This window comes from Gluconobacter sp. Dm-73 (assembly GCF_018256215.1).
Taxonomy (GTDB): Bacteria; Pseudomonadota; Alphaproteobacteria; order Acetobacterales; family Acetobacteraceae; genus Gluconobacter; species Gluconobacter cadivus.
Genome location: NZ_JAERLW010000009.1, coordinates 1 through 56,563, shown reverse-complemented (window position 1 = coordinate 56,563; position 56,563 = coordinate 1). Strand labels below are relative to the sequence as shown.

General features: G+C 59.6%; 56 protein-coding genes, 1 tRNA gene and 1 riboswitch (1 of these 58 cut by a window edge). Of the genes, 31 read left to right on the top strand and 26 right to left on the bottom strand.

Annotated elements, in window-relative coordinates:
• The 14 genes from JK176_RS10645 to JK176_RS10580 all read left to right on the top strand — a co-directional run.
• Positions 1 to 498, top strand: the final stretch of a protein-coding gene (locus tag JK176_RS10645) for an aldehyde dehydrogenase family protein (RefSeq protein ID WP_211587818.1). Its footprint begins 999 nt before the window's first position; 498 of the gene's 1,497 nt are visible here — the last part of the coding sequence; the start codon falls outside the window, past its left edge; its stop codon occupies positions 496 to 498.
• Complete coding sequence (locus JK176_RS10640) at positions 498 to 2,093, top strand: GMC family oxidoreductase (protein WP_211587816.1); 1,596 nt, start codon at positions 498 to 500, stop codon at positions 2,091 to 2,093. Before JK176_RS10645 ends, JK176_RS10640 begins: the two co-directional genes overlap by 1 nt.
• 118 nt (positions 2,094 to 2,211) lie before the next feature.
• A complete protein-coding gene (locus tag JK176_RS10635; RefSeq protein WP_211587814.1) occupies positions 2,212 to 3,783 on the top strand; it encodes an acyl CoA:acetate/3-ketoacid CoA transferase in 1,572 nt (523 codons plus the stop codon).
• 40 nt (positions 3,784 to 3,823) lie between these two features.
• Complete coding sequence (locus JK176_RS10630; protein ID WP_211587812.1) at positions 3,824 to 5,083, top strand: glycerate kinase; 1,260 nt, start codon at positions 3,824 to 3,826, stop codon at positions 5,081 to 5,083.
• 111 nt (positions 5,084 to 5,194) lie between these two features.
• Positions 5,195 to 6,337 carry an acyl-CoA dehydrogenase family protein gene (locus JK176_RS10625; protein ID WP_211587811.1) on the top strand — a complete coding sequence of 381 codons (1,143 nt, stop codon included), beginning with the start codon at positions 5,195 to 5,197 and terminating at the stop codon, positions 6,335 to 6,337.
• On the top strand, positions 6,334 to 7,101 hold the full coding sequence (locus JK176_RS10620; protein WP_211587809.1) for a 3-ketoacyl-ACP reductase: 768 nt from the start codon (positions 6,334 to 6,336) through the stop codon (positions 7,099 to 7,101). The genes JK176_RS10625 and JK176_RS10620 overlap by 4 nt, the downstream gene beginning before the upstream one ends.
• 8 nt (positions 7,102 to 7,109) lie before the next feature.
• Entirely contained in the window at positions 7,110 to 8,261 is a 1,152-nt protein-coding gene (locus JK176_RS10615; RefSeq protein WP_211587807.1) for a dihydrodipicolinate synthase family protein, read from the top strand.
• Complete coding sequence (locus JK176_RS10610; protein ID WP_211587805.1) at positions 8,261 to 9,118, top strand: sugar phosphate isomerase/epimerase; 858 nt, start codon at positions 8,261 to 8,263, stop codon at positions 9,116 to 9,118. The genes JK176_RS10615 and JK176_RS10610 overlap by 1 nt, the downstream gene beginning before the upstream one ends.
• Positions 9,119 to 9,132: 14 nt before the next feature.
• Positions 9,133 to 9,894 carry an electron transfer flavoprotein subunit beta/FixA family protein gene (locus JK176_RS10605; RefSeq protein ID WP_211587803.1) on the top strand — a complete coding sequence of 254 codons (762 nt, stop codon included), beginning with the start codon at positions 9,133 to 9,135 and terminating at the stop codon, positions 9,892 to 9,894.
• A complete protein-coding gene (locus tag JK176_RS10600) occupies positions 9,894 to 10,820 on the top strand; it encodes an electron transfer flavoprotein subunit alpha/FixB family protein (RefSeq protein WP_211587801.1) in 927 nt (308 codons plus the stop codon). The genes JK176_RS10605 and JK176_RS10600 overlap by 1 nt, the downstream gene beginning before the upstream one ends.
• Before the next feature lie 43 nt (positions 10,821 to 10,863).
• Positions 10,864 to 12,513: an electron transfer flavoprotein-ubiquinone oxidoreductase gene (locus JK176_RS10595; protein ID WP_249194437.1), complete on the top strand. Its 1,650-nt coding sequence runs from the start codon at positions 10,864 to 10,866 to the stop codon at positions 12,511 to 12,513.
• A gap of 108 nt (positions 12,514 to 12,621) precedes the next feature.
• The gene (locus JK176_RS10590) at positions 12,622 to 14,022 is read left to right on the top strand and encodes a sugar porter family MFS transporter (protein WP_211587799.1); all 1,401 of its coding nucleotides are present in this window, start codon (positions 12,622 to 12,624) and stop codon (positions 14,020 to 14,022) included.
• Positions 14,023 to 14,089: 67 nt separating this feature from the next.
• On the top strand, positions 14,090 to 15,115 hold the full coding sequence (gap, locus tag JK176_RS10585) for a type I glyceraldehyde-3-phosphate dehydrogenase (RefSeq protein ID WP_211587798.1): 1,026 nt from the start codon (positions 14,090 to 14,092) through the stop codon (positions 15,113 to 15,115).
• A gap of 166 nt (positions 15,116 to 15,281) precedes the next feature.
• On the top strand, positions 15,282 to 15,713 hold the full coding sequence (locus JK176_RS10580; protein WP_211587797.1) for a hypothetical protein: 432 nt from the start codon (positions 15,282 to 15,284) through the stop codon (positions 15,711 to 15,713).
• 63 nt (positions 15,714 to 15,776) lie between these two features.
• Here the strand turns inward: JK176_RS10580 and JK176_RS10575 are convergent, their stop codons facing one another.
• A complete protein-coding gene (locus tag JK176_RS10575) occupies positions 15,777 to 16,196 on the bottom strand; it encodes an Lrp/AsnC family transcriptional regulator (protein WP_010505571.1) in 420 nt (139 codons plus the stop codon).
• Between the two features lie 125 nt (positions 16,197 to 16,321).
• Between JK176_RS10575 and JK176_RS10570 the strand changes: the two genes are divergently transcribed.
• The gene (locus JK176_RS10570) at positions 16,322 to 17,338 is read left to right on the top strand and encodes an ornithine cyclodeaminase (RefSeq protein WP_211587796.1); all 1,017 of its coding nucleotides are present in this window, start codon (positions 16,322 to 16,324) and stop codon (positions 17,336 to 17,338) included.
• Between the two features lie 36 nt (positions 17,339 to 17,374).
• Positions 17,375 to 18,304, top strand: coding sequence for a citrulline utilization hydrolase CtlX (ctlX, locus tag JK176_RS10565; RefSeq protein WP_194267273.1), 930 nt, complete (start codon positions 17,375 to 17,377; stop codon positions 18,302 to 18,304).
• A gap of 42 nt (positions 18,305 to 18,346) precedes the next feature.
• Here the strand turns inward: ctlX and JK176_RS10560 are convergent, their stop codons facing one another.
• Complete coding sequence (locus JK176_RS10560; protein WP_211587795.1) at positions 18,347 to 19,837, bottom strand: FAD-dependent oxidoreductase; 1,491 nt, start codon at positions 19,835 to 19,837, stop codon at positions 18,347 to 18,349.
• Between the two features lie 67 nt (positions 19,838 to 19,904).
• On the opposite strand from JK176_RS10560, the gene JK176_RS10555 reads away from it, so the two are divergent.
• A complete protein-coding gene (locus JK176_RS10555; protein ID WP_211587793.1) occupies positions 19,905 to 20,357 on the top strand; it encodes a MarR family transcriptional regulator in 453 nt (150 codons plus the stop codon).
• 254 nt (positions 20,358 to 20,611) lie between these two features.
• Here JK176_RS10555 and JK176_RS10550 read toward each other — a convergent pair.
• From JK176_RS10550 to hisG, 9 genes are all read right to left on the bottom strand, one after another.
• Positions 20,612 to 20,687: transfer RNA gene (locus tag JK176_RS10550), tRNA-Phe, on the bottom strand.
• A gap of 60 nt (positions 20,688 to 20,747) precedes the next feature.
• On the bottom strand, positions 20,748 to 20,927 hold the full coding sequence (locus tag JK176_RS10545) for a DNA gyrase inhibitor YacG (protein WP_062032836.1): 180 nt from the start codon (positions 20,925 to 20,927) through the stop codon (positions 20,748 to 20,750).
• A complete protein-coding gene (locus JK176_RS10540; RefSeq protein ID WP_211587792.1) occupies positions 20,924 to 21,967 on the bottom strand; it encodes a ribonuclease E/G in 1,044 nt (347 codons plus the stop codon). The genes JK176_RS10545 and JK176_RS10540 overlap by 4 nt, the downstream gene beginning before the upstream one ends.
• Positions 21,964 to 22,620: a nucleoside triphosphate pyrophosphatase gene (locus JK176_RS10535; RefSeq protein WP_211587790.1), complete on the bottom strand. Its 657-nt coding sequence runs from the start codon at positions 22,618 to 22,620 to the stop codon at positions 21,964 to 21,966. The genes JK176_RS10540 and JK176_RS10535 overlap by 4 nt, the downstream gene beginning before the upstream one ends.
• Before the next feature lie 13 nt (positions 22,621 to 22,633).
• The gene (infA, locus tag JK176_RS10530) at positions 22,634 to 22,852 is read right to left on the bottom strand and encodes a translation initiation factor IF-1 (protein ID WP_007282896.1); all 219 of its coding nucleotides are present in this window, start codon (positions 22,850 to 22,852) and stop codon (positions 22,634 to 22,636) included.
• Between the two features lie 166 nt (positions 22,853 to 23,018).
• Positions 23,019 to 24,323: a DEAD/DEAH box helicase gene (locus tag JK176_RS10525; protein WP_211587788.1), complete on the bottom strand. Its 1,305-nt coding sequence runs from the start codon at positions 24,321 to 24,323 to the stop codon at positions 23,019 to 23,021.
• A 126-nt stretch (positions 24,324 to 24,449) separates the two neighbouring features.
• Positions 24,450 to 24,890 carry a hypothetical protein gene (locus tag JK176_RS10520; protein WP_211587786.1) on the bottom strand — a complete coding sequence of 147 codons (441 nt, stop codon included), beginning with the start codon at positions 24,888 to 24,890 and terminating at the stop codon, positions 24,450 to 24,452.
• Positions 24,890 to 26,182 (bottom strand): histidinol dehydrogenase, encoded by a 1,293-nt coding sequence (gene hisD / locus JK176_RS10515; protein WP_211587784.1) that lies wholly within the window; start codon positions 26,180 to 26,182, stop codon positions 24,890 to 24,892. The genes JK176_RS10520 and hisD overlap by 1 nt, the downstream gene beginning before the upstream one ends.
• A complete protein-coding gene (gene hisG, locus JK176_RS10510) occupies positions 26,182 to 26,907 on the bottom strand; it encodes an ATP phosphoribosyltransferase (RefSeq protein ID WP_408874190.1) in 726 nt (241 codons plus the stop codon). The genes hisD and hisG overlap by 1 nt, the downstream gene beginning before the upstream one ends.
• 160 nt (positions 26,908 to 27,067) lie before the next feature.
• On the opposite strand from hisG, the gene JK176_RS10505 reads away from it, so the two are divergent.
• Entirely contained in the window at positions 27,068 to 27,508 is a 441-nt protein-coding gene (locus JK176_RS10505; RefSeq protein ID WP_211587782.1) for a GntR family transcriptional regulator, read from the top strand.
• Positions 27,509 to 27,558: 50 nt separating this feature from the next.
• Complete coding sequence (locus JK176_RS10500; RefSeq protein ID WP_249194436.1) at positions 27,559 to 28,458, top strand: slipin family protein; 900 nt, start codon at positions 27,559 to 27,561, stop codon at positions 28,456 to 28,458.
• Here the strand turns inward: JK176_RS10500 and gmk are convergent.
• Complete coding sequence (gene gmk / locus JK176_RS10495) at positions 28,448 to 29,074, bottom strand: guanylate kinase (RefSeq protein WP_206034334.1); 627 nt, start codon at positions 29,072 to 29,074, stop codon at positions 28,448 to 28,450. The two genes, JK176_RS10500 and gmk, sit on opposite strands and share 11 nt — an antisense overlap.
• Before the next feature lie 206 nt (positions 29,075 to 29,280).
• On the bottom strand, positions 29,281 to 30,540 hold the full coding sequence (locus JK176_RS10490) for an AI-2E family transporter (RefSeq protein WP_194267247.1): 1,260 nt from the start codon (positions 30,538 to 30,540) through the stop codon (positions 29,281 to 29,283).
• Between the two features lie 183 nt (positions 30,541 to 30,723).
• Between JK176_RS10490 and pqqA the strand changes: the two genes are divergently transcribed.
• The 5 genes from pqqA (at position 30,724) to pqqE (ending at position 33,900) form a co-directional block, all read left to right on the top strand.
• The gene (pqqA, locus tag JK176_RS10485) at positions 30,724 to 30,804 is read left to right on the top strand and encodes a pyrroloquinoline quinone precursor peptide PqqA (RefSeq protein ID WP_010502998.1); all 81 of its coding nucleotides are present in this window, start codon (positions 30,724 to 30,726) and stop codon (positions 30,802 to 30,804) included.
• A 114-nt stretch (positions 30,805 to 30,918) separates the two neighbouring features.
• Entirely contained in the window at positions 30,919 to 31,833 is a 915-nt protein-coding gene (gene pqqB, locus JK176_RS10480; protein ID WP_211574933.1) for a pyrroloquinoline quinone biosynthesis protein PqqB, read from the top strand.
• Positions 31,830 to 32,549, top strand: coding sequence for a pyrroloquinoline-quinone synthase PqqC (gene pqqC / locus JK176_RS10475; protein ID WP_062027332.1), 720 nt, complete (start codon positions 31,830 to 31,832; stop codon positions 32,547 to 32,549). The genes pqqB and pqqC overlap by 4 nt, the downstream gene beginning before the upstream one ends.
• Complete coding sequence (gene pqqD, locus JK176_RS10470; protein WP_211587780.1) at positions 32,546 to 32,833, top strand: pyrroloquinoline quinone biosynthesis peptide chaperone PqqD; 288 nt, start codon at positions 32,546 to 32,548, stop codon at positions 32,831 to 32,833. The genes pqqC and pqqD overlap by 4 nt, the downstream gene beginning before the upstream one ends.
• Positions 32,830 to 33,900: a pyrroloquinoline quinone biosynthesis protein PqqE gene (pqqE, locus tag JK176_RS10465; protein WP_211587778.1), complete on the top strand. Its 1,071-nt coding sequence runs from the start codon at positions 32,830 to 32,832 to the stop codon at positions 33,898 to 33,900. Before pqqD ends, pqqE begins: the two co-directional genes overlap by 4 nt.
• 24 nt (positions 33,901 to 33,924) lie before the next feature.
• Here the strand turns inward: pqqE and ribH are convergent, their stop codons facing one another.
• The 5 genes from ribH to JK176_RS10440 all read right to left on the bottom strand — a co-directional run bounded on the left by ribH (position 33,925) and on the right by JK176_RS10440 (position 37,925).
• Positions 33,925 to 34,404 carry a 6,7-dimethyl-8-ribityllumazine synthase gene (gene ribH / locus JK176_RS10460; RefSeq protein WP_062106511.1) on the bottom strand — a complete coding sequence of 160 codons (480 nt, stop codon included), beginning with the start codon at positions 34,402 to 34,404 and terminating at the stop codon, positions 33,925 to 33,927.
• Positions 34,401 to 35,654, bottom strand: a complete 1,254-nt coding sequence (gene ribB / locus JK176_RS10455; RefSeq protein WP_211587777.1) for a 3,4-dihydroxy-2-butanone-4-phosphate synthase — start codon at positions 35,652 to 35,654, stop codon at positions 34,401 to 34,403. Before ribB ends, ribH begins: the two co-directional genes overlap by 4 nt.
• Positions 35,651 to 36,289, bottom strand: coding sequence for a riboflavin synthase (locus JK176_RS10450; RefSeq protein ID WP_211587775.1), 639 nt, complete (start codon positions 36,287 to 36,289; stop codon positions 35,651 to 35,653). The genes ribB and JK176_RS10450 overlap by 4 nt, the downstream gene beginning before the upstream one ends.
• Positions 36,271 to 37,305, bottom strand: a complete 1,035-nt coding sequence (ribD, locus tag JK176_RS10445) for a bifunctional diaminohydroxyphosphoribosylaminopyrimidine deaminase/5-amino-6-(5-phosphoribosylamino)uracil reductase RibD (protein ID WP_249194435.1) — start codon at positions 37,303 to 37,305, stop codon at positions 36,271 to 36,273. The genes JK176_RS10450 and ribD overlap by 19 nt, the downstream gene beginning before the upstream one ends.
• 116 nt (positions 37,306 to 37,421) lie before the next feature.
• Positions 37,422 to 37,579, bottom strand: a riboswitch (FMN riboswitch).
• Between the two features lie 157 nt (positions 37,580 to 37,736).
• Complete coding sequence (locus JK176_RS10440) at positions 37,737 to 37,925, bottom strand: entericidin A/B family lipoprotein (RefSeq protein ID WP_099285974.1); 189 nt, start codon at positions 37,923 to 37,925, stop codon at positions 37,737 to 37,739.
• A gap of 179 nt (positions 37,926 to 38,104) precedes the next feature.
• On the opposite strand from JK176_RS10440, the gene JK176_RS10435 reads away from it, so the two are divergent.
• Positions 38,105 to 39,568: a deoxyribodipyrimidine photo-lyase gene (locus tag JK176_RS10435; RefSeq protein WP_211587773.1), complete on the top strand. Its 1,464-nt coding sequence runs from the start codon at positions 38,105 to 38,107 to the stop codon at positions 39,566 to 39,568.
• A gap of 44 nt (positions 39,569 to 39,612) precedes the next feature.
• Here JK176_RS10435 and JK176_RS10430 read toward each other — a convergent pair whose 3' ends face one another.
• Both JK176_RS10430 and JK176_RS10425 read right to left on the bottom strand, forming a co-directional pair.
• Entirely contained in the window at positions 39,613 to 40,068 is a 456-nt protein-coding gene (locus JK176_RS10430) for a hypothetical protein (protein ID WP_211587771.1), read from the bottom strand.
• Positions 40,069 to 40,140: 72 nt separating this feature from the next.
• Positions 40,141 to 40,737, bottom strand: a complete 597-nt coding sequence (locus JK176_RS10425; RefSeq protein WP_194261319.1) for a helix-turn-helix domain-containing protein — start codon at positions 40,735 to 40,737, stop codon at positions 40,141 to 40,143.
• Positions 40,738 to 41,008: 271 nt separating this feature from the next.
• On the opposite strand from JK176_RS10425, the gene JK176_RS10420 reads away from it, so the two are divergent.
• The 4 genes from JK176_RS10420 to JK176_RS10405 all read left to right on the top strand — a co-directional run bounded on the left by JK176_RS10420 (position 41,009) and on the right by JK176_RS10405 (position 47,843).
• Positions 41,009 to 41,800 (top strand): OmpW family protein, encoded by a 792-nt coding sequence (locus JK176_RS10420; protein WP_194261057.1) that lies wholly within the window; start codon positions 41,009 to 41,011, stop codon positions 41,798 to 41,800.
• A 260-nt stretch (positions 41,801 to 42,060) separates the two neighbouring features.
• Positions 42,061 to 43,197, top strand: a complete 1,137-nt coding sequence (locus JK176_RS10415; protein WP_211587769.1) for an efflux RND transporter periplasmic adaptor subunit — start codon at positions 42,061 to 42,063, stop codon at positions 43,195 to 43,197.
• An 18-nt stretch (positions 43,198 to 43,215) separates the two neighbouring features.
• On the top strand, positions 43,216 to 46,326 hold the full coding sequence (locus JK176_RS10410; protein WP_211587768.1) for an efflux RND transporter permease subunit: 3,111 nt from the start codon (positions 43,216 to 43,218) through the stop codon (positions 46,324 to 46,326).
• Entirely contained in the window at positions 46,323 to 47,843 is a 1,521-nt protein-coding gene (locus tag JK176_RS10405) for an efflux transporter outer membrane subunit (protein WP_249194434.1), read from the top strand. Before JK176_RS10410 ends, JK176_RS10405 begins: the two co-directional genes overlap by 4 nt.
• Before the next feature lie 143 nt (positions 47,844 to 47,986).
• On the opposite strand, the gene JK176_RS10400 is transcribed toward JK176_RS10405, so the two are convergent.
• On the bottom strand, positions 47,987 to 49,927 hold the full coding sequence (locus JK176_RS10400) for a M61 family metallopeptidase (RefSeq protein WP_211587767.1): 1,941 nt from the start codon (positions 49,925 to 49,927) through the stop codon (positions 47,987 to 47,989).
• Positions 49,928 to 50,092: 165 nt separating this feature from the next.
• Here JK176_RS10400 and JK176_RS10395 point away from each other — a divergent pair, with 165 nt between their 5' ends.
• A complete protein-coding gene (locus JK176_RS10395; RefSeq protein WP_211571281.1) occupies positions 50,093 to 51,067 on the top strand; it encodes a glycosyltransferase family 2 protein in 975 nt (324 codons plus the stop codon).
• 42 nt (positions 51,068 to 51,109) lie between these two features.
• Positions 51,110 to 52,237, top strand: coding sequence for a glycosyltransferase (locus tag JK176_RS10390; protein WP_211587766.1), 1,128 nt, complete (start codon positions 51,110 to 51,112; stop codon positions 52,235 to 52,237).
• 3 nt (positions 52,238 to 52,240) lie between these two features.
• On the opposite strand, the gene JK176_RS10385 is transcribed toward JK176_RS10390, so the two are convergent.
• From JK176_RS10385 to JK176_RS10365, 5 genes are all read right to left on the bottom strand, one after another.
• Positions 52,241 to 52,828 (bottom strand): histidine phosphatase family protein, encoded by a 588-nt coding sequence (locus JK176_RS10385; protein ID WP_211587765.1) that lies wholly within the window; start codon positions 52,826 to 52,828, stop codon positions 52,241 to 52,243.
• 49 nt (positions 52,829 to 52,877) lie between these two features.
• Positions 52,878 to 53,810 (bottom strand): ribose-phosphate pyrophosphokinase, encoded by a 933-nt coding sequence (locus tag JK176_RS10380; RefSeq protein WP_062027866.1) that lies wholly within the window; start codon positions 53,808 to 53,810, stop codon positions 52,878 to 52,880.
• Positions 53,811 to 53,962: 152 nt separating this feature from the next.
• Positions 53,963 to 54,874 carry a hypothetical protein gene (locus tag JK176_RS10375; RefSeq protein WP_211587764.1) on the bottom strand — a complete coding sequence of 304 codons (912 nt, stop codon included), beginning with the start codon at positions 54,872 to 54,874 and terminating at the stop codon, positions 53,963 to 53,965.
• Between the two features lie 99 nt (positions 54,875 to 54,973).
• A complete protein-coding gene (locus JK176_RS10370; protein WP_211587762.1) occupies positions 54,974 to 55,909 on the bottom strand; it encodes a hypothetical protein in 936 nt (311 codons plus the stop codon).
• 91 nt (positions 55,910 to 56,000) lie between these two features.
• A partial coding sequence (locus JK176_RS10365) for an energy transducer TonB (RefSeq protein ID WP_211587760.1) occupies positions 56,001 to 56,563 on the bottom strand: 563 nt, incomplete at its 5' end.

The following is a 56,563-nucleotide window of genomic DNA, read 5'->3' as shown; positions in this document are numbered from 1 at the left end:
CAGATCGGCGCCATCACGACGGAAGCTCAGAACAAGACCATTCTGGACTATATCGCGAAAGGCAAGGCCGAGGGTGCTAAACTGCTTTGCGGTGGCGGGATCGTCGATTTCGGCAAGGGGCAGTATATCCAGCCCACGCTGTTCACGGATGTGAAGCCGTCCATGGGCATCGCGCGTGACGAAATCTTCGGCCCGGTTCTGGCCTCCTTCCATTTCGACACTGTCGATGAGGCGGTTGCGATTGCGAATGACACGGTCTACGGCCTCGCCGCATCGGTCTGGAGCAAGGATATCAACAAGGCACTGGCCGTAACCCGTCGCGTGCGTGCGGGCCGTTTCTGGGTCAATACCATCATGAGCGGTGGTCCGGAAACGCCTCTGGGTGGCTTCAAGCAGTCTGGATGGGGGCGTGAATCTGGCCTGTATGGCGTCGAGGAATACACGCAGATCAAGTCTGTCCATATCGAGACGGGCAAACGTTCGCACTGGATTTCATAATGACGCGCGGCTTTGATTACATCGTTGTCGGTGGCGGTTCGGCTGGCTGTGTTCTCGCAGCCCGTCTTTCCGAAAATCCGTCCGTTCGTGTCTGCCTCATTGAGGCGGGGCGGCGGGATACGCATCCCCTGATCCACATGCCGGTCGGCTTCGCGAAAATGACCACGGGCCCGCACACCTGGGACCTTCTGACGGAACCGCAAAAGAACGCAAACAACCGTCAGATCCCTTATGTGCAGGGACGGGTTCTGGGCGGTGGCTCGTCCATCAACGCAGAAGTTTTCACGCGCGGTCATCCGTCCGATTTCGACCGTTGGGCTGAGGAAGGCGCAGATGGCTGGAGCTTTCGGGACGTCCAGAAATACTTTATCCGCTCCGAAGGAAACGCGATTTTTGCAGGGGACTGGCACGGCACGAACGGACCGCTGGGCGTTTCCAATCTCGCAGAGCCAAACGCGACCAGCCGCGCGTTCGTGCAGAGCTGTCAGGAAATGGGGCTGCCTTACAATCCTGACTTCAATGGTGCGTCACAGGCAGGGGCTGGCATCTACCAGATGACCATCCGGAACAACCGGCGCTGTTCCACGGCTGTAGGATATCTGCGTCCGGCTCTGGGGCGCAAAAACCTGACGGTTGTAACGCGTGCTCTGGTTCTGAAAATCGTGTTCGACGGCACACGCGCCAAGGGTGTGCAGTACATTGCCAACGGCACTCTTGAAACCGCCGAGGCCACGCAGGAAATCGTTGTGACAGCGGGCGCCATCGGCACGCCGAAGCTGATGATGTTGTCAGGCGTTGGCCCTGCCGCGCATCTGCGGGACAAGGGAATTTCGGTCGTGCAGGATCTGCCTGGCGTGGGCGAGAACCTACAGGACCATTTCGGCGTGGATATCGTGGCCGAACTCAAAACGGATGAGAGCTTCGACAAATACCGCAAGCTGCACTGGATGCTCTGGGCAGGCCTTGAATACACGATGTTCAACTCCGGCCCCGTTGCGTCTAACGTGGTTGAAGGGGGGGCCTTCTGGTATTCGAACCCGTCTTCGGATGTGCCTGATTTGCAGTTCCATTTTCTCGCCGGTGCCGGGGCGGAAGCTGGAGTGACATCCGTTCCCAAAGGAACGTCCGGTATTACGCTCAACAGCTATGTGCTGCGGCCGAAGTCACGCGGAACTGTCCGCCTGCGCTCGGCGGACCCGAGGCTTAACCCAATGGTCGATCCCAATTTTCTGGGCGATCCCGCCGATCTGGAAACCTCTGCGGAAGGCGTTCGGCTGAGTTATGAGATGTTCTCCCAGCCCTCCTTGCAGAAGCACATCAGAAAAACCTGTTTCTTTAGCGGTAAACAACCGACGATGCAGATGTATCGTGACTACGCGCGGGAACATGGCCGGACGTCCTATCATCCGACATGTACCTGCAAGATGGGGCGGGATGAGATGTCCGTCGTCGATCCGCGCCTGAAGATTCATGGTCTTGAGGGCATCAGGATCTGCGACAGTTCGGTCATGCCCTCGCTGCTGGGGTCAAATACGAATGCCGCAACAATCATGATCGGGGAGCGGGCGGCGGATTTCATTCAGGGGAATGCCTGAACCGGGATCTGCCCGCACCTTCTGTAACTACGGGATAACGGAAAAGCCGTGCAGCCATGCCGGACTCTTTCGTTGAAATTTATAGTAACCAACCGGTTAGATACTAAGGTATTAGAACATGACGAAAGTCAGGACAGCGACCGAGGCCGTAAGCCTCATCAGGGACGGAGCCATGGTTGCCGTCAATTCGTCCTCGGGACTTTTGTGTCCCGATGCGGTTCTCGAAGCCCTTGGACAGCGTTTCGAAGCCACGAAATCCCCCGCGAAACTGACGACCGTCCATCCGATTGCCGCAGGAGACATGTTCGGGACCAGGGGCGTGGACCATCTCGCCCGTCCCGGCATGATCACGAAAATCATTGGTGGCTCCTATCCCTCAGGCCCGAGCAATGCCGAGCCCCCGCTGATCTGGCAGCGGATTCAGGCAGAGGATCTGGCCGCCTATAATGTGCCGTCCGGTATTGTGTTCGACATGTTGCGGGAGGGTGCGGCGAAGCGCCCCGGCGTGCTGACCAAGGTCGGCCTCGATACCTTCGCCGATCCGACGCGCGATGGCTGTGCAATGAACGAAACGGCCCGGCTGAACCCTCTGGTCCGTCACATGGATTTCGAAGGCGAAGACTGGCTCTATTTCCCGGCACTTCGTCCGGACGTGGCGATCATCCGGGCGTCGACGGCGGATGAGAACGGCAATCTGACATTCGAGCAGGAAGGCGCCACGCTGGGTGCCATGGAAATGGCCCTGGCGGCGCATAACAATGGCGGTCTGGTGATTGCGCAGGTCCGCCGTGTCGCAGCGCAGGGCACGCTCAAGCCGCATGACGTCAAGGTTCCGGGCATTCTGGTGGACGTGATCGTCGAAGCGCCGGAGCAGCTTCAGACAACCGCAACAGCCTATGATCCTGCCATTTCAGGCGAGATTTTCCGTCCGCTGTCCACGTTCGAAATTCCGGATTTCGGACCATCCAAAGTCATGGCCCGTCGCGTGGCGCAGGAACTGAAACAGGGCTGGGCGGTCAATATCGGTTTTGGTATTTCCGCCAATGTGCCGCGTATTCTTCTGGAAGAAGGGCGGCATGGCGCGGTGACGTGGGTGATCGAACAGGGGGCCGTAGGCGGCATCCCTCTGCTGGACTTCAAGTTCGGCTGTGCCAGCAATGCCGAAGCCTTCGTCGCCTCACCCCATCAGTTCTCCTATTTTCAGGCGGGTGGTTTTGACTGCTCCCTGCTGTCCTTCCTTGAAATCGGACAGAATGGTTCGGTGAATGTCAGCCGTCTGGCGGCCACACCGCATCGCACGGCCGGAGCTGGCGGCTTCGTTGACATCACGGCGCGCGCCAAACGGATCATTTTCTCGGGCAATTTCAATGCCGGGGCGAAAATGCATATCGAAGACGGGCGTCTGGTGATCGACAGGGAGGGCAAGATCGCGAAAATCGTGCCGGAAGTGTCTCAGGTCAGTTTCTCCGGTCGCCGCGCCGCCGAGACCGGACAGGAGATCACTTATGTGACGGAGCGTTGCGTCCTGAGGCTGCTCGATGGCAAGCTGACGGTCACCGAAATCGCGCCGGGGATCGACTTGCAGCGGGACATTCTGGGTCAGGCGGCGGCTCATCTCGAGGTTTCGCCAGATCTGAAATACATGAATCCGGCCCTGTTCCGGGATGAACCCATGGGTTTGACCCTGTGATCGTCCTCCCTCGCGCCAGCCAGACAGACAGGAACTGACCATGATGCTTCAGGACCGCATGTTTCTGACAGAACTCTTCGACGCTGCCGTTGCCGCGGCAGAGCCGGAGCAGATCCTGGCAGCGCATCTTCCCGCCCCCCCCAAGGGCCGGACGGTTGTCGTCGGCGCAGGAAAAGGCGCGGCCCAGCTGGCAGCGGCTTTCGAGCGCGTTTGGAAAGGACCGCTTAGTGGGGTCGTGGTCACGCGTTACGGCAATGTCTGCCCAACGCAGTTCATCAAGGTTCTGGAGGCCTCCCATCCGGTGCCGGACGAAGCGGGTCTGAAGGCCACGGAGGCGCTTTTCGAAGCGCTGAAAGGACTGGGGCCGGATGATCTCGTCGTAGCGCTGATCTGTGGGGGCGGTTCTGCTCTTCTGCCGTCACCGCCGCCGGGCATGACGCTTGCGGATGAGGCCGAACTGAACCGTGTCCTGCTCGCATCCGGTGCGCCGATTTCGGTCATGAACAGCATCCGCAAGCAGGTGTCGGGCATCAAGGGCGGTCGTCTTGCGGCCGCGGCGGCTCCGGCAAAGGTTGTGTCTCTGGTCGTGTCGGATGTCCCTTTCGACGATCCGGCGCAGGTGGCCTCAGGCCCCACGGTTCCAGATCTGGGCACACGCGAGGAGGCCCGTGTTCTGGCAAAGACGTGGAAACTGCGTCTCCCGGCAAAAATCCAGTCCTGGCTGGATGGAGACGAGGGTCGCGCCCCTCTGGCAACCGATCCGGCCTTCAGCAACAACGAGGTTCGCGTGATCGCCTCGGCGCATCTGTCTCTGGAAGCGGCGGCGGACAAGGTACGGCAGGCGGGGATCTACCCCGTGATCCTGTCCGATGCGATCGAGGGTGAAGCCCGGGATGTCGGCAAGGTTCATGCTGCACTGGTGCGGGAAATCATCCTCAGGAAGCGCCCTTTCCGCCGACCGGTCGTGATCCTGTCAGGCGGCGAAACCACGGTGACGATCTGCGGAAAAGGGCGGGGCGGGCGCAATACCGAATTCCTTCTGGCTTTTGCGCTGGCGGCGGAGGGCCTGCCGTTTGCGGCTCTCGCGGCGGATACCGATGGTATTGACGGTTCGGAAGACAATGCCGGGGCCTTCGCTGATGGTGTCAGCATGGAGCGCCTGAGGGAGAGGGGGTTCAACCCTATGGATCTTCTGATGGAGAACGACGCCTATACCGCGTTCGAGGCGCTGGGAGACCTGTTTGTTCCGGGTCCAACCGGCACAAACGTGAATGATTTCCGGGCCGTTCTGGTTCGCTAGGACCGGCCCGAAAAGCTTCAATAATGATTGATCGGTGCGTGTGGCGAAAGCCGTAGTCTTTAACAGTTTTCAATAGTAACCATCCAGTTAGTTACTTATGTGGAGTCGGCAATGTTTCTGAACGAAATGCAGGAAGAAGTCCGCGAAACGACACGGTCTTTCGTGGATAACGTCATCCGTCCCGCCGCCGAAGCGCTGGATCGTGAGGAACGCTTCCCGGCGGAAATTTACGAGGAAATGGGCAAGCTGGGCCTCTTTGGCATCGCCGTTCCCGAGGAACTGGGCGGACCGGGTTTCGACACGCTGACCTATGCGGTCGTGATGGAAGAGTTGTCACGCGGTTACGCCAGCGTGGCCGACCAGTGCGGTCTGGTGGAACTGATCTCCACGCTTCTGGTGCGTCACGGAACGCCGGAGCAGCAGAAAATGCTCCCCGACATTCTCTCCATGAAACGCAAGGTCGCATACTGCATCACGGAACCCGAGGCCGGGACGGATGTCTCCGGTATCCGCACAACGGCCGTGCGTGACGGGGACGGCTGGGTCCTGAATGGCGGCAAGATCTGGATCCACAACGCGCCGGTCGCCGATACGGGCTTTGTTCTGGCCCGCACCGACAAAGACGCGGGCAACCGGGGCATGTCCATTTTCATCGTGGACCTGCACGCCAAGGGCGTCGAGCGCGGCCCCAAGGAACACAAGATGGGCCAGCGCGCGAGCCAGGTCGGCGCGCTTGACTTCTCGGACGTGCGCCTTGGAAGCGACGCGCTTCTGGGCGAGATGAATCGCGGCTTCCATATGATGATGAGCGTGCTCGACAAGGGGCGCGTCGGTATCGCGGCGCTTGCTGTCGGCATCGCGCAGGCCGGTCTTGAGGCAGCCGTCGATTATGCCGGCACCCGCAAGCAGTTCGGCAAGCACATCTCGGAATTTCAGGGCGTGCAGTGGCTTTTGGCCGACATGGCCAAGGACATCGAGGCCGCACGGCTTCTGGTTCACGCCGCTGCGACAAAAATCGATCGTGGACAGGACGCCACACGCGCCTGCTCCATGGCCAAGTGCTTCGCCGGAGACATGGCGGTGGCGCGTACCGCCGATGCCGTACAGGTCTTCGGTGGTTCGGGCTATATCCGTGGCTTCGAGGTCGAACGCCTGTACCGCGATGCCAAGATCACCCAGATCTATGAAGGCACCAACCAGATCCAGCGCATGATCATCGCCCGCGAACTCCTGCGTAAAGGCGCACGGGCATGAGACAGGTCGCCCTCGTCACCGGTTCCTCACGGGGCATCGGTTTCGCCACGGCGCAGGCTCTGGCGAAACGGGGCTTCGCTCTGGCGGTCAACGGACCGTTCGATGACGAGGAACTGCGCTCAGCCGTCCGCCGCCTGTCTGAAACCGGAGCATCTGTCATGGCGCTTCCGTTCGACATCACGGATCTTGCCGTGCATGCGGAAAAACTGGCGCAAGTCGAGGCCAAGCTCGGGCCTCTGACCACGCTCGTGAACAACGCCGGCGTGGGCGTCCTGCAACGCGGAGATCTGCTGGATGTGAGTGAAGCGAGCTGGGACCGGTGCCTGACGGTGAACACGAAGGCGCTGTTCTTTCTCTCGCAGGCCTTTGCGAAGCTGCTCCTGTCACGGTCGCGTCCCGAGGGCGTGTTTCATTCCATCGTGAATGTGACGTCCTCCAACGCCACGGCGGTTGCCGTCCAGCGGTCGGAATACTGCGCGTCCAAAGCGGCCTCGGCGATGGTGTCCAAGGCTCTGGCCGTGCGGTTGGGGCCGGAAAATATCGCGGTCTATGACGTCCAGCCCGGCCTGATCGCGACTGACATGACCGCCGCCGTGATCGGCCAGTACCGCCAGAGAGCGGAAGACGGACTGACCCTGCTGCCGCGTATCGGCGAGCCTGAGGACATGGGCGGCATCATCGCGACTCTTGCTTCGGGCGGACTTCCCTACACCACAGGCCAAGTGATTTCGGCTGATGCCGGAATGCTTGTGCCGCGTTTCTGAGAACGGTCATGAAAATCATTCTTCCCGATGAAACAGGCCGCAAGACGGACTATCATCTGATCGGAACCCCCGCACCGACAGGAACACTGGGGCGCAATCCGGCCCGCATTGTCTATTCGGCGGCGCATGTCGTCGCCAACCCCTATACGGGCCGAGCGCCGTCTGGGCCCGGTGCCATCGACTGGGATAGGACGATGGCATTCCGCCGCCACCTTGCGGATCTTGGGCTCGGCATCGCCGAAGCGATGGACACGGCCCAGCGTGGCATGGGGCTGGACTGGCCCATGGCGCTGGAACTGATCCGCCGCACGAAAGCCGAACTGCCGGACGCTGATGTCGTCAATGGCTGCGGCACCGACCATCTGGACCCCGCGAGTGTGCGGGATGTGGATGCGGTCATCCGCGCCTATCTGGAACAGGTCGAAGCCATTCAGGCCGTCGGTGGCCGGATTATCCTAATGGCGAGCCGGGCTTTGGTCCGCGTCGCGAAAGGACCGGTGGATTATCTGCGCGTTTATCGCGAAGTGCTCTCCGCCTGCGATGAGCCGGTTGTCCTGCACTGGCTGGGGGAAGCGTTCGACCCCGCTTTGGCCGGATACTGGGGCACGGACAGCTTCGATCAGGCCCTGCAAACCGTTCTGGAAATGATCGGACAAAACGTCGCCAAGGTGGACGGCATCAAGATTTCCCTTCTGGACAAGGACAAGGAAATCCGGATGCGCCGTCTGCTTCCCGCAGGCGTAAAAATGTATACCGGGGACGACTTCAATTACCCGGAATTGATCGAGGGCGACGAACAGGGCTACAGCCATGCGCTTCTGGGCGTGTTCGATCCGCTGGCGCCGCTGGCCGCCTATGCGGTGAGCAAACTCGGCGAGGGTGACAAGGCCGCTTTCCGCGCGGCGCTGGACCCCACGGTTCCGCTGGCCCGGGTGATCTTCAAGGCTCCGACTCAGTACTACAAAACGGGCGTCGTGTTCCTGGCTTGGCTGAACGGCTTTCAGGACCACTTCATCATGCTAGGCGGCGCGCAGTCCATGCGGCCTCTGCCATATTTCACGGATATCTTCCGGCTGGCGGATGGCTGCGGACTGCTCCGCAATCCGGAACTGGCCGTCCGCCGCATGAAGTCGCTTCTGTCGCTCTATGGAGCCGACTAATGCGCGACTTCACCCACGATCATTCCGCGCTGGCCCTGAACACCGCGACCCTCGGTCACAACGTCCCGGGCGCGGGGGCAGGATGGTCCGCCGAACAGACGATCGACGCCTGCGCCGAGCGTGGCATCGGCGGCATCGTCTTCTGGCGTCCCGAACTTCAGGGACGCGCCGCCTCCATCGGGCAGTACGCCCGTGCGGCCGGGGTGAGCGTCGTGGGCCTGTGTCGCTCGCCGTTTCTCGTGGGGCCTCTGGCGCCACAGGGGCGGCAGGCAGTCGTGGATGATTTCCGTCGGTCGATCGACGAGACGGCGGAGTTGGAAGGGGAAATCCTGACGATCGTGGTGGGAGGCGTGGAGCCCGGCACCAAGGGCGTCCGGGAGAGCCTCGGCATCGTCACGGACCGCCTGTCCGCGGTGCTGGATTATGCGTCTGACCGGAGGGTGACGCTGGCGCTGGAGCCGTTGCATCCGATGTATGGCGGCGATCGCTCCTGCCTGCCGACCGTCCGCGATGCGCTCGATATCTGCGATGTCCTCAACTCCGAGACGCTCGGCGTGGCGGTCGATGTCTATCACGTCTGGTGGGACACCGACCTTCCGCGTCAGCTCGAACGGGCCGGGAGCCGCATCATGGGGTTCCATCTGTGTGACTGGCTGGTTCCCACAACGGATTTTCTCCTGGATCGCGGGATGATGGGGGACGGCGTGGCGGATCTGAAAGCCCTGCGCGCAGGTGTGGAGCGCGCGGGTTACGCCGGGTTCTGCGAAGTCGAGATTTTTTCTGCAAACAACTGGTGGAAGCGCGATCCGGCCGAAGTGCTGGATGTGATGGTGCAGCGCTTCCGCGATATCTGCTGAGAACGGAGAGTATCATGAAGATCCTCGTCCCCGTGAAACGGGTCGTCGACTATAACGTCCGCATCCGCGTCCGTCCGGACGGGTCTGGCGTTGATCTGGCGAACGTCAAGATGTCCATGAACCCCTTTGACGAAATTGCGGTCGAAGAGGCCATTCGTCTCAAGGAAAAAGGCGTGGCGACCGAAGTGGTCGTCGTCTCCATCGGCGTCGCGCAGGCGAAGGACACACTGCGGACCGCCCTTGCGATGGGCGCGGACCGCGCCATTCTCGTCACTGTGACAGATGATGTGAACGTGGACCTGGAGCCGCTCTCGGTGGCGCAGATCCTCAGTAAGGTCGTCGCAAACGAACAGCCGGGTCTGGTGATCGCGGGTAAGCAGGCGATCGACAACGATATGAACGCGACCGGCCAGATGCTCGCCGCCCTGCTGGGCTGGGGGCAGGGTACGTTTGCTTCTGCTCTCACGGTCGAAGGCGGATTTGCGCTGGTGACCCGTGAAGTCGATGGCGGTCTTCAGACCCTGCGGCTGAAGCTCCCCGCGGTAGTGACGACGGATCTGCGACTCAACGAACCCCGCTACGTCGCGCTGCCCAATATCATGAAGGCGAAGAAAAAGCCGCTTGAAGAGCTGTCGCTCGAGACGCTGGGCGTCGAGGTTCGCCCGCGTCTGACGGTTCTGAAGACGGTCGAGCCGCCGCAGCGTCAGGCGGGCGTGAAAGTCGGCTCCGTCGATGAGCTGGTGTCGAAACTGAAGAATGATGCAGGAGTCCTCTGATGTCCGTTCTGTTACTTGCCGAAGTCACCGAAGGGCGCCTCGGGACGGATACGGTCGCCAAGGCCCTGACAGCGGTTGGCACGCTGGGAGACGTGCATGTTCTCGTTACAGGCGAAAACTGCGCGGCTGCCGCCGATGACGCGGCGAAGCTGGAGGGTGTGTCGAAGGTTCTTCTGGCGGACGATGCGTCTCTGGCGCACGGGCTTGCCGAGCCCGTGAGCGCACTGGTCGTCTCGCTGGCAGCGCATTACAGCCACATTACCGCTGGAGCGACGGCGTTTTCCAAGAACGTGCTGCCGCGCGTCGCTGCCCTGCTGGATGTCATGGTTCTGTCCGAAGTGACCGCCATACAAGACGCCGACACGTTCGAGCGTCCGATCTATGCGGGCAATGCGATCCAGACGATCCGGTCCTCTGATCCGGTGAAAGTCTTCACAATCCGCACGGCGGCCTTCACGGCCGCTCAGGGTGGTGGAAGTGCTGCTGTCGAAGATGTTAGCGTTCCGGCCGATCCCGGCCTGTCGCAGTGGGTCGAAGACAAGACGGTCGCCTCCGAACGCCCGGACCTGACATCCGCTAAAAGCATCGTGTCCGGTGGTCGTGGTCTCGGATCGAAGGAAAACTTCGATACCATCACCCTGCTCGCTGACAAACTCGGTGCCGCGGTCGGCGCAAGCCGTGCGGCGGTGGACGCGGGATATGCACCTAATGACTGGCAGGTCGGCCAGACCGGTAAAGTCGTGGCACCGGATCTTTACATCGCAGTCGGCATCTCGGGCGCCATCCAGCATCTCGCCGGCATGAAGGATTCCCGCGTCATCGTGGCGATCAACAAGGATGAGGACGCCCCGATCTTTCAGGTCGCCGATTACGGACTGGTCGGGGATCTGTTCACCATCCTGCCCGAACTGACGGCAAAGATCTGACCATGCGCAGCCTCGTCATCACCTTCGGACAGGGAGAACGCTCATGACGGCCATTGAACGCGAAAGCATGGAGTATGACGTCGTCATCGTCGGTGGCGGCCCGGCAGGCCTGTCCGCGGCCATCCGTCTCAAGCAGCTTGATCCGAATATGTCCGTCGTCGTGCTGGACAAGGGGTCCGAGATTGGCGCGCACATTCTCTCCGGCGCGATTATTGATCCCTGCGCGCTTGATGTTCTGATGCCGAAATGGCGGGATATGAACGCGCCGATCACCGTGCCGGTGGAGACGGACAGTTTTTACGTCCTCGGCGAGAAGGGACAGACACGCCTGCCCAACTGGCTCATGCCGCCCTTCATGAACAATCACGGCAATTATATCGTGTCGCTGGGGAATGTCTGTCGCTGGCTTGCCGAAACGGCGGAAGGGCTGGGTGTCGAGATTTTTCCCGGTATGGCGGCCAGTGAACTTGTTTCTGGCGACAGGGGCGAGATCCGGGGCGTGGTCGCCGGAGAATTCGGTCGCAATGCCGACGGCACGCCGGGAGAAAATTACGAGCCCGGCATGATCCTCGCTGGAAAATATGTGTTGATCGCCGAAGGTGCGCGCGGGTCTTTATCGCTTCAAATCATGAAGCGTTACGGCCTGTCGGATGGTCGGGACCCCCAGAAATTCGGGATCGGCCTGAAGGAAATCTGGGAGGTAAACCCGGCAAAGCACAAACTCGGCACGGTCGTTCACACGATGGGATGGCCGCTGGGACGCAATGCAGGTGGCGGCGCGTTCATCTATCACCTCGACAACAATCAGGTCTGTGTCGGGTTCGTCGTGCATCTGAGCTACGAAAATCCCTATCTAGACCCGTATCGCGAGTTCCAGCGTTTCAAGCATCATCCGCTGATGGCCGAGCTGCTGGAAGGTGGAAAGCGGATTGCGTATGGCGCCCGCGCTATTTCGGAAGGGGGATGGCAGTCCATCCCGAAAGTCGTTTTCCCCGGGGGTGCGCTGCTGGGCTGCTCGGCGGGGCTTGTAAATGTTCCGCGCATCAAGGGCAGCCACAACGCCATTTATTCAGGGATACATGCTGCCGAAGCCGCTTATGCGGCAATCCGAAAGGGGCGGAGCGGCGATGAACTCACGGCTTATGAAACGGCCGTAAGGGAAGGGCCAATCGCCCGCGATCTCAAAACCGTTTGCAACGTCAAACCGCTTTGGGAAAAATACGGGCTTGCGGGCGGGATTGTGCTGGGCGGTCTGGATATGTGGACGGCGTCCGTGACCGGAGCACCTTTGTTCGGGACGTTGCACCATCACAAAACCGATGCCACGGCGACGGGAAAGGCGGCGGATTTTTCGCCGATTACCTATCCGAAACCGGATGGAAAGCTCAGCTTCGACCGCGCAACCAATGTGGCCTTTTCGTTCACCAATCATCATGAAGGCCAGCCCTGTCATCTGAAGCTCAGGAATCCTGATCTTCCGATCACGGTAAATCTGCCGGTCTATGCCGAACCTGCACAGCGCTACTGCCCCGCAGGGGTTTACGAAATTATCGAAGATGCGGGCAAGCCGCGCTTTCAGATCAATTTCCAGAACTGCGTGCACTGCAAGACCTGCGACATCAAGGACCCTTCCCAGAACATCGTCTGGACACCGCCGCAGGGCGGGGACGGTCCAAATTACCCGAATATGTAAGTTTTACAGTTCAGATCAAAGTAACGGCATCCATGCAGGGTTCGGAATCCATGCCTGCCGAAGTGTTTCTTCCGATCATAAAAGAAGATCAAGAAGAGGAAGATGGTCATGAGTGACGTTGGCGTCGTACAAAGCATTCCGCGCGTTTCACTCAACGGCAGAAGTGCCCTCGTAGCCACACTGGCTGCGGTGGCGGGTCTGATGTTCGGGCTGGACCTTGGAGTTATATCCGGAGCGTTGAAATTTATCGGGATCGAATTTCAGGTTAATGATTTCGGCAAGGAGTGCATTGTGTCCGGCATGATGGTCGGCGCGGCGCTGGGCGCGCTGTTTGGCGGTCGGCTCTCCTATGTTTTAGGGCGCAAAAAGCTGCTGATCATTTCGGCACTGCTCTTCATTTCCGGCTCGGCGCTGTGCGCTCTGGCACCTTCCGTCGCCCTGCTGATCGGCGGACGCGTCGTCCTCGGTCTGGCGATCGGTGTCGCAAGCTTTACGGCACCGCTCTATATTTCGGAAATCGCGCATCAGCAGCATCGTGGCGCCCTGATTTCCGTCTATCAACTCATGATTACGGTCGGCATTCTGGTGGCGTTCATTTCCGATGCGCTTTTGGCCTATTCCGGGTCGTGGCGCTGGATGCTCGGAATTGTGGGAATTCCTGGCGTGCTGTTTCTGATTGGCGTGCTGTTCCTGCCGGACAGCCCGCGTTGGCTGGTCCTGCGTGGACGGCATGACGAGGCCTTTGACGTCCTGCACGGTCTGCGCGGCAATGATGCGCATGCCCGTGACGAAATCGTCGAGATCCGTGAGCAGCTTGCCCAGTCTGACGGTGGCTACACACTCTTCAAAAAGAATCCCAATTTCCGCCGTGCAGTCTATCTGGGCGTGGCGCTTCAGGCGATCCAGCAGTTTACCGGCATCAATGTGGTCATGTATTACGCCCCCCATATCTTCGAGATGGCGGGTTTCGGCACCAGCGCCGCGCTCTGGGGCACGGTCATCGTGGGGCTGGTCAATGTGCTCTCCACGTTCATCGCCATTGGATATGTCGATCGCTGGGGCCGTCGGCCGATGTTGATTGCAGGCTTCATCATGATGGCGCTGGGCATGTTTACGGTCGGCATGCTGCTCTATTTCGGCACAGGAAACAGCGATCTGGCGCGTTACGCAGCAGTTGCGATGTTGCTGTGTTTCATCGTCGGATTTGCATTTTCCGCCGGGCCGCTGGTGTGGATCCTGTGCTCTGAAGTGCAGCCCATCAAGGGGCGTGACTTCGGCATCGCCTGCTCCACCTTTACCAATTGGGGCACCAACATGATTGTTGGTCTTACGTTCTTGTCGCTTCTCACGGCGATGGGAAATGCCCAGACCTTCTGGCTCTACGCGTTGCTCAATCTCGTCTTCATTTTCGTGACGATGAAGTTTGTTCCCGAAACCCGGGGCGTCTCGCTTGAGCAGATCGAGCGGAATCTCATGGCCGGAAAACCCCTCAACCGCATCGGCCTGTAAGCATAGGCCCCTCCTCCCTCACATAAAAACAGGCCCTGACATCGGGGCCTTAAACGGAGACGGTATCGTGGCAGTCAAGATCGTGATCAATGGATTTGGACGGATAGGGCGTCTGACCCTGAGAAGCATTATCGAGAGCGGTCGGACCGACATCGTTCCCGTTGTCATCAATGGTCCTGGCAGTGTCGAAGACAAGGTTCACATGCTGGTTTACGACAGCATTCACGGCAGGTTTTCAGGGAAGGTGCATCTTGAAGGCGACCATCTGACGATCGAGGCACAGGGCCGGACTTACGGACCGATCCGCATTTCCTCAGAGCGTGATCCAGCGGCGCTGAACCTTGATGGCGTGGATGTCGCCATGGAATGCTCGGGACTGTTTACATCGAAACAGGCCGTACAACCCCTGTTACAGGCGGGAGCGCGGAAAGTCCTTATCTCTGCGCCCGCGAGTGATGTGGATGCCACGATCGTCTATGGCGTAAATCATGAGGCTCTCAGGCCGGGCATGACCGTTGTCTCGAATGGTTCATGCACAACCAACTGTCTCGCGCCGCTTGTAAAGATCGTCGACGAAGCATTCGGAATCGAATGCGGTTACATGCTGACCGTTCATTCCTACACCGGCGACCAGCAGATCGTGGACCGCAGACATCGGGACCTGCGGCGCGCCCGCGCCGCCGGATTGAATATGGTGCCAACCTCCACAGGCGCAGCCAAAGCGATCGATCTTGTCCTGCCACATCTCAAGGGCCGGCTTTCCGGATCGTCATTGCGTGTGCCGACACCGAATGTCTCGATGGTCGCACTCGATTTCATGCCGTCGCGCGCGCCGTCATCCGTAGATGAGGTCAATGCCGTCTTCCACGATGCGGTCACAGGGGCTCTTGCAGGCATATTGGATTATAGCGACGCCATGCTGGTCAGCAGTGACTTTAATCATAGTCTCGCGTCCTCCAATTTCGACGCGACACAGACATCCCTCATCCGGAACGGTGAAATGGTTCATGTCTGTAGCTGGTATGATAACGAATGGGGTTTCTCGAACAGGATGATCGACACCGCCGTTTTTATGGCTTTGCAATCTGACTGAGCGCAGGCAACTTTGATAAGTCGCCCATTTTGATAAAAAACGGAATGACGGTTTTTACCTGTTTTGCGGATAATTTTTAGCTGCTTTTGCCTTCTTGGGAATAAACACTGGCCGGTGGCGCGCGCCGCTATGACGAAGCTATGTTATTTCGGAAAGGGCAAAATCAATGATCCGCGTTTTTCTCAGCCTGATTTTTGCTGTTGCTATCGGCGGCACGGCCTTCGCAGGAGCCAAGCCGGAATCGTTGGAGGCGTTAACCCATAACCTCAACATTGTGCTCAACGAGGAGCTTGATCGAAAGGCATCTCTCAACGGGCGGCTGATCGTGCGCGTCGAACGTGTCTCGATTTGCAAGTCGGCGGTCTGGACACAGAGCAACGGCGTCGGATCGCCATTGCGGCGTGATCTGCTGGAGTGGGACAAAATGTTTGATGACAACCCTTGGTTTGATGCCCGGCTTCATTATTGGAAGTTCGTCTATGTTGATCATCGGATCAACGATGTCATCTCCTTACCTCTCACGGCGCATCCGGACCGTTTTGACGATACGGCAACTATCAACCTCCTGTCGTGCCAACCCAAGCGACATCATCGCTAACCACGATTTCCGCGAAAGAGGGCCGAAATAAACGAGCCCCATAAACTTGAGGAACTGGTGCTCTTAAATGGAACTGAGCATCAGGCTGGTCTCTGAATTGAGAATACCATCGGTCATACGAACTTCCCTCAGAACACGATCGAAATTCTGAAGGGTATCTGTCCGAATTTCCGCAATAAGGTCCCAGGCACCATTCGTTGTGTGAAGCGTATAGAGCTCCGGAATGGATCGCAGGGCGCGGATCACTGAGGTGGTCGATTTTCCTGCAACCTCGATCAGCATAATGGCCCTGATATCGTCGTGATGTTCACGCGCCCGAACGGTAAACCCTAAAATGGAGCCATTTTCCAACAGGCGATCCAGCCGCGCCTGAACAGTCGCGCGTGACACACCGATGATGGATGCAAGCTTCGCGACAGGCGCCCGCCCATCCTCACGCAGAATGGAGATAAGGGTACGATCAAGGTCGTCAAAAATATACATACGTTATTATGCCATATAATATCGAGCAATATGACTGATTTTTTTCATATTTTATATCATATTGATCATGTTAACCAGCATATCGTGAAGGCACCATCATCCCACAGCAGAAAGCAGGAGAGATCATGGTCCAGTATGTCGGCGTCGAAAACCTTATCCAGTTGATACGTTCGGTTGGGGTAGAAACATTTCTGACGGAACTGGCCGCTTATGTCGAAGAAGACTTCCGCCGTTGGCCGGAATTCGACAAGACGCCGCGCGTGGCGAGCCATTCCCGCGATGGTGTGATTGAACTGATGCCAACGGCCGATGACGCGCTCTATAGCTTCAAGTATGTTAACGGTCATCCCAGGAATACGCGCAAAGGCCTCCAGACCGTTACGGCATTCGGTGTGCTGTCAGATGTGCAGTCCGGCTATCCGCTCATGCTTTCTGAAATGACCTTGCTCACCGCTCTGCGAACGGCCGCGACGTCTGCAGTGGCGGCTCGCTGCCTGGCACGGCCCAACAGCCGGGTGATGGCCATCATCGGTCTCGGCGCTCAGTCTGAATTCCAGGCGACGGCCTTCAAGGCGCTGTGCGGCATTACGCATCTCAAAGTTTACGATGTGGAGTCTGCCGCAACGGAAAAATTCTGTCGGAACATGCAGACCAGTGGGCTCGATATCACCGTCGCAAACAGCAGTCAGGATGCCGTATCGGGCGCTGATATCATCACGACCGTGACGGCTGACAAACTGAAGGCCACGATCCTGTCTGATAACATGATCGGCGCGGGCGTTCATATCAATGCCGTTGGGGGCGACTGCCCGGGAAAAACCGAGTTGCAGGCCGCGCTTTTGAACCGTGGACGCGTTTTTGTAGAATATCCTGAGCAGACCCGTATTGAAGGTGAAATTCAGCAGATGCCGCAAGATTTTCCCGTGACGGAACTCTGGCAGGTCATGACCGGAGACGTTCAGGGCCGCCGCTCCGAACAGGACATTACGATCTTTGACTCGGTGGGTTTCGCCACGGAGGATTTCTCTGCGCTGCGTTACCTCAGAGACAAAATTCTGGGCACAGATTTTTATACGGAAATCGACCTTGTGGCCGAGCCGGAAGACCCTCGTAATCTCTTTGGGCTTTTCAATCAGGTCTGAACCAGTCATTCCAGAGCATTTCAGGGGAATATTCTCATGACGTCCTTCTCAGTTCAGGCCCCGAGAGCGGTGGTCATGATCCGACCGCACCATTTCCATCCCAATCCGGAAACGGAACAGGATAACGTCTTTCAGACGCGGGACGGTACGCGGACGACTTCAGAAATTGCGACACAGGCTCATGCCGAGGTCACCCGGGCGGCAGAAGCCTTGGAACAGCTCGGTGTGAAGGTTCATCTGTTCGAAGATGAAACAATAGAAACGCCGGATTCCGTCTTTCCCAATAACTGGTTCTCCACTCACGCTGGTGGCCATATTGCAATTTACCCGATGTTCTCTCCAAACCGCCGCCGTGAGCGACGCGGAGACGTTATCGAAATGCTCAAACACGAATACCGCGTCCAGGATGTCATTGATTATTCCGGACTGGAGCAGGACGGTCTGTCTCTTGAAGGGACCGGGGCCATGGTCCTCGACCATATCAGCCGCATTGCCTACGCGGCCAAATCCAACCGGACCAACGAAGTCGCCATGGAGCGCTTCTGCACCCATTTCAATTTTGAACCGATTGTTTTTGATGCGGCAGATGAGGCCGGGCGCCTTATTTATCATACAAATGTGCTGATGTGTGTGGGCACCAGTTTTGCAATGATCAGCCTGGAGACAATCAGCAACCTGCACCGTCGTCAGGAAGTCCGAAACAGACTGACCGAAAATGGTCGTGAAATCATTGATCTCTCCTTTAACCAAATCAATGATTTTGCTGGAAATGCTTTAGAACTTTCAGGATCTCAGGGGCGCGTTCTGGCCTTGTCGCGACGCGCCCTCAAGGCACTGCGGCCAGAGCAGATCCGGATCATCGAACGCTCGGCAACGCTTTTGCCCCTGGATGTCCCAACCATCGAACTGGCCGGCGGCTCCGTTCGCTGCATGATGGCAGGAGTGCATCTGACACCGCGTTTCTGAATGCCAAAACCGCCCCCCGGCATGACCTTTCGAATGTATCGATCAACGAGGGGGCAATATGTGTGCCAGGTAGCGCGAAAGCTGCGCCTCCAAATTGTCAGAAGGGATAATTCCGGCGATGTAACCGTCCGGACGCACAAGGACCCACTGATCGGGTTCGACACCGTACGCTTCGGCGATATCGCCTTCTTCATCGACGAGTTCATGCCCCGCGCCAATGGTGACGATCCGAACACCTGCGATGATCAACGGCCGGTCACGCACCTCGTAACCGAGCAGGGTCCAGTGAGCTCCTTGAAAAACCGCAAACAGCCGCGTCCGCTGCCCGGCCTGTCCGCGACAGGGCGCATCAGGGGCGCGATCGCCCGCCTGCACTTTGCCGCTCACCGAACCGGGCACGTTCAATGATGAACCGCGATAGCCGAGGTCAAGCTGACGCGCCTCGCGATCGCGTCGCATGGTGCCCTGCTTGACTTCCCCAAGCAGCCGCGTCGAGAGGCGCAGCATGTTCAATGCGATCGGTCGTCGTTCCGCTTCGTAACTGTCGAGCAGCGCTTCCGGCGCCCCCGCGAGCACGGACGCCAGCTTCCAGCCGAGATTATAGGCGTCCTGAACGCTGGTATTGAGCCCCTGGCCGCCGGTTGGCGGGTGAACATGCGCGGCATCCCCCGCAAGGAAGACGCGCCCGACCCGATAGCGATCGGCCAGACGCGCACTCATGGTATAAACCGAGGACCATGACACCGAACGGACCATAATGTCTCCCCTGCCGGTCCGGTCTTTGATCAGCGCGGTCAGTCCGACAGGAGTCAGATCGACCTCTCCGTCCAGAGCCACAGGGGCCTGAATCTGGAACAGGTCCGTCCCCGCCAGAGGACAGATCATCACCTGCATTGCCGGTGAAGCGAACTGGAAACGATGCCAGACAGACCGATCCAACCCCTCCAGCCGCACATCGGCAACGATCGCACGCACGCCCAGTGCTTCTCCCGGAAAATCGATCGCCAATGCATGACGCACGAAGCTGTGGCCACCATCGGTCCCGACGAGGAACCGGGCGCGGATGACCTGCTCGCCGCCGTCCTGTTCGATCCTCGCCGTAACGCCTTGGGCGTCCTGTTCAAACCCTGTCAGCTTCGTCCCAAAATGTGGATGATGGCCCAGTTCGGAAAGCCGCTCTCGCATGACGGCTTCGGTGGCGAACTGCGGCAGCATCAGTGGCGCCGCATAGGGCTCGGCTGCGGTCGGGAAGACGTCTGCTTCCGTCAGAAGCGACATTTTATGAGTTCCATCAGGGCGATACTGACACAGCGGCGGATAGGGGCCGCCTGCCGCAGCCACACGATCAACGATGCCAAGATCCTCAAAAATCTCCATCGTCCGGGGCTGGATGCCTTTGCCGCGCGACCCGCTGAACGGCTGCATATTCTGCTCGATCAGTCGGAAAGAAATTCCGCGTCGGGCGAGATCGATGGCTAGTGTCAGGCCCGCAGCCCCCGCACCCGAGATCAGGACGTCTGTATCGAAAGACACTGGCAGCTCCGCGAATCAATGTGTAATATTCACATATATAGGCTCCGCGTCGAAGGCAACAAAAAACGTGAATAATGCACGCGATTCTGAAATCCTGCGCGGACTCCATGCCGCGATCATCGATCTGGTCGATGAAATCAACCGGCCGCGTCGGGATGATCGGCTGATCGAAGAGGCCGGTATTCCGCTGGATCGGGCCCTGTTTCCGCTTTTGGCGCGCGTATGGCGTTATGGTCCGATCGGTGTTGTCGAACTCGCGGATCGGACGGGCCGCGATCATACGACCATCAGCCGACAGATGACCAAGCTGGAGGAACTGGGCCTCATCGAGCGCAAGCCGTCCATGACGGACAGGCGTGTTCGGGAAGCGACAGTGACAGAAAAGGGGCAGGAAATGGTCGACCTGCTCAACGCAGCCCGCGAGAGGCTGGCGAACCGCATTCTCGTCGACTGGACCGACGAAGACCTCGATCAGTTGAGGGCGCTTCTGAGACGCTTCGCTGACGATCTGATGCGATGAGTTCGAAAACAGACGTTGCGGCCCGATCCTGATTCGAATCCGTCACGCTGGTCTGCTCTTGCATCCCCTCGGACAACTGCCGAGCAGGGTCTCGACTGGTCCCGAGCGTTGCGAGCCATTGTGCATGGCCTGATCGCGACGCGGGATCGAGCAACTTATATGGCAGAACGGAACTGGGGATTGACAGGCGCTACGATCTGAGGAGCGACCATCTGCTGATAGGGCGGAATGCACCCGATTTCAGGGAAAATAAATGGTGCCCAAGGGCGGAATCGAACCACCGACACTGCGATTTTCAGTCGCATGCTCTACCAACTGAGCTACTTGGGCACCGAGCTTCAGGGCGAACCCCGTTGCGGAGATGGGATGTAGCTTATGATTGCGGTGGGATCAACCCTCTCCGTCGCGATATTCGTCCTGTTCTTCGTCATTGTCCTGACGAAAGGACGGAACGCGATATGTTCCGCTGAACCAGCGGCCCAGATCGACGTCTGCACAGTGCCGGGAGCAGAACGGGCGGAACTGGGGATCTGTGGGGCGGTGGCAGATCGGGCAGGTGGACTCGCTCATGACAGGCTCCAGCTTGCAGGGGAGGCGTTGGGATCAAGGACAAGGTCTAACGTCCGCGCGCGCCGTGACGTGAAATCAGCGAGAGCCTCGGGATCACTTTCCAGCGCCTTGATGAGGCGGATCGAGGCCGTCAGCGTCTGGCCGGGGCGGTCTTCGCGCAGGATCGTCCGCAGGATGGACAGAGCCAGACCCTGTGGGGAAGACAGAAGTTCATGAAGGGGCGGGCGACGGCGCGAGCGCGTCAGTTCCAGCAGACCCGACGGCGTTGCACCGAGAACATCCGGTTTGAGTGGATCGTCGGACAGGGCTTCGCGCAGGAATGAAACTAGCGCGGGGCGTTTGCGCGTCTTTACACCCGCCGGATCTACCAGAATCGTGCCTGAGAGGTTCCGCAGACGGATCTGCCGGGCAAGGGCTGGAAAAGCTGCCACATTGCCCTTGAAGTCAGGAGCAGCAGTGCTGTCGAGGTCAATGGCAACCAGAGCGGGGGTCGGAAAAAAACTGGCGGTCAGCAGGCCCAGATCGGCATCGGAACTGCAAAGACTGTCGAAATCGGATTCAAGTGCGCCATCGAATGCTTGCTGGCAGCGCTGAAGGCGCGGACGCAGGCGGACGGGTAGCTTTGCGGCAATACCCGCATCATCCACGAAAATTGGCGCATCCCGATAACGGTCCGCCAGTTCGTCCAACGGGGTCGGGCCGCGTTCCAGAAGTTTTGGAGCGGAAGGGGCTTCGGCAGGCATATCGGCCCGACGCAGACGCAGACCTTTGCCATTCTGTGCCGAACGACTGACGCGGGCTGCGATCAGAGTGCCTTCTATCAGGGCATCGCGTGTGGAGAGAAAACCGCTCTGACCGTCTTCGAGCAGGACAAATGCGCCGCCCAGAGCCGGGGCGGCCTTCTGGACGCGGACAACGTGCCAGTCTTCCAGACCATCCGGGCAGCCGGGACGCCAGAGTGCGACGTCCAGCAGCGTGTCATGGTCGGTAACGGCAATCCGCACTTCGCCCGGAGAACAGGCTGCGCGGATTTCAGTCATGCGATCCAGCCACCTGAAGGTTTACCGACCGGTTGTCCGCGCAGGAGCTGTGCGGTTTCAAACAGCGGCAGTCCCACGACGGCGGAGTAGCTGCCGCCGATTTGGCGGATATGGGCGGCAGCGGCGCCCTGAATGGCATAACCGCCCGCCTTGCCCTGCCAGTCGCCCTGCGCGATCAGGGCGTCGATCTGCGCGTCCGTCAAGCGATGGAAAATGACGGAGGTTTCCACCAGCCGCTCACAGGAATTGCCCTGCGGCCAGCCCGCGCTCGGACGCAGGACAATAGCGGTCAGAACCTTGTGCCGACGGCCCGAAAGCAGCTTCAGGCAGGCACGGGCCGTCTTTTCATCTTCGGCTTTCGGTAGGATGCGCCGACCGACCGACACCACGGTATCCGCGCCGAGGACCAATGCGGCATCCATGCGCTGCGCGGCCACATGCTCCGCCTTCTGGCGGGCGAGGCGCTGCGCAAGCGGGCGCGGCAGTTCGCCGGGGCGCGGTTCTTCGTCGATATCGGCGCTGACGACGGCGTCGGGCACGATGCCGATCTGTTCCAGCAGGCTCAGGCGGCGCGGGGAGGCGGAGGCCAGAACGAGCTTCGGACGGTCCAAAAGGCCGGATGACCCTTCTGCGGAAGACGGGGATGCGGTCATGCGGCGGACTGTCTTACTTGAAGCGGAACGTGATCCGTCCCTTGGACAGGTCGTAGGGCGTCATTTCGACGTTGACGCGGTCACCGGCCAGAACACGGATGCGGTTCTTGCGCATCTTGCCGCTCGTATGGGCGAGGATGGTGTGCTCGTTGTCGAGCGTGACGCGGAACATGGCGTTGGGGAGCAGTTCCATGACGGTGCCGGTAAACTCGATCAGGTCTTCTTTTGACATGTGAATCCTTGCTTCAGGGACAGGGTAATGATCTGCGCGCGGCAGTGGCCCCGGTGCGGAGCCAGAAAATCCAGCCCGCTATGTGCGGACTGTCAGACGAAAGGTCAAGCGCGACCGGCCCCTGTCCCGGGATTCTTGCGGTTTTTATGCCGGTCGGGAGTGGTTTTCAGGAGGCTTTTCCGGCGGCCTGCGCTCCGCCCTGAGCTGCGGCGCGGGCGGCCATCTTTTCCTCTTCGGTCCAGACGCGGCGCTCGCGCACCTTTTGCGGCTTGACCTGCTTGACCGGACCGCCGCCGAGCACGGGCGGCCGCATGGTTGAGTTCCGGGCCTTTTCGCAGTGCCATTCATGGCTGTCATGAACGTCCAGAGTCCGACCGATTTCACGCTCGACGGCATGGAGCCAGGCGCGCTGTTCGGCATCGCAGAGTGTGATGGCGAAACCGCTGCGGCCCGCACGGCCCGTGCGTCCGATCCGGTGCACATAGCTTTCCGGCAGGCTCGGCAGATCATGGTTGATGACATGCGTGACCGTATCGACGTCAATGCCGCGCGCCGCGATATCGGTCGCTACCAGAACCTGAACGTCGCCTTCGCGGAATGCGTTCAGCGCCCGTTCGCGCTGGCCCTGCGACCGGTTGCCGTGCAGCGCTTCCGCCGTGATGCCGGACTCCGTCAGGAAGGTGCAGACCTCGTTGGCGATGTTCTTTTGCAACGTGAAGACGACGGCCTGACCGATGCCCGGCGTCTGAAGCTGGGACAGGAGAGCCGCTTTCTTGTTGGACGCATCCAGGAACATGACCGACTGCGCGATGCGGTCCACCGTGGTGGAGGGCGGTGCGATTTCGACCTTGGCCGGGTCGCGCAGGAGGCTCTCGACGAGGGCCGTAATGGATTTCGGCATGGTCGCGGAAAACAGCACCGTGTGCCGGTCTGCGGGGAGTGTTGCGACAATGCGTTCGATCGGCTTGGCAAAGCCCATGTCGAGCATCTGGTCGGCTTCATCCAGCACCAGCGCCTCAAGCTGCGACAGATCGCACAGGCCCTGTTCGATCAGGTCCAGCAGGCGTCCCGGTGCGGCGACGAGGATGTCCACGCCCTCTTCAAGCGCCTTGACCTGATGGACCTGACTGACACCGCCGAAAATCGTGGTGACACGCACCGGCTGATGACGGCTGAAGCTCTCGAACCCGTCCGCAATCTGCGAAACCAGCTCGCGCGTGGGCGCCAGAACCAGAATGCGCGCACCGTTTTTAGGGGCCGGACGCGGGTTTTCGGCAAGTCGGTGCAGCAAAGGAAGCGCGAAAGAGGCCGTCTTGCCCGTGCCGGTCTGCGCCAGTCCGAGCAGATCGCGACCTTCCAGCAGAAACGGAATGGACTGGGCCTGAATGGGCGTCGGCTTGACGTAGCCTGCGTCGTCCAGAGCGCGAAGGATCGTGGGCGCAAGGCCGAGATCGGCAAAAGTTACGGACATAATAAGGCGGCGCCTCCGGCGCTGAGTAAAGCTGCGCCTGATGGGGCTTCGCGGATTCAGAAAACGGGCTTGTACGAATGATGCTTCCCGCCGTCAACGCGGCGGAATGCATGTAGACTCAGCCCGTCAGGACAGTTTGGAAATATCGCGCATGGCGACGACCAGATTCATGTGCGACGCCAGAAGCCTCTGCGGCAGGGACGGCAGATAGATCCGGATGGCCTCAAGCCGTTTGGACTCCGGAAGGGCCGCAAACGGCGTGCGTGATCCCGGGCCGTCGCTTCCCGCGTCATAGCTTTTTGCAATCGCGGCCAGCAGCGTGGCGGGGACGGAGGCCAGAAGCGCTTTCTGCGCCGGATTCAGAAGACGGTCCCGCAGGGGGCCGGAGAGCGTGCGCTCTTCGGCGATTTTCGGTTCTTCATAAGGCTTGAGCTGGCTCAGCGGGAATTCGACTTCCACGCCATTGGCCTGCTCGACATAACCGGTGGTGCCGTCGATATCGACCAGCCTGCCGTCATGCGCGCCCTTCAGGTCCGAAACACGATCACCGATCGACAGGCGGGCCATCAGTTCTTCTCCAGCCGGACCGACAGGCTGAGGGCATGGGCGTCCAACCCTTCGGCGGTCGCCAGTGCGACCCCGGCCGGGCCTATCCGGCGCAGACCGGCTTCATCGGTTTCGATGGTGGTGGTGCGCTTGATGAAATCGAACACCGACAGGCCGGAGGCGAACCGCGCCGTGCGGCTGGTCGGCAGGACGTGGTTCGGACCGCCGACATAATCGCCCACGGCTTCGGGGCAGTTGCGGCCCATGAAGATCGCACCCGCATGGCGGACCATGGCCGAGAAGGCGCGCGGGGCGTCGAGCATGACTTCCAGATGTTCGGGTGCCAGTGCGTTGACGATCTCGGCGGCTTCCTCAAGCGAGCGCACGACGATGACCGCGCCGTGGTCTTCCCAGCTTTTTGAGGCGATGGCGGCACGGGGCAGGGTTTCCAGCTCTTTGCGGACGGCCTCGGCGGCACGTTCGGCAAAAGCGGCATCCGTTGTCACGAGAATGGCCTGAGCCTGTTCGTCATGCTCGGCCTGTGCGAGCAGATCGAGCGCGACAAGGCGCGGATCGTTCTGCCCGTCAGCCACGACCACGACTTCGGACGGCCCGGCGATGCTGTCGATGCCGACATGCCCAAAGACCTGCCGCTTGGCTTCCGCAACATACGCATTGCCGGGACCTACGATGCGGTCTACCGGGGCGATAAGGTCCGTACCGAACGCCATGGCGCCCACGGCCTGCGCGCCGCCAATGCGGTAGATTTCCGTCACGCCGCAAAGCTGCGCGGCCGCGAGAACCACCGGGTTCAGCACGCCGTCCGGGGTCGGGACACACATGGCCAGCCGCTTCACACCCGCCACACGGGCGGGCAGGGCGTTCATCAGTACGGAGGACGGATAGGCCGCCTTGCCGCCCGGAACATAGAGCCCGACCGCATCCAGTGGGGTCCAGCGCATCCCGAGGCGGATGCCGTCTTCGTCCGTGAAGTCCAGATCCTTGGGCATCTGGGCGGCATGGAACGTTTCGACCCGCCGTGCGGCGGTGCGGAGGGCGTCCATCAGGTCCGAGGGCACGCGCGTGGCTTCGGACGCGATCTCTTCCGCACTGATACGGAGTTTTTCAGCAGGCAGGGTCAGCCGATCGAACCGGGCGGTATAGTCGCACAGGGCCTCGTCGCCCCGGCTGCGGACGTCTGCGAGGATCGCACGGACCGGTTCGGCCACGCTGCGTTCGTCGCTTCCACGCGCGGCGAGCAGCGTGGCGAAGTCTGCGGAAAAGTCGGCGGCAGTCGTATCGAGGCGTTTCATCAGACCGTACCTTCCGTGGCGAGGGCTGTGCGGAAACGCTCGATCAGGGCGCTGATTTCTTCAGGCCGGGTCTTGAGCGCGACGCGGTTGACGATCAGGCGGCTCGTGACATGCGCGATGGTCTCGGTTTCCATCAGGCCATTGGCCCGCAGCGTGGATCCGGTATCGACCAGATCGACGATGACGCTCGCCAGATCCAGCGTCGGCGCGAGTTCCATAGCGCCGTTCAGATGCACGATCTCGGCATTGATGGCGCGGGAGGCGAAATGCCGGCGGGCAATGGTCGGGTATTTCGTGGCAACCCGCAGACGGGACTGACCCGTTGCGGGATCTTCGATCATGGTTTTTGGGCGCGCCACGCAAATGCGGCAGCCCCCGATGCCCAGATCGAGCGGGGCATAGATGTCCGGATAGTCGAATTCCATCAGCACATCCGCGCCGCACACGCCGATATCGGCACCGCCATAGGCCACGAAGGTCGCGACATCGAAGGAACGGACCCGCACGACATCCAGATTCGGATCGGACGTGCCAAAGCGCAGGCGGCGGCTGCTTTCGGTCAGGCAGTCCGGGTCGGGTTCGATGCCCGTGCGTGTCAGGACCGGAGCCAGCGCCTTGAGGATGCGGCCTTTCGGGAGGGCGAGGATGAGCGGCGTATGATGATGCGCGGTCGTGTCCGTTCCGTTCCGGGTCATGATCGGGGGGTCGGTCTGGAGCGCTGTCATGCGACGTCTGGTCCTTGGCTGTCCGCAGGCACTGGGAACGGCAGCGCATATCACGAAGCCGGAGTCTTCCCAAGCCTTGCGCGGTTTCAAACAGCCTTGAGAGTGCTTTGACACGGAATCTTCTTGACGAACATTCCGAAAGCGGATCACTCTTGTATGCATGTCTGCTGACATAGAAACATACCTCTTTCCCACGCCGCTTTCGGATGCCAGCGCCTTGCCGTTGCGCGTTCAGATCCGCGAGCGCGTGCTGGCCGCTATCGGCTCGGGGCTGCTGAAGCCCGACGACCGACTGCCGACCATGCGCGCGCTCGCCGTTCACCTGCGGGTGGATCTCAACACCGTCCAGCGGGCCTATGCGGAACTCGAGCGGCTGGGCGCGATCCGGACGCTGCGGGCGCGGGGCAGTTTCGTCAGCGCCACACCGCCACACCCGGACGGCGCCCTCAAAGCCGCGGAAGTCCGCGCGCTCGCGGCCTCCACCATCGCCCGCAGTCAGGCCGCGGGCCTTGATCCCGAAGCGATCGTCATCGCCATGCGCGATCTTCTCGGTCTGCCTCCCACTCCCTCCGAGCCCGAGAGCGGCTCTGCCAAAGGCTGATGTCCATGCCGGATTTCCCCGTCCTTCCTTCCATGTCGCTGGTGCCATCCATGAATCGGAAACTGCCTCTCAACACGATTTCCGCCTCCATCGCGGCGATCGTTTTTTTGCTTTCGGCCGGACTGACGGCTCTGACGCGGCAGTCCGGCTGGGTCATCGGTGGCTTCGTGCTGGCCCTGCTCGTGCATCTATCGCTCAAGATGTGCAATTCTTGGCAGCGCGTTCTGGTTCTGCGGGCAGGAAAGATTCAGGGGCTGCGCGGTCCGGGCCTGTTTCTGATTGTGCCCTTTCTCGATCAGATCGACGCCGTTGTGGACCAGCGTATCCGCACGGTGCCCGTCCATACGCGTCAGACCCTGACGCGCGATACAACGCCGGTGGATGTGGACGCGGTCGTGTTCTGGATGGTGCATGATCCGCTGCGGGCCATCACGGAGCTGGACAATTACGAGGGTTCGGTCTCGATGGTCGCGCTCACGACGCTGCGCGAGGTTGTCGGCAGTTCGGATCTGGCGACGCTGCTGGAAGACCGCCGCCGTATCGACGGCGAATTGCGCGATCTTATCGAGATCAAGACGCGCGAATGGGGCGTTACAGTTCAGGCTGTCGAAATCCGCGACGTACAACTGCCCGACAGTCTTCAGGATGCCATGAGCCGTCAGGCGCAGGCCGAGCGCGAGCGTGCTGCCCGCGTCACGCTGGCTTCGGCAGAACGGGAAGTGGCGCATGAACTGGCGCAGGCGGCCAAGACTTACGAAGCCTCGCCGATCGCGCTCCAGATCCTTCAGATCAACCGTATTTTTGAGATGAACAAGAACCGCGGCACCACCATCCTGATGCCGACAACCATGGCGGATGCCATGACCTCCGCAACAGCCTTTGCCGCCGCGATGCAGACCGTTCAGCCGGAGGCAGGGACCCCGGCTGCGACCGGTGAGGTCAGCGGCTGAAGCTGGCGACCATGTCCGGCAGGTTGCGCTGACGTCGCGTAGCCAGCCGTGCGGCTGTCAGGACGGAGCGAGCCTGCGAGATGGCGGTATCGAGGTCCGAATTGATGATCGTGTGATCGAATTCGGACCAATGAGAAATCTCGTTCAGCGCCGCCTGCATACGCTTGGCGATTTCTTCGGGATGGTCCGACGCGCGTTTGTTCAGGCGGCGTTCCAGTTCTTCCAGCGACGGCGGCAGAACGAACAGGCTCACCACATCGTCCGGCAGGGCCGCGCGCAGAAGGCGGTGCCCCTGCCAGTCGATATCGAACACCATGTCATGCCCGGCATTCAGCGCTTCCTCAACCGGTGCGCGTGGCGTGCCGTAGCCCCGACCGAAGACCTCCGCCCATTCCAGCAGTTCGCCATCCGCAGCCATGCGGCGGAATTCCTCGATATCCCGGAAATGGTAATGCACCCCCTCGACTTCGCCCGGACGCGGCCCGCGCGTCGTAACCGAGACGGAATGGCGCAGGGTCGGCTCCGAAGCGCGCAGGGCGTTGGCAATGGTGGACTTGCCCGCACCAGACGGGGCCGAGATCACCAGACAGACGCCACGGCGGGGCAATTGGGTCATGGGGTCTCCTTGGAAGAATGAACAGGACAGGAATGTTCTGCCGAAGCGTCTAGCGTAAAGGGGGCGGTTCTGGCCAGATATTCGGGTCGTATTCAGGGCTCTGCCCTGAAACCCGCCAAAGGCCGGGGCCTTTGGAAACCGCTTTATTTGGAATCGGGATCAAAGGGGCGAGCCCCTTTGTGGGGTGCGGGGCAACGCCCCGATCCTCACGGCTCGGACTGAAGCTGCGCAACGATGGCACTGCTGATCGTCCGCCGTGTCGGGCCACCCAGAACGTGTCCAAGTGGGGCCAGCACTTCGATATGGTCACAGACGATCTTGAAAACCGCGAGCATCGGCACGGACAGGAAGGCGCCCGAAATGCCCCACATCCAGTCCCAGAACAGCAGCGATCCCATGACGAAAACGGGATTGAGCGTGAAGCGCCGGGCCAGCAGCATGGGGGTGATGGTCTCGCCTTCCAGCACATGGATCAGCAGATAGATCGACGGCGGCAGGAGCGCGTAAAGCAGGGACGGAAAGCTGAACAGCCCGACCACGAAATAGACCACCACACCCGTCAGCGGCCCGATGATGGGGATGTAGTTCAGCAGGAACGCCAGCACACCCCACAGAAGCGGGTTGGGCATGCCGGTCGCCCAGCACTGGATCATGTTCACCAGCCCCACACCCAGATTCATCATCGTGATCGTCACGAGATAGAGCGAGACGTTCTGTTCGATCTGCGTCGCCATCTCCACGAGGCGGCGTTTCTTGGCGTAGGTCGGCATGATCTCGACGCAGCGTCGCAGAAGCGTGTCGCCTTCCGTCATGAGGAAGAACAGCATCAGCAGCATCGAGAAGAAGCCGCCTGCAAGCTCACGCGTCCCGGCCAGAACGGAGGAGCCGAGCCGCGAGAGTGCCGTCTCCCCGCTGATCGGACCGGTGACGCCATGTGCCGTATGTGTGTTGCCGGAATGGCCGCTGAACATGGCCGACAGGCGCATGTAATCGTGTTGGATCATGTCGATCGGCCCGCTGAGAACGGCCAGCTTGCTTTGCAATGCGGGGAGCGTCTGTGGCGCGCGGGTGATCCAGCCAGCAGCCGGGACGGAAATCGTCGTGGCGATTCCGCCCACGATTCCGAACATCATGACAATCAGCAGCAGGCCCGCCAGATGCCGGGGCAGGCGCAGACGCTGAGTCAGGAATCGCATGGGTGCGATCATGAGCAGGTTCAGCACGAGCGCGAAGACGAAGGGCAGAAGGATGGGAGCCGTGAAATACAGCGAATAGAAGACAGCGAGAATCGTCAGGATCAGGACACACATGTCCCGGATGTTCAGATGGTCGCGCAGCAGGTTCCGGTCGAGTGTGGGGTCCGGAAAATCGCCGTCCGGCAGCAGTTTTTCGCCAGTTCTTCCAGACGGGGACGCGGTATCGCTACAGGCAGGGTCGGCGGAGGACGCAATGGGACGGCCGGACATGTTTTTTTGCCTGCAACGAAGACGGAGCTTACGGACCAGAACGGTCCGCGAAAGGACACAGTTACGTGTTCTGCCCAAAAAACCCCTTGAACTCCAGTGGCATCCGGTCACTAAATCATGAGGAGCGCCTGTGGATGTGTTGTTGTCACATCTGCCGGTTATCGGAGACCAAGGAGAAAAATCATGGCCTGGAACACACCGAAAGTTACCGAAATCCCGCTGGGCGCAGAAATCAACTCGTATGTCTGCGGCGAGAAGAAATAAGCCTCTTCCCCGAGGCCCCGTCCTTGAGGAATATGGCACGGCCGCTCCCCTTCGGAGCGGCCGTTTTCATTCATGGGGGCCGCAGGGCACCCGATTCAGACGGTTTGTAAAAAAATGATTGATGTCATCGTGCTCGGCGCGGCGGCAGGGGGCGGTTTTCCGCAGTGGAATTCCGCAGCGCCCGGCTGTGTGGCCGCCCGCACGCGACAGGGCGCGAAAGCCCGGACCCAGGCCTCCATCGCCGTCAGCGCCGACGGAAAACGCTGGTTCATTCTCAACGCCGCGCCCGATCTGCGCCAGCAGATCATCGAAACTCCGGCCCTGCATCATCAGGGCAGTCTGCGCGGAACGCCCATTCAGGGCGTCGTCCTGACCTGCGGCGAAATCGACGCCATCACGGGGCTTCTGACGCTGCGTGAGCGCGAACCCTTCAGGTTGATGGGCAGCGACTCGACGCTTCGGCAACTGGCGGACAATCCGATGTTCGGCGCGCTCGACCCTGAGATTGTGCCGCGCATCCCGTTGCTTCTCAACGAACCCATGTCCCTGATGAACAAGGACGGGATTCCCTCGGGGCTGCTGCTGACGGCCTTCGCCGTGCCGGGCAAGGCTCCGCTTTATGCAGAGGCTGCAGGCTCAAAGCCCGACGAAACGCTGGGTCTGTCCATAACGGACGGGCTGAAAACGCTGCTTTTCATTCCCGGCTGCGCGCATATCACGCCGGAGATTGTGGAGCGTGTATCAGCGGCGGATCTCGTTTTCTTCGACGGGACGCTGTGGCGGGACGACGAAATGATCCGCGCCGGGCTGAGCCCCAAGAGCGGCCAGCGGATGGGGCATGTTTCGGTGAATGATGCCGGTGGCCCTGTTGAATGTTTCACGATGTGCGAAAAACCTCGCAAGGTCTTGATTCATATCAACAACTCCAACCCGATTCTGTTCGAAGACAGCCCCGAACGCAAAAGCGTCGAACGCGCCGGATGGACGGTTGCGGAAGACGGCATGACTTTCAGACTGGACACACCATGACGCTCCTCACCCCTGACCAGCTTGAAGAGAGGCTTCGGCAGATCGGTGCCGAGCGGTACCACAACCGGCACCCCTTTCACCGCAAGCTGCATGACGGCAAGCTCGACCGCGCGCAGGTTCAGGCCTGGGCGCTGAACCGCTATTATTATCAGGCCCGCATCCCGGCCAAGGACGCGACCCTCCTCGCACGGCTGCCCACGGCGGAGCTCCGCCGGGAATGGCGCCGCCGGATCGAGGATCATGACGGTACGGAGCCCGGAACGGGCGGTGTCGCGCGCTGGCTGATGCTGACGGATGGTCTGGGGCTGGATCGCGATTATGTGGAAAGCCTCGACGGCCTGCTTCCGGCCACGCGCTTTTCGGTCGATGCCTATGTGAACTTCGTGCGGGACCGCTCCATTCTGGCCGCCATCGCGTCCTCGCTGACGGAGCTGTTTTCGCCCACGATCATCAGCGAGCGCGTCTCTGGGATGCTGCGGCACTATGATTTCGTGTCGGAAAAGACGCTGGCCTATTTCACGCCCCGTCTGACGCAGGCGCCGCGGGATTCCGATTTCGCGCTGGCCTATGTGCGCGAAAACGCCCGCACACCCGAGCAGCAGAAAGAGGTTCTGGAAGCTCTGGAGTTCAAATGCTCCGTGCTGTGGACCATGTTGGATGCGCTCGATTATGCCTATGTGGACGGCCACATCCCGCCGGGCGCCTTCGTTCCATGACGGACCAACCCTGTGTCGCGGAAGAGAGCGTTCTCTCCTTCGCGCGGGGCCATCGGCTTCAGCACGATCGCGTGAGAGACCTGTGGATCGTGCAGGCGCCTGAAAAAGCGTTTGTGATCGAGGGCTCCGCACCGCATATTCTGCGGCTTCTGGATGGGGAGCGCAGCGTCGGCGACATCATCCAGCAGCTTGCAAATGAATTTTCCGCCCCGCGTGAGGTCATCGCGAAGGATGTCCTCGCGCTTCTTTCTGAACTGACAGAAAAGAACGTCCTGCACACATGACACTGCCTTCGCCGCCGATGAGCCTTCTGGCTGAACTGACGCATCGTTGCCCGCTTTCCTGCCCCTATTGCTCCAATCCGCTTGAACTCGAACGAAAAGCGGCGGAACTCGACACAGCCGGCTGGCGCTCCGTGCTGGAGCAGGCCGCCGAACTCGGTGTGTTGCAGGTTCATTTCTCCGGCGGTGAGCCGATGGCCCGGCCCGATCTCGTCGAACTGGTGTCTCTCGCACGTAAGCTTAACCTGTATTCCAACCTGATCACCTCCGGCGTCCTGCTTGACGAAACGAAGCTGGAGGCGCTGGACAAGGCCGGGCTGGACCACATCCAGCTATCCTTTCAGGATGTGACGGAGGCCGGGGCGGAGCGGATCGGCGGCCTCAAGGGGGCGCAGGCCCGCAAGATCGAAGCGGCGCGGCTTATTCGGGCGTCCGGTATTCCGATGACGCTCAATTTTGTGGTGCATAGGGAAAATGTAGCCCGTATTCCCGAGATGTTTGCTCTGGCGCGGGAACTCGGGGCCGGACGGGTGGAGATTGCGCATACCCAGTATTATGGCTGGGGGCTGAAAAACCGTGATGCGCTTCTGCCCAGCCGTGAGCAGCTTCAGGAAGCCACCCGCGCCGTTGAGGCGGAACGTGCGAAGGGTGGTCTTTCGGTCGATTATGTGACACCGGATTATCATGCGGACCGGCCCAAACCCTGCATGGGCGGCTGGGGGCAGCGCTTCGTGAATGTCACGCCCTCAGGGCGCGTTCTGCCGTGCCATGCGGCTGAAATTATTCCCGATGTTGCCTTCCCGAATGTGCAGGACGGGACTCTGTCGGACATCTGGAACTGTTCGCCCCTGTTCAATATGTTCCGGGGGACGGACTGGATGCCCGAACCCTGTCGGTCCTGCGAGCGCAAGGAACAGGACTGGGGCGGATGCCGCTGTCAGGCGCTGGCGTTGACGGGGAATGCCGCCAACACCGACCCGGTCTGTAGTCTTTCGCCATTTCATGACCGTGTGGAAAAGGCCGTGGCGGAAGCGTCAGAAAAGCCGGAGCTTGTGTACCGGCGTTTCTGACAGGCGGTGCTTTTCCCGCAGGGATCAGGAGCGGGCGGGCACGTTGCGCAGGAAGGCCAGTGTCTCGACACAGGCCGCTGCTGCTTCCCGGCCTTTGTTTTCGGCATCTGCGCGGGAGCGGTCCACGGCCTGCTGTTCGGTGTAGGTCGTGAGGATGCCGAAAGCGATCGGCACTTCGGTGGCAAGCTGGGCCTGCATGATGCCGATTGTGGCACCCAGCGAGATGAATTCGAAATGCGCGGTGTCACCCTTGATGACGCAGCCGAGGCAGATCACGCCCTCGTATTGGCCTGATTTCGCCAGACGCTGGGCCAGAATGGGGAGTTCGAACGCGCCCGGCGCATCATAGACGTCCACATCGGTGATGCCGCGCTCTTCGAGCCATTCGAGCGCGCCGTTCTTCAGGCCGCCAGTGATGCTCGTGTTGAAGCGGCTGGAGATGATGGCCACTTTCGGTGCGGGAGAAAGCTGCAGGTCGGGGGCTACGGGGATATGGGTGCTCATGCCGGCTGTTCCTGAAGGAAATGGCCCATCCGTGTGCGTTTGGTCGCAAGATAGGCGCGGTTGAAAGGATTGGCTTCGATTTCCAGCCGTTCTCTGGACTGTACGTCAAAGCCGAAGCGGACGAGGTTGGATTCCTTGTCCGGATTGTTCGTCAGAAGACGGAGCGAACTCACGCCCAGATGCCGCAGCAGGTCGGCTGCCGCATCCCATTCGCGGGCATCGGCGGGTAGGCCGAGGGCTTCGTTGGCCTCGACCGTGTCCATGCCATGATCCTGAAGCTCGTAGGCGCGGATCTTGTTGGCCAGTCCGATTCCACGGCCTTCATGGCCCCGCAGATAGACCAGCACGCCGGATTCGGATGCCGAAATCCGCTCCAGAGCTTCGCGGAGCTGTGCGCCGCAGTCGCAGCGCATGGAGCCGAGCGCATCGCCCGTCACACATTCCGAATGCAGACGCACCAGCGGAACGCCCTTGGATGGATCGCCTTTCACCAGCGCGACATGCTCCACGCCATCAACGGCACGGAAGGCGTGGATGCGCAGATCGTGGCCGCCGAAAATGCTGGGAAGGGCAGATTCGGCCACCATTTCGCCTGCAGCGGGGACCGGCGTGCAGATCAGGTCGTGGCCCGCGATGGCACCGCGTCCGTGTTCGCGGCACCAGTCCTGAAGGTCCGCGATGCTGACGATGGGCATGTTGTGGCGGGCGGCATATTTCCGCAGTTCCGGCAGGCGCATCATGCTGCCGTCATCGGCCATGATTTCGCAGATCACGCCAGCGGGCTCCAGCCCGGCCAGACGCGCAATGTCGATCGAACCTTCCGTATGACCGTTGCGGCCTAGAACGCCCTCGGGATGCGCGCGGAGCGGGAAGATATGTCCCGGCGAGACGAGGTCGTCTGGCTTAGCTGCGGGGTTGGCGGCGATGACGATCGTGCGGGCGCGGTCTGCGGCAGAAATGCCGGTCGTTACACCTGTTGCCGCTTCGATCGAAACCGTGAAGGCTGTGCCACGCGGGTCGCGGTTGCGGGCCACCATGGGGGGCAGGGCCAGACGGTCCGCCTGTTCGGCTTCCAGTGGCAGGCAGATCAGGCCGCGCGCCTCACGAACCATGAAGTTGATGGCTTCCGGCGTGGCGAACTGCGCCGCCATGACCAGATCGCCCTCGTTCTCCCGGTTTTCGTCATCGACCATGACGACCATGCCGCCAGCGCGGATGGCCTCGATGGCGGTTTTCAGGGACGGCTTCATGAGGCCACCTTTCCAAGGCTGGGGGAGAACCGCAGCAGGTTCTCGACATATTTGGACAGCACATCGACTTCCACATCCATCCGGTCTCCGACCGACAGCGTGGAGAGGTTGGTGTGCTCCCAGGTGTGCGGGATGATCGTCAGGCCGACTTCAAAACCGGGCTGATTGCCGCGCGTGATGTCGTCATGCAGATCATTCACCGTCAGGCTGATGCCGTCGAAAGTGATGGAGCCCTTTTCCACGACATACTGGCGCAGCGCCTGCGGGACGAACACGCGCAGAGCGTAGGAATCCCCTGCTTTCTCGATGCTTGCGAGGGTCGCCACGCCATCCACATGGCCCTGAACGATATGGCCCGAAAGGCGCGTGCTGGCTGCGACGGCGCGTTCCAGATTGACGCGCGATCCGGTTTTCAGCTGATCCAGCGGTGTGCGGGACAGCGTCTCGCCGCTGAGATGGAACGTCGCCACGCCTGCTGCATCGAAAGTCTCGACCGTCAGACACACGCCGTTAACTGCGACGCTCTCGCCGAGTTCCAGATCGGGAAAGCCGGTCTCTACGGTCAGGTCCATGGCCTTGTCGCGGACGGATGCTGAGCGGACTGTGCCCAGACGCTCTATGATTCCAGAGAACATGCGTTTTCCCTCAGCAGTCGCAGCGGGCTTTCGTCCCGCGATTTCAGATCGATGCGGTCAGCGTCCGCAGTTTTGTGAATGGTAAGCCAGTCGTCCCACAGCCCGGCCTCGGCGACGGAGGCCAGCAGGGCTGGTCCGGCTTCGATCATCGCCCAGTTCACGCCCCGCTCTGCCAGCAGGGCCGGGACAGAGAGCAGGTCGGAACTGGTAAGGACCTCGAACCCGGCCTGCGTCATCTCCGCAACCCAGTCCGCCGGAAGGCGGCCATGGCGGTCGCAGACGATCAGCAGGCGCGGCTTGCACCCCTCATGGTCCGGGACATGCCGGACTGTGAAGCGCGGGCGGTCTGCCAGAACGGTGCCGATCCCGGTGATGATCGCATCCGTCGCCCGGCGCAGGCGATGCGCGAGGACGAGCGAGTCCGGAGATGTGAAGGTTTTCTGCCCCGGCGGCGGCACCATGGAGCCGTGTTCGTCCAGCGCCTGCTTGACGCTGATCCATGGGCGGTGCCGGACGACGCGGCTTGCGAAAGGGGCCAGAAGAGCGCGGCAGTCCCGCGCCAGATCGGCCATGTCCGGCCGGTCCGCCAGCATGACCACGCGTTTTGCACCGGGCATTTCGCGAAGCCGCGATGCACCGCCAGACGCCTGGGGGTTCGGATCGGCTGCACCAATCCAGACTTCCTGAACCGGACTATTGCGCAGGGCTTCGCTGCACGGAGGGGTGCGCCCGGTGTGATTGCACGGCTCCAGCGTGACAAGAGCCACCCGTGCCTGATCCAGCACGCCTGCTGCCTTGGCCTGCGCCAGAGCCATCGCTTCGGCATGGGGCTGCCCCGCCCGTGGATGAACGCCGACCGTCAGGACACGCCCTTCGGCATCCAGCAGCGCACATCCGACGGACGGGTTGGGTGCTGTGGCCCCAAAGGTTTCGACAGCCTGTGAGATGGCCGCACGAAACCCGTGGCGAATGGCGCTCGGTGCTACTGTGTCGGAAAGGGTGGTCTGGTCAGGCAAGTTGCGTCTTCTGGTCCCGTTACAATCGGGACGTCCGCAAGGCGCACGCCGCCCTCAGCCGGAACGGAAAACAGGCGGGGCGACACGCGCCCAACCTGCCCGCGACCGGACAAGTGCTGCGTTCTCTTCCATCCGGACTATGACCGTCGGCTCCGGAGTCTCACCGGATCTGCTTGTCCCTTCCGAACCGAAATCCGGAAGGCGCTCGCGGGCTGAGGCGGAGAAATCCGCCAATACCGCCGGTGGGGAGTTTCACCCCGCCCTGAGAACGTCTGTGTTCAATTCGAACTATGGAACCGTCCGGACAGGAATGACAAGCAAAAATCTACACAGGCCTGTTTCCGAAGCAGCAGTCAGGACGTGTCGATACAAAAAAACCGCCGGTCGGGGACCGGCGGTTCTGAAAGCCCGAAGTGGGGTTTTCGCGAAAATCAGGGGGAAACGCCCGTGTGACGGTCAATCGCGCCCTGCGTTGCGGTTGCGCCGCGGGTAACGTTGTGACCGACGGAACTCACGTCCTGACCAGCGCCGCGCACGGTGTTGCAGGCAGACAGCGTGACAGCCGAACCCGAAAGCAGGGCCAGCGAAAGGGCAATACGTGCAATGAACTTGGTGGACATGAAGAAAATCCTCTTGAAGAGCGTTTCGCCATCTAAACGACATTTCATGACAATGGTTCGCGGCCTTGGGAGAAATTTTTTCGGGCTCTCTCCGGTCCGGATTGAAGTCGTTTCATTCGTTCTGAACGAATGGCGCTGTGGGGCGCTTTATGAAGAATTTCCCCTTTTTGTGAGGATCCATGCCCCGTTCCCGGACCCAATCTTCTTCCCCCCGGCAGACCCGGCCAGCCATTGTCTGGTTTCGGGACGATCTGCGTCTGGCAGATCATCCTGCGCTGCATGAGGCGTCGTCGTCCGGTCGGCCGCTCATCTGTGTGTATGTTCTTGATGACGTGACCCCGGCCCTGCATCCGGCTGGAGCGGCGTTGCGGTGGTGGCTTCATGGGGCTTTGGCCGATCTGCGGGCACAACTGGAAAGTCGGGGTGGGGAGCTGCTGACGCTTGCGGGGTCGGCCGAGGATCTGCTTCCGCAGCTTGTGCGGCACATGGATGCGGCGTCGGTGCATTGGCACTATCGGCTGCATGAACGCGAACAGGCGCAGGACGATCGAATCCGGCAGGCTCTGGAACAGCAGGGCTGTGAGGTTGGAACACATTGGGGAACGGTTCTGCTCGATCCGGACACGGTGCGTACGAAGCAAGGGGGATTCTACAAGGTCTGCGGCTCATTCTGGAAGGCGCTTCAGACGCACACCATACCGGAGCCGTTGGGAATGCCGGACGGGCTGTCATTTCAGGGCGTTCCGGACTCTGTTCTGTCGGATAAACGGCTGAATGAAGCGGATCTCTGTCCGCAGGCTCCGGACTGGGCGGCTGGGTTCCGAAAGACTTGGGAGCCGGGAGAAGCGGAAGGGCGGGAGCATCTTGAGGATTTTCTGAAAGATGCTGTTGCAGAGTATCCGAGGGGTCGGGACAGGGTGGCGGAGGAAGGAACGTCGCGTCTGTCGCCCTATCTTGCGTCCGGTGCGGTCTCACCCCGGCAGGTCTGGGCAGCGTTGCAGAAGCATGGTGCGCATACGGATGGCCCGCGGATTTTCCTGTCAGAGCTCGGTTGGCGGGAATTTGCCCGCTACACGTTGTATCACCTGCCGCAACTGCCGTTTGAAAACCTCAGCCCGAAATTTTCCGGGATGCGTTGGCGGAACAGTGCCGCAGATCTGAAGGCGTGGCAGCGCGGGCAGACGGGGGTGCCGATCGTGGATGCGGGGATGCGTCAGCTCTGGCAGACCGGCTGGATGCATAACAGGGCGCGGATGATCGTGGGATCGTTCCTGACGAAGCATCTGCTGATCGACTGGAAGGAAGGGGAGGCGTGGTTCCGCGATACGCTGGTGGATGCGGATTTTGCGAACAATGCCATGAACTGGCAGTGGGTCGCAGGGACGGGCATCGAAGCCACGCCGTTTTTCAGGATTTTTAACCCGACGCGACAGGCTGAAAAGTTTGACCCGGATGGCGATTATATCCGCCAGTGGGTGCCTGAACTGCGTCGTCTGTCAGGAAAGGCGCTGTTTGAGCCCTGGGCCGCGAAGGAAGCGGACCTGCGGCACGGGGGAGTGATTCTGGGCAAGACCTATCCGCGCCCCATCGTCGATCTGAAAGACGGGCGGGATCGTGCCATTCAGGCCTTCAGGGCGCTTTGAGGTCCTGAAATTCCGGCCCCGCGAAAGGGGCCGGAGCGACCGGATCAGAGGCCACCGTTCAGGAAGTTGCTGACATCGCCGCGGGTTTTGCTGCCCAGGGCGTTGAGGCGGTTGCGCTGTTCCTGCGGGGCATTCTTGAGCTGCTGCAGACGCTGGTTTTCCTGATCGCGCAGGTTGGTCAGCTTGGACTGTTCGCCGGCGATCTGCTTCTGAAGGCGTGCCTTCTCGTTGGCCGGAGCGTTCGTGTATTTGTCCTTCAGGTCTTGAATCCGCTTTTCGCGCGCGGCCTGAGCGTCCTGGGACTGCTTCTGGTAGTTCTGGACCTTGCTGTTCAGGCAGTCTTCCCGCTGTGCCAGACGTCCGATGACATCATTCTGGCCTGTCTGCTGGCAGGCGCTGGATGCCGTGGTGTCCGCTGCATGGGTCTGCGGAGCAAGGGAAACGGCTCCGGCAATCAGTCCGACAGCAAGCATCGTGCGGGGGGAAGGAATGAAAATCATGACATCTCCTGTAAACGATCAGTAAAACATAGAGCGTCCTGATGGCGGGAATGTGGCTTTTTGAGAAGGGACCTATTCCATGCCTTCTGCGATCGTCGATATCCGTTCAGGCATCAGTAATGTGATGTGGGTAATGCTTCGGATACTGATGAGTTTTTCTTTTTTGAAGGCGCTGAGGATCCGGCTGACCGTTTCAATAGTGAGTCCGAGATAATCCGCGATATCGGTCCGGGGCATGGGCAGGTCGAGTTCGACCGGACGGGACAAGTCGGGCTTTTCCAGATGCTGGCAGCGCTCAATTAGGAAGGTGGCCACGCGTTCGCGGGCTGTTTTGCGTCCCAGTAGGGTCATGCGGGCCTGCATCAGGGCGAGTTCGCGGGAGGCTTCTTCGCGCAGGCGGTGTTCAAGGCTGGGAAAGCGTTCGGTCAGGCGCTGCATGCCGGCATGGGGGAAGCGGCAGAGCGTGGCCCCGCCGAGGGCTTCGGCCCCGAAAGCATAGCTGGTGGAGGCGGCGAGTCCGAGGAAGTGTCCGCCTTCTGCAAAGCCGGTAATCTGGCGTCGCCCATCCGGCAGAAGGGTGAAGAGCTTGACCCTGCCTCCGGTCACGACAAAGAAATCGTTGGCCGGTGCGCCCTCTTCTATAAAGGATCGACCGTCGGCAACGGTCATTCGTGAAGACTCGTTGGCGAGAATAGCAAGATCACAGTCGTCAATGCTGCTACACACACTCAGACGTCGCCCTACGCAATGGGCGCAACGATCATGGACATCTTCTGGAGTATGTGACGCAGACATGATGAATCCTGTTCCCGTTGTGCTGAGCGCAGCCTGAAGACTTTCAGCCACACTACCACATAATTTACCAGACTTGATTCAGGTCAAGGTGATGGGAGGGGAGGAGTGCTTTGTGAGGCTCAACGAATGGTGATGGAAATTCCAGATGAAATTTAACGCTTTCGCGCTGGCCGCCGCAGTCGGCGCCGTTGCAACTCCCGCGTTTGCGCAGGTCACTGCTCCTGCTCCCCAGGCTACGGTCAGTGCGCCCATGACGGCGGCTCCCGTGCCGTCCGTAAACATCCATGCGCCTGCCTCCGGCCATTGCGGCCTGTTCCAGACCTGTGCCAACACCCGCATCGGGCTGGGCAAGGGCGACTTCATCGTTCGTCTGTCCGCCCTCGGCGTGATGCCGGAAGATCGTGACAGCAGCCTGCGACTGAACGGCGCGCATCTTGGCGGTCGCGTCAAGACGACGCGTCAGGTCATGCCGGAGCTGACGTTCGAATACTTCTTCACGGACAATGTCTCGGTCGATCTGATTGCTGCCAGCACGCGTCATGAGATCGCTGCTGAAGGCGTTCCGGGTCTGGGCAAGGTTGATGTGGGCAGCGCCTGGGTTCTGCCGCCGACTGTTACGTTTGCCTGGCACTTCCGTCCGCACAAGCGCTTCAACCCGTATGTGGGTGTTGGCGCGACGCTAGCCTGGTTCCATAACGTTTCCCCTGCTGGTGGTCCGCTCACGCAGAAGCTCAATATCGGTGTGACGGGTGGCCCGTCTGTCAATGTCGGTTTCGACTATCAGGTTGTCGGCAACTGGTTCTTCAACTTCGACGTCAAGCAGATGTTCATGCGGGTCCATGCCTGGGCGCAGAACAATGCCGAGACCACGAAGATCACGGCGCATGACTCCCTCGACCCGACCGTCGTTGGCGCAGGTATCGAATACCGTTTCTGATTTTCGGGTCAGAAACTGGCATATCAGAAAAGCGGCCTTTCTCCGAAGGGCCGCTTTTTTGCATTTTTGTGGCAATCACATAAAACTTTTGCAATCCGGCCATTCCGTCAGTGCAAAAATCTTTTCGTTTCCGTATGTGACGTCTGGCGTCCTTCCATGGGATATGAAAACGTCCGAATGCTGGCCGACAGGTCATTGTCCAGACGTTTCAGTCAAAACGGGACGTCTGTCCTGACAGAGTTACGGGGTTTTCTATCAGCATGCGCGTTACCCGCGTCGGCGCGTGGGCCATTGGTCTGCTGTGCCTGACCATCCTTCTCGTCGTCGTTCTGCGATTCCGATCCCCGCATTCGACTGTTGCAGCGACCGAACCTCCTATGGTGACGCAGTCGAAGGGCGGTCTTGTCGTCCGGGAAGGCAGTCCGCTTGAGAAGCGTCTGACGATACAGGCCGCCACAAGCGTCTCGCGTGATCACGGCATTCTGCTTCCCGCGCAGGTGATGACGGAACCCGACCGGCAGGTGAATGTGTATGCCCCGGTCGCGGGCCGGATTACGGATGTTCTGGTCCATCTGGGCCAGCATGTGCAGCGCGGACAGGTTCTGGCCACGATTGCTGCCGGTGATCTGGATCAGGCCTGGGCTGACGATACCCGCGCGCGGGCCGCTCTGGATTTCGCACGCCGTGCCTATGCCCGCGCGCAGGGCGTTCAGGCGATCGGCGGGAATGCCGTCAAGGATATCGAAGCCGCCCGTAACGATCTGACGCAGGCACAGGCGGAAGCCGAGCGCACGCAGCGCAGGCTTCAGGTTCTGGGCGCGCGACCGGGCTATTCCGCAAAGGGGCAGGCACCGCTCGTGTCTCCAGTCGATGGTGTCGTCTCCACGACGATCATGGCGCCGGGGGAAAACATCACCGATCCGACCGCGATCCAGATGACGGTTCTGGACCTGTCGCAGGTCTGGGTGGCTGCCGCCATTCCGCAGGAAAATCTGGCGCAGATCGGTGAGAGCAACGTCCTGTCCGTCACGTTCGACGAGTTTCCGGGCCGGACCTGTTCGGGTCAGGTCATCAGTTTTGATCCGGCACTTCATATTGATACGCGCCGGGTCAATGCCTATGTCGCCTGTCCCAACGCCGATGGCGCCCTGCGTCCGGGCATGTATGTGAATGCGACCCTGAATATTCCGCAGCCCAGTGAGGTCATCATCCCCAAGGCCGCTCTTCTGATGAACAACGATCAGGTGTCGGTTTTCATTGAAACAGCGCCCCACACCTTCCAGCGGCGCGACATTACCATCAGCTATGATGAAGGTGAAAACGTCCGTGTGCTCAAGGGCATTTCCGCAGGAGAACGCGTCGTGACGAGCGGTGCCATTCTCCTGAACGATGACTGATCCGGTGGCCCTGAGCTGATGATCGAGCGTTTCATCTCCTGGTGCTTCAACCACCGGAACATTGTTTTCTTTTCTGCCCTGATTCTGGCGCTTCTCGGTGGTCTTTCGTGGAAGATCCTGCCGGTCGAGGCCTATCCGGATCTGGGCTCGGTCAGTGTGTCGATCACGACCCAGCAGGAGGGTCTGGCCGCCGAGGAAATGGAGCAGCAGGTCACGATCCCGCTTGAGCGGACGCTGGCCAGCGTTCCCGGCGTGACGGACAGCCGCTCCACCAGCACGTTCGGCCTGTCACTGATTACGCTGATCTTCCGTGAAGGCACGAATGTCTATGCGGCGCGTCAGCTCGTCGAGACGCAGCTTGCCAACAATCCGCTGAACAATGGCGCCATGCCGTCGCTGGGGCCGATTTCAGGGCCGAGTGGCGAGATCTATCGCTATACGCTGGAATCCGACGACAAGAACCTGATGGAGCTGTCCGATCTCCAGCGCTGGACCATCATTCCGGCGATCCAGCGCGTGCCCGGCGTTGTTAGCGTAGACAATTTCGGCGGTCTGACACGCGAATACCAGCTCGTTCTCGATCCTGACTCGCTGCAACGCTTTCATGTCGGCCTCGAAGACGTGCTGACGGCCATTCGCAACAGCAACGCCAATGCGGGTGGTGGGCGTGTAAGCCGGGGCGAGCAGTCCTATATCATCCGTGGGATCGGCATGATCCATAATCTGGATGATATGGGGAACATCGTCGTGGCCAGCCATGGCGGCGTGCCGGTTTTTGTGAAAGATCTGGGGCGCGTCCAGTTCGGGCATCAGGTTCGTCAGGGTATTCTCGGCAAGGACCGTAACCCTGATACGATCGAAGGTGTGGTGACGATGCTGAGCGGGGAAAACCCCTCGCTCGTGCTCGACGGCCTTCACAATACGGTGGCGAAGCTCCAGCAGCAGCTCGCGCCCAGCCATGTCCGTATCGTGCCGTATATGGACCGTGACCATCTCGTGCTTTCCACGACGCACAAGGTCACAGAAACGATGATCGAGGGCATCGTCCTTGTGGGTGTCATCCTGACGCTGTTCCTGGGCAGTCCGCGCAGTGCCATTGTCACGGCCGTGACGATCCCGCTCGCGCTGTCGGTCGTGTTCGTGCTGATGCATAGTTTCGGGATGTCGGCGAACCTGTTTTCGCTCGGCGCTATTGATTTCGGCGTGATCGTGGATGGTGCCATCGTCATTACCGAGACAATCCTCCGTATCCGTGAGGAGCGCCCGACCGAGGCGCTTGATCCCGTCGAGGTTCTGCCGGTCGCGCAGCGTGCGGGGCGGGCAATCTTCTCGTCCACGCTCGTCATCATCGTGGCCTACAGCCCGCTTTTTGCGTTCGAGGGCAGTGAGGGCAAGCTCTTCCGCCCGATGGCCTATACCGTCAGCTTCGCGCTGCTGGGTGCGCTGCTCTGCGCCCTGACGCTCATTCCGGCCCTGACCTATCTGGCCCTGCGCAAGCCCAAGCACATCTGGCACAACCGCCCGCTGGAATGGCTGCATGCGCATTACACGCGCCTGCTTGGCCATTTTATCGACCGTCCGCTGATCGCCTATGGCGCCGGTGTTGCGGCGATGGTTGCGGTCGTGATCCTTGGGGCGTCCATCGGGCGTGAATTCCTTCCGGATCTGGATGAAGGTTCCCTCTGGCTTCAGGTGCAGATGCCGACCGGCATTTCGCTGGAGAAGGGCGAGTCCATTGCCAATGAACTGCGCCATGCAGTCCGCGAGTTCCCCGAAACGTCCTATGCCATTACGCAGCTCGGACGCTCGGACGACGGAACCGACCCCTGGACGCCGTCGCATATTGAAATGCCGGTCGGTCTCAAGCCGTATGACCAGTGGCCGTCAGGCGAGACCAAGGCGCAGTTCGTCGAACGTCTGCGTCGGCGTCTGTCGCAGATTCCGGGGATCGATTTCGGCATCAGCCAGCCGATCCAGGACAATATGAGCGATCTGGTCGGCGGTGCTCACAGCCCGCTGGTCCTGCGCGTCTATGGCAACGATTTTCAGGAACTGCGCCGCATCGGCCAGCAGATCGTGGATATTCTCCATCAGGTTCCGGGCACGACGGAAGCATCGATCTTTCAGGAACCGCGCATTCCGCAGATCGAAGTGGTGGCCGATCGTCAGGCTGCCGCGCGTTACGGCATCAGCATTTCGGATATTTCCGATGTTGTGTCGAACGCCATTGGCGATGCACCCATCACGACCGTTTATGTGGGGGATCGCTTCTATAACGCGACGCTCCATATCCGCCGCAAGGACCTGCAGGACATGCAGTCCCTGTCGCAGATCCCGCTTCTGGATGCGGAAGGCGCCTATATTCCGCTGTCACAGGTCGCGCATGTCGGGCTGCATATGGGCGAGAGCAACATTGCCCACGAAATGAGCCATCGTCAGGTCACCATTCGCGTGGACAACGGCAAGCGTCCGCTGTCGCAGTATCTGGCGGATGCGCAGGGACGGATCGACCAGCAACTGCATTTCGACAAGGAAAAATATACGCTCGAATGGGCTGGCTCCTTCCAGCAGGAAGAGCGGGCCCAGAAGCGCCTGATGATCGCGCTGGGCGTGATGTTTGCAGTAATGCTGGTCTTGCTGTTTGCCGAATTCCGCAAGATTCGGCAGGCGCTGCTGATCCTCAGCGTGGTGCCGCTGGCGACGCTGGGCGGCCTGATCGCGCTGCATGTCCGCGGTGAGACACTCAATATCGCGACCGCCGTAGGCTTTATCGCGCTGTTCGGTGTGGCTGTGCAGAACGGCATCATCATGATTGCCAGTATCAACCGCCATCGCGTGGAAGGTCTGGGAGTTCGTGATGCCACCATCGCCGGGGCTGCCGAGCGTTTCCGTCCGGTTCTCATGACCGCGACAGTGGCCACGGCTGGTATGCTCCCGGCTGCTCTTGCCACGGGTGTGGGCACGGACGTGCAGCGCGGACTGGCGACGGTCGTGGTGGGCGGTCTGGGGATCGCCACGCTGCTGACGCTGTTTGCTCTGCCGGTCTATTTCAGCGAGCTTGAAATGTGGGTTGAACGCCGCGATGCGAAGAAGCGTCCGCAAGTTGCCTCAGAGGGAGCCGGATCATGACGATGCGCTCCATGATGTCGCGCCATGCGTCGTTCCTGCTGTGTCTGACGGCGCTTTCCGCTTGCGCAGTCGGCCCGGATTTCCATCGCCCGGACCTGCCGAAGAACGCGGCTTATGAGGGCCAGCCCCTGACCGCGACCGCCGGGCATGGTGTTGCGGGCGCGACCGTGCCCCAGCAGTTCCAGTCCGGCGTGGATATTCCGGGCCAGTGGTGGACGGTGTTCGGCAATCCGTCCCTGAATGCGCTCGTCGATCAGGCGCTGGCCAATAACCAGTCGCTGCGCGCCATGCAGCAGGGGCTGAAATCCGCGTGGGAGCAACGGCGGATCGAGGGGGCAGGTCTGTACCCGACGCTCTCGGCTTCGTTCAACCCGACGCGGAACAAGACGTCCAAGGTCTATTCTCCCGTTCCGAACTCGAATGTGTGGCTCTATAACGTCCACACCGCGCAGCTGAATATCGGCTATGTGCCGGATCTGTGGGGCGGAACGCGTCGCGCGATCGAGGCCGCCGGAGCGCAGGCGGATCTCCAGAAGTTCCAGCTTGAAGCCACCGCGCTGACCATGATTTCCGATCTCGTGAATGCGACGATCGAGGAGGCCACGATCCGCGCCGAGATCGACGCTACCAACGAACTGATCCGCAGCCAGCGCGCCGTGCTGAAGACGGTAACGGCCGAGCAGGGGATCGGAAACGCATCCCGGCAGGACATGGCGCAGCAGTTGGCCTCCGTGGCCCAGCTTGAGGCGACGCTACCGGGCCTGAGCCTCCAATTGGCGCAGACGCGGGACCAGATGGCGGTTCTGGTGGGCGTGACACCCAACACGCCGCTGCCCGAGTTTCGTCTGGAACAGTTCACCCTGCCCAAGACTCTCCCGGTCTCGCTGCCGGCTGACCTGCTGAACCAGCGTCCCGATATCCGCGCAGCTCAGGCCCAGATCCAGTCTGCCAGTGCGCAGATCGGTGTGGCGATCGCCAACCGTCTGCCGAACGTGCAGCTCAGCGCCACGCCGGCGCAGGCCGTGGGCGTGATGAGTGATTTCTTCAAGCCCGGTTACGGCAACTGGACGATCGCTGCGACCGTCATGCAGCCAATCTTTCAGGGTGGTTCGCTTCTGCATGCCGAGCGTCAGGCGCGCGACAACCTGCTTCAGGCCAACGAGACCTATAAGGCCACTGTCCTGTCCGCCATTCAGGACGTGGCGGACAGCCTGCATGCCGTCACGTTCGACGCCGATGCCCTGAAGGCCGACGAGGAGCTGCTGAAGGCCACGACGCAGAGCATGACGATTGCCCGTGGGCAGTTGCGTCTTGGGGATGTCAGCGAGCTCGTGCTGCTTCAGGCCCAGCAGACGGATGCGCAGGCGCGTCTGGCCTATGTTCAGGCTGAGGGTGCACGGTTCTCTGACAGCGTCGGGCTGTTTCAATCCCTCGGCGGGGGCTGGTGGAACCGGAATGACATGGGCATGACGCCAGCGGCCCAGAAGTCGCTTGGGAAGTCGTTGGTGCCTTGGTGAGAGTGTTCAGGGCTCTGCCCTGAAACCCGCCAAAGGCCCAACGTCGATAAGAGGGGCCTTTGGAAACCATTACGTTTGAATCGGGATCAAAGGGACTGAGTCCCTTTGCGGGGTTCCGGGGCAGCGCCCCGGAGGTGGTGGTCTTACTGACGCGCTGAGTAAATCGCGCTCAGACGATCCGGCGTACCTGCAATACGCTCCAGATGCGGGTAACGCAGACCGTCATGATAGGGGATGGAGACCGTGGTGACATGGTCGCCGGACTTCACGATCAGATGGATGTCCTGCTTCGGGTCCTTCTGCGCGTCCGTGACGGCGTGGAGCAGACGCTGTGGCGTGAAGCTCATGTCATTGACGGCCACGATCGTCACGCCTGGAACCAGACCTGCCTTGAAGGCCGGGCTCATCCAGTGCTCACGTCCCACACGTCCGGTCGCATTGACCGTCAGGCCGAGCGAGAAGGACAGGTCCGTGGTGTGGCGTGCGGCTTCACTGGCCTTTACGAAGGCGGTCGGCTTGGACGTATAGACCAGCTTGTACCCACCATTGGTCAGGCCGTTGAGCGGCGCGTGCGGCTGGATCGTGTCCAGACGGTCGTGCAGGAACTTGGCCCAGTCATAAGGCTGCACGCTGTTGAGCGTGGCGACCACATCATTGAACTGATAGGGGCTGACGACGAAGCTGCCACTGTTGGTGCCGAAGAAAGCCTTTGCGAAGTCATCCAGCGACTTGTGATCGTTGGAGAGCTTGCGGATCAGAGCATCGGCATCCAGCCAGACAAGCTGCCCTTCAACGTAATAGTCCTCCGAACGCTGCCAGTCGCGCCATGACAGCGGCGCACGCTGTGCAATTACCGGATCGTTCGTCGTGTCTTCCAGCGGGCGCCACTGACGGCCCGTCTGGTTGTCATAGGACGCCGCCATATAGGCCAGCGCCTCGAAACCCTGATCCTTCGTCACGAGACCCGTACGTGCGGCGAGGACATTGCCCCAATACTGTGTCTGGCCTTCATAAACCCACAGCATGGACCCGCGCTGCGGTGTGTTGAAGTTGGGCGCCCACAGATCGGCCGGACGGCGATACTTGCCGTTCCAGGAGTGGGTGTATTCATGGGCGAGAAGGTCACGCTCGGGGAATGTCTTGTCCCACTCCGTGAAATAGCCCGGAGCAGCGCTGTTTTCGCTGGACTGATGATGTTCGAGACCGATGCTGCCCAGTTCATCCGTCAAGGCGAGAAGAAAATCGTAATGGTCGTAGTGGTGCGAGGCGAACAGCGTTGTGGCCTGCCGGACGAGGTTCTGATGGGCCGCAATCTGAGACGGCGTTGCATCCAGCGAGTCCGGTTCGTCTGCCACGACATCTAGCGAGACCGGAACATGATCGGGGCCGGTCAGGTCGAACTTGCGGAAATAACGTCCGGCAAAGATCGGAGAGTCGACAAGCGTATTGAACGTCGTGGCATTGAAATGCGTTTCGTCGCCATAAACTCCCGCGCGAAGGGCTGAGCCGATCTGCCAGCCATGCGGAATGCGCACGGAAGGCTGAACCGTAATGCCACGGGTGAAATATCCCGCCGGGTAAAGCGAAACCTGATCCCACTGCACATTGACGATGGACGGCGTCATGACCACACGGCCCTGACCCGGCGAAATCGGCGTCAGGAGCTGGAAATGAAGGTCCAGCGTCGGGGTGCTGGCAGAAACGGGGATATGGAATGCGGCCACGTTGACTGTATCGCGCTTCCAGTCCAGCGTACGACCGTTGCTCTGCACATGCAGGCTGGCGAGCTGTTCGATCACGCCTGTGGGAGAATGATCGCCCGGAATCCACATCGGGTACAGAAGGACCATTTCTCCCTTCTGCTGCGCCTCTTTCGGTACCGGAACCATCTCATGAATGGACATCACATGATGCAGCGTATCCGTCGCATCAACCGAGACCGTCATGGTTCCGGGAAACGCCCGATCCTGCGGTTCAGGAATGGCGGCGGGCATGGGGAGCGGCATGGGCTGGGACTGCGCGAGAGCTGGCGGAACAAGGCTGGTGAATGTCGCGAGTGCGACTAAAGTCCGTATGGAGGGCATGGATTATGGTCCGACAGGAGATCTATAATGTTAAAAGAAATAACGATATTGATAGGAGTCAACAAGAGTTTTAAAAAATATAACGGTTAACTCGGCATTCAATCAGGTTTATTAAAACATTAAATATTATTATATGGAGATTTTATGATAGTAAAATGCATAACGATGCAAAAAGATGAGAATAATACATTGCTCCCATGGATAAAGTACCATGGTTATTTATTTGGATTTGAAAATATAGTTGTGTTTGATAATGGGAGTACCATTCAGTCTGTTATTGATAATTTATTGTTATTGGAAAGCGTAGGTGGGACAGTTATTTGGGGGTATCGGGACTCTCAACATTTCCATGACAAAGGAGATATCATTGCCAGATTTATAAAAAATCTTGATGAATCTGGCGAAGAATACGATTTCGCATTTCCAATGGATGCTGATGAGTTTTTGGGTGTCTGCAGCAATGGAAATATTTTAGCAAATAAAAATAGTATTCATTCACATTTAGAACGCTTGGATAGATTGGAGGGTCCATTCAGAATAACGATGGATCTGTTCAATATCGTCAATAGTCCTGGGTGGTACTGGCCACAACCATCAGGAAAGGTTTTTGTTAGAAAAGATACACTTAAAAAATTAGATCACGGTTTTCACTTTTGTGAGACAGTTCTCGGATCTACGGAAATAAATACACAATTTATCTATTTTCATTATCACCATAAACCTTACAATGACTTCATCCGAGGAGCATATAATAAATTAGCTCCGTTTGTTGATATCAATGATTCTGAAGCCTTGAAAAATTTTCAAGGTCCTGGCGGACATTTGCTGGGCCGACTGACCGAAGGAGAAAGTTGGTTTAATCAACGCTTGTCAAAAGCTTTGAGAGTCTATGTTCCAGACATTCCCCATATTTTGGGAATGCTGGGATTGGAAAACCCCCTGTTTTCGTGTCGAGAAGCTGATCAAGCTGTTCCCGCGATGGCTGTTGCGGATAGTGCTGATGATGAAGGCGTCGTACGAGAATATAAAATATTCGATGCAAAAAAATATCTTGCCAATTGGCCTCATATAGCTGCCGATGGGATTGATCCGTTCAGGCATTATGTTTATTTTGGTTATAATGAAGGATTGTCTTTATAACTGAAATAAAACTGACAGATTACTATATCGAGGATGTGTGTAGTGGATAACAAAAAAAATATTATACATTCTATTGATAATGTATATTTCAAAGATGGTCACTTGAAGGTTGACGGGTGGGCCTTTGGCGAAGATTATCCAATCATTTCAATGACTGTTCAATTTGAAGAAAAATTTAAAACAGAGCACAGCTTTGTTATAAATTATTTGAATAGTTCAGATGTCGTAAGCCATTTTGGCGAAAAAGCTACAAAATCCAGATTTTCTATTGGAATAAAAATAGAAAATCTCAAAGATTTGGTTATTGTTACAAAAGCCAAGATTGTTTTTGGTTTTTATGATAACTCTATAGAATCTATCAGAATTTTTTCTGATAAAGTTTCACAATTTATTGGTCAAAAGAATTTTTCCGTTGGTGTTTCAGTTACAACCTATAATAGATCTAAATTATTAATTGAAAATTTAAATAAAATAAAAGAGAATTCATTTTTTGATATTGATTTAATTGTCTCTGATGACGGGTCTGTTGATGAAACTAAAGATCTTCTGAAGGATTTTTCGGGAATATATTGGGCCAGTTCTGAAAACAAAGGTGTGGCGTGGAATAAAAACAGAGCATTATTTTTTTCGAATGAAATTTTGTCCAATTCGTTAACTCTTTTGATGGAAGACGATGTTTTTCCGACAAAATTTGGTTGGGATATAGATTGGGTACTGTCATCAGCTCTTTACGGTCACATTAATTTCGATCCCCCCTGGTTTGGCCCAGCCAGTGAGGGAATGGGGCAATGGAATCAACCGTATAAATCGGGTTATCTGAGCGGTCAGTGCTCAGGTTTTACAAAAGAAGCTCTTGCCTATGTCGGCTATCTGGATAGCAGATTTGGCCGGTATGGACATGAGCATGTCGAGCATACAATGAGGATGATTCGCGCGGGTTATGGCGGCGAAATAATAAGAGAAAATTCGCCAGAGTGCGTATTTTATTCCATCTCAGGGAATATAGAGGTCTCCCCAAGCGAAAGCTCTTTCCAACAGGAAGATGTTGATCGCAACGGGGAGGTATTATCTCAGATCTGGAATGAAAGCATCTATAGAGCGCCTTGGCGGAATGATGATGAAATGAGAATTTTCAGAAAAGAAATTCAGGGGTTCGTAAAAAACCAGTGATGTTTATGTGGTTTCTACAGACCAGCCGCTGACTGTAGGGCTGGCCTTGAGTGCTACCGCATTTGGCAGGCGAACATTTGCCGGAAGTCCCATTCCGGTGCGTATTCCCCGAAACAATGCGCCGTGAGCGACAAAGAGCGGCGTTCCGTCTTTGTCGAGTTCGGCGTTGATCGTTGAGATGGCGCGAACGGAGAGGTCTGTGAAACTTTCTCCGTTTTCCAGGTGTCGCCCTTCTTCAATCCAGGACTTGAACCACTCGTCCATGGGAGCACCTTCGTAAAGGCCGAAGCAGACCTCTATAAGGCCTGCATTGATTTCTAGGGGAATTTTGATCCCCGTACGGTCGTGGATTGTATCTTGTGCATATTGCGCTGTGACCAAAGCCCGCTTCAGGGGCGATGAGACAATTCGATCAAACGGACGCTTGCCGTTGAGGAATAAGGGGGCGAGTGCTTCTCCTGCACGCACGGCCTGGGCGATGCCCGTCTCGTTGAGAGGGATATCCGTTCTGCCCTGCGCCAGTCCCCGGGCGTTCCAGTCGGTCTCACCATGACGCAGATACCAGTAGGGCTTGGGGATAATCTGGGTCATGGGCAAGTCCGTTCACGAAGAGGGGGCGTGAGGGTGGACCGGTGGACGCTCAGTCGAACAGTGAAGAAACCGAGCTTTCATCGGCCACGGCGCTCATAGCCCGGGCGAGGAGGTTGGCTGTCGTGATCTGACGGATATTCGGGGTCTCGAGGAGGGCCTCAGTCGCCGGAATGCTGTCCGTCAGCGTCAGCATGTTCAACGGACTGTCTTTCACGCGCTGGCAGGCATTGCCAGTCAGAACGCCGTGAGTGACGTAAGCTTCTACGCCTTCCGCCCCACGGGCCATGAGCGCGTTGGCGGCGTTGCACAGCGAGCCGCCACTATCGACGATATCGTCGACCAGCACGCAATAGCGGCCGGCGACGTCACCGATAACGTTCATGACTTCCGACACGCCAGCGCGTTCACGTCGCTTGTCGATGATCGCGAGATCTACGTTCAGGCGCTGTGCGAGTTGGCGCGCACGGACCACGCCGCCAACATCCGGCGAAACGATGATGAGTTCCCGGTCCGGCAGGCGCGTCTTGAGGTCGCGCACGAACAGCGGTGCGGCGTAGAGGTTGTCGGTCGGGATATCGAAGAAACCCTGGATCTGCATGGCGTGCAGATCCATCGTCAGGATGCGGTTGGCACCAGCTTCCGTCAGAAGGTTCGCCACGAGCTTGGCGCTGATGGGCGTGCGGGGGCCGGATTTGCGGTCCTGTCGGGCGTAGCCGAAATATGGCATCACGGCTGTGACGCGCTTGGCCGATCCCCGGCGCAGCGCATCCAGCATGACCAGCAGTTCCATGAGATGGTCATTCGTCGGCATGCAGGTGCTCTGCACGACGAAGACGTCCTCACCGCGGACGTTTTCCTGAATCTCGACGAAGACTTCGCCATCGGCAAAGCGCTTCACCACGGTCTTGCACAAAGGCATCCGAAGTTCATGGGCGACCGCACGGGCCAGCGGCAGGTTACTGTTGCAGGCTACGATCTTCATGAAAAACGGCCTCGTCCGGTGTCCGACAGGGAAGTTGCTGGCCTTCTAACAGCGCAAAGCCCCCCTGTCATCCGTCGTGTTTCATTCTTTCCGCGCACCAGTTGTCCGGTCACTGCATGCCGTGCCAGCCGGACGCGGTTCGTCAGACGGGGTCAGAACTGCCAAGCCAGACCCGCATGCAGCTTTAGACCGTTGCTCAGGGCGCTGGAGTCGCCCGAATAGGAATATGTTCCTGGTAGGTAGGAGACAATGACTGAGGTATTCCTTCCCCTGTGCTGGCTGTAATTCCCCTCTTGGTCGTGGCCGTAGGAAATATAGGAATAGTCTCCTCCCGCCGTCAGATGGAGACGCTGCGTCAAGCGGTAATCCATGCCAAGACCACCCTCCCAGAGAGGGCGTGGCTGGTTGTTGTAGGAAATGCCGGAATTGAGGACTTCCGCCCATCCGAACCGCCCACGCAGGACGAGGCGGGATGTGAGAGCGTAATCGGCCTTCAGGCCAGCGCCCGCGAAGTAACGGCCAGAGCCGTAGCCGAAATCTCCGTCACTGCCGCTCGTGACATATCCGCCCTGAATGAAAGGCGTCAGCAGAAAGGTATCGGAGAGCAGAAGAAAGCCCTTGCCGATCTCTCCCCGATTGTCCGTGCCGTTGGAGCTGTCGTTTCCGCCAGCGGAGAACCCGTATGGTGCAGAATTGCTGGAATAGCTGCGGTAGTGGGACTTGTAGTTTCTCTGGCCGTCTTCGAGCGAGAAATGGAGCGCGCCGTAAAGGTTCTCGATCCCGAAGGCGTTGAACATGACCGAGGCATCGGCTTGAAAGCCGGGGGTCCAGCCGATGGTGCGGTAGCGCGAGGTGCTTGTTGACTGTGTGATGAAGCCGGAACCGCTATTCTCCATCAGGCGGGAATTGCCGCCGCTGACGCTGTTGCGGAACGTGCCCGTCATCGAAAGGCCGATCTCACGGTTTACGGCAACGACCGGAGCCGGGTCTGCAAAAGCGGCGAGGGGGGCAAGGCCTGCACAGAAACCCAGGCTGGACAGCAGCAAGCGGAAAGAAAGACGCATCGGACACTCCGGATGAAAAGGCCGGAGTGATGTAACAAATTGTATTACGTAAAGATACTCAGAGTTATATTAATGGAATGGAACCCCCGTTCGTCTGTATCAGGCCGATTTTTTCGGAGGACCCTTTGTCTCCGGCAGCGGGGCATGTTCGCGGCCCGAATAGTTGGTGACGATGGTCCGCACGCCTTGGGCTGCTTCTTCGGCAGCCATGTCCGCCGTATCGCCCCATGCGCCGTCCAGTGAATGAGGGGCGATGTCGTGCAGCTGGGTGGCAGCGCCTGCCTCTTTCCCATCCGGCGTCAGGACATGCCAGACGATCTCAATATGGTCGACCGGATGACCGGTATTGCCCGCAGCGCCTTTCTTGAGATCGACTGTTCCGCGGACGATGAAGTCTGCACCTTTTTCGGTTGTCGTGACCGTGTTGGTCTTGTCGGGAAAGGACGAATAGAAGGCGCGGGCGAGGGAGACATTTCCGTCTCCGGGGGCACCGGTGACGCCTTTGAAGCAGATTTTTGCCGGGCGGTTCATGAGGCTGTGCGGGTCCTGCTGCATCATGTTCGCCTGAATGCCCGTCAGCAGGGTCGCAAGCTGGGGCGCTTCGTGTATGGCGGCGTCCTGAAGCGCCAGCCGGTCTCCTGCGCTCCAGGACGCCATATCCACGGCAGCCCCGTCTGTTTCCGCGCGGACTTTTCCTTCCGGGGTCATGATGACGTAGTGGGGGACGACCGTATTCCCGTGGGTGGCCGCGCTCAGTTTCAGCCACCAGTCTCCCTTTTTGCGGGGCTGTGCGATGGCGGGAACGGACTGGTTGACCATGGCCTGTGCCACATCATGGGCCCAGAGCGCGGCAGCATCGTCGGACAGTAGCGCGTTCGGCGGGGTCGGGACGGCGAGGCGCGCAGGAGGGAGATTGGCTGCCGTGAGGTATCTGGCCTGCTGTCCGGGGTCGGCGAAGGGGCGGGAAAGGCTGAAGCAGCCTCCCAGAACAAGTGGAAGGCAGAGAGGCAGCAGGGCAGAACGGAAACGGCGCATCGGGGCTCCGGCAACAGGACGGTGACCTGACGGACTGTATGGGATTGCGGCTCCGATGTCGAAGCCGCGCCCTCCGCTTGATACCGTGCCCTTAACGACGGATCAGGATGTAGTTGATCGTGACGTCGATATCGAAATGGTCACCCTTCATGTCTGGCGGGACCGGCGGCAGATGCGCGCCTTGGAACATGCCGGTCGTCGCCGCATCCAGCGAATAGGAGCCGGATTGGCTCATGAGACGGACGGATTTCACATGGCCCGACCGGTCCAGCACGACATGCACCGAGGACGGACCGTCCTCGCCAGCGCGAGCGGCTTCTTCCGGATAGTACATATGCGCCCGGATCCAGCGGTCGATTTCCCCGCCGTAATCCTCGCTGACGCCCTTGACGCTGGTGCGGGTCTGATACGGTGCGTTGATGGCGCCGTTCAGACTGAGCGGCCCAAGAGACATGTCGATCGGCCCACCAGACCCCGAAGCGCGGCCACGGTGGCGACGATAGGGTGACGGCTGTTCACCGAAGGACAGATCCATCGGATGTGCGAACGGATTGTTCCGGTCGGAGCGAACCGACCGCTGCGCGTGATGAGCATGTGGCGAGGTCTGCTGGCTGCGGCGGCTTGGCGCTGCTCCGGGGGTAATGGGGGCCGGGG

Coding starts and splice junctions, on each gene's coding strand:
- JK176_RS10640 (WP_211587816.1), top strand. CDS start 498: ATGACGCGCGGCTTTGATTACATCGTTGTCGGTGGCGGTTCGGCTGGC.
- JK176_RS10635 (WP_211587814.1), top strand. CDS start 2,212: ATGACGAAAGTCAGGACAGCGACCGAGGCCGTAAGCCTCATCAGGGAC.
- JK176_RS10630 (WP_211587812.1), top strand. CDS start 3,824: ATGATGCTTCAGGACCGCATGTTTCTGACAGAACTCTTCGACGCTGCC.
- JK176_RS10625 (WP_211587811.1), top strand. CDS start 5,195: ATGTTTCTGAACGAAATGCAGGAAGAAGTCCGCGAAACGACACGGTCT.
- JK176_RS10620 (WP_211587809.1), top strand. CDS start 6,334: ATGAGACAGGTCGCCCTCGTCACCGGTTCCTCACGGGGCATCGGTTTC.
- JK176_RS10615 (WP_211587807.1), top strand. CDS start 7,110: ATGAAAATCATTCTTCCCGATGAAACAGGCCGCAAGACGGACTATCAT.
- JK176_RS10610 (WP_211587805.1), top strand. CDS start 8,261: ATGCGCGACTTCACCCACGATCATTCCGCGCTGGCCCTGAACACCGCG.
- JK176_RS10605 (WP_211587803.1), top strand. CDS start 9,133: ATGAAGATCCTCGTCCCCGTGAAACGGGTCGTCGACTATAACGTCCGC.
- JK176_RS10600 (WP_211587801.1), top strand. CDS start 9,894: ATGTCCGTTCTGTTACTTGCCGAAGTCACCGAAGGGCGCCTCGGGACG.
- JK176_RS10595 (WP_249194437.1), top strand. CDS start 10,864: ATGACGGCCATTGAACGCGAAAGCATGGAGTATGACGTCGTCATCGTC.
- JK176_RS10590 (WP_211587799.1), top strand. CDS start 12,622: ATGAGTGACGTTGGCGTCGTACAAAGCATTCCGCGCGTTTCACTCAAC.
- JK176_RS10580 (WP_211587797.1), top strand. CDS start 15,282: ATGATCCGCGTTTTTCTCAGCCTGATTTTTGCTGTTGCTATCGGCGGC.
- JK176_RS10575 (WP_010505571.1), bottom strand. CDS start 16,196: ATGTATATTTTTGACGACCTTGATCGTACCCTTATCTCCATTCTGCGT.
- JK176_RS10570 (WP_211587796.1), top strand. CDS start 16,322: ATGGTCCAGTATGTCGGCGTCGAAAACCTTATCCAGTTGATACGTTCG.
- ctlX (WP_194267273.1), top strand. CDS start 17,375: ATGACGTCCTTCTCAGTTCAGGCCCCGAGAGCGGTGGTCATGATCCGA.
- JK176_RS10545 (WP_062032836.1), bottom strand. CDS start 20,927: ATGAGCGAGTCCACCTGCCCGATCTGCCACCGCCCCACAGATCCCCAG.
- JK176_RS10540 (WP_211587792.1), bottom strand. CDS start 21,967: ATGACTGAAATCCGCGCAGCCTGTTCTCCGGGCGAAGTGCGGATTGCC.
- JK176_RS10535 (WP_211587790.1), bottom strand. CDS start 22,620: ATGACCGCATCCCCGTCTTCCGCAGAAGGGTCATCCGGCCTTTTGGAC.
- infA (WP_007282896.1), bottom strand. CDS start 22,852: ATGTCAAAAGAAGACCTGATCGAGTTTACCGGCACCGTCATGGAACTG.
- JK176_RS10525 (WP_211587788.1), bottom strand. CDS start 24,323: ATGTCCGTAACTTTTGCCGATCTCGGCCTTGCGCCCACGATCCTTCGC.
- JK176_RS10520 (WP_211587786.1), bottom strand. CDS start 24,890: ATGGCCCGCCTGTCGATCGGTGATCGTGTTTCGGACCTGAAGGGCGCG.
- hisD (WP_211587784.1), bottom strand. CDS start 26,182: ATGAAACGCCTCGATACGACTGCCGCCGACTTTTCCGCAGACTTCGCC.
- hisG (WP_408874190.1), bottom strand. CDS start 26,907: ATGACAGCGCTCCAGACCGACCCCCCGATCATGACCCGGAACGGAACG.
- JK176_RS10505 (WP_211587782.1), top strand. CDS start 27,068: ATGTCTGCTGACATAGAAACATACCTCTTTCCCACGCCGCTTTCGGAT.
- JK176_RS10500 (WP_249194436.1), top strand. CDS start 27,559: ATGAATCGGAAACTGCCTCTCAACACGATTTCCGCCTCCATCGCGGCG.
- gmk (WP_206034334.1), bottom strand. CDS start 29,074: ATGACCCAATTGCCCCGCCGTGGCGTCTGTCTGGTGATCTCGGCCCCG.
- JK176_RS10490 (WP_194267247.1), bottom strand. CDS start 30,540: ATGTCCGGCCGTCCCATTGCGTCCTCCGCCGACCCTGCCTGTAGCGAT.
- pqqA (WP_010502998.1), top strand. CDS start 30,724: ATGGCCTGGAACACACCGAAAGTTACCGAAATCCCGCTGGGCGCAGAA.
- pqqB (WP_211574933.1), top strand. CDS start 30,919: ATGATTGATGTCATCGTGCTCGGCGCGGCGGCAGGGGGCGGTTTTCCG.
- pqqC (WP_062027332.1), top strand. CDS start 31,830: ATGACGCTCCTCACCCCTGACCAGCTTGAAGAGAGGCTTCGGCAGATC.
- pqqD (WP_211587780.1), top strand. CDS start 32,546: ATGACGGACCAACCCTGTGTCGCGGAAGAGAGCGTTCTCTCCTTCGCG.
- pqqE (WP_211587778.1), top strand. CDS start 32,830: ATGACACTGCCTTCGCCGCCGATGAGCCTTCTGGCTGAACTGACGCAT.
- ribH (WP_062106511.1), bottom strand. CDS start 34,404: ATGAGCACCCATATCCCCGTAGCCCCCGACCTGCAGCTTTCTCCCGCA.
- ribB (WP_211587777.1), bottom strand. CDS start 35,654: ATGAAGCCGTCCCTGAAAACCGCCATCGAGGCCATCCGCGCTGGCGGC.
- JK176_RS10450 (WP_211587775.1), bottom strand. CDS start 36,289: ATGTTCTCTGGAATCATAGAGCGTCTGGGCACAGTCCGCTCAGCATCC.
- JK176_RS10440 (WP_099285974.1), bottom strand. CDS start 37,925: ATGTCCACCAAGTTCATTGCACGTATTGCCCTTTCGCTGGCCCTGCTT.
- JK176_RS10435 (WP_211587773.1), top strand. CDS start 38,105: ATGCCCCGTTCCCGGACCCAATCTTCTTCCCCCCGGCAGACCCGGCCA.
- JK176_RS10430 (WP_211587771.1), bottom strand. CDS start 40,068: ATGATTTTCATTCCTTCCCCCCGCACGATGCTTGCTGTCGGACTGATT.
- JK176_RS10425 (WP_194261319.1), bottom strand. CDS start 40,737: ATGACCGTTGCCGACGGTCGATCCTTTATAGAAGAGGGCGCACCGGCC.
- JK176_RS10420 (WP_194261057.1), top strand. CDS start 41,009: ATGAAATTTAACGCTTTCGCGCTGGCCGCCGCAGTCGGCGCCGTTGCA.
- JK176_RS10415 (WP_211587769.1), top strand. CDS start 42,061: ATGCGCGTTACCCGCGTCGGCGCGTGGGCCATTGGTCTGCTGTGCCTG.
- JK176_RS10410 (WP_211587768.1), top strand. CDS start 43,216: ATGATCGAGCGTTTCATCTCCTGGTGCTTCAACCACCGGAACATTGTT.
- JK176_RS10405 (WP_249194434.1), top strand. CDS start 46,323: ATGACGATGCGCTCCATGATGTCGCGCCATGCGTCGTTCCTGCTGTGT.
- JK176_RS10400 (WP_211587767.1), bottom strand. CDS start 49,927: ATGCCCTCCATACGGACTTTAGTCGCACTCGCGACATTCACCAGCCTT.
- JK176_RS10395 (WP_211571281.1), top strand. CDS start 50,093: ATGCAAAAAGATGAGAATAATACATTGCTCCCATGGATAAAGTACCAT.
- JK176_RS10385 (WP_211587765.1), bottom strand. CDS start 52,828: ATGACCCAGATTATCCCCAAGCCCTACTGGTATCTGCGTCATGGTGAG.
- JK176_RS10380 (WP_062027866.1), bottom strand. CDS start 53,810: ATGAAGATCGTAGCCTGCAACAGTAACCTGCCGCTGGCCCGTGCGGTC.
- JK176_RS10375 (WP_211587764.1), bottom strand. CDS start 54,874: ATGCGTCTTTCTTTCCGCTTGCTGCTGTCCAGCCTGGGTTTCTGTGCA.
- JK176_RS10370 (WP_211587762.1), bottom strand. CDS start 55,909: ATGCGCCGTTTCCGTTCTGCCCTGCTGCCTCTCTGCCTTCCACTTGTT.